Here is a 57,671-nt window from a genome sequence, read left to right as displayed (position 1 = left end):
TGCGTGCTGCTTTACAAGGACCCGCTCGGCGAGACGGCAAAGCGCCGGCTGTCGGTGATGCGCGAGACCGAGGACGGTTTCCTGATCGCCGAAGAGGATCTGAAGCTGCGCGGCGAAGGCGAATTGCTCGGCACCCGCCAGTCCGGCACGCCGGGCTTCCAGGTGGCGCGCATCGAGGTGCACGCCGACTTGCTCGAAGCAGCCCGCGACGATGCAAGGCTGATCCTGTCGCGCGACCCGGAACTACAGTCTGAGCGCGGCGAGGCGCTGCGCCTGCTGCTCTATTTGTTCGGCCGCGACGAGGCCGTACGGCTCTTGCGCGCCGGCTGAGCGCCCTCGGCGATCAGCCCGCCAAGCGGCGGGTTGGCGAGATCTCCGTCGATCGGCTGGCCGTTCATAGTCACCATTTTCGGCTTGACTTCGGGCGCCACCAGCCCGGCCGAGACGATCAGCCTGGCGCCGTCCTCGATCGTCATGTCGAGCAGCACGATGTCGGATTTCGGCACGTACATCAGGAAACCGGTGGTAGGGTTCGGCGTGCACGGCATGAACACGGCGATCATCGGGTCGCCTGCATGGTCGAGCTTCTGGTTGATCTCGGTTTCCTTCTCGCTGGCGACGAAGACCAGCGACCAGACGCCTTTTCGCGGATATTCGACCAGCCCGACCTGGCGGAACATATCGCCCTTGTTCGACAGCACCGTCTGGAAAATCTGCTTCAGCGAACCGTAGATGCCGCGCACCAGCGGCATACGGCCAAGCAGCCGTTCGCCGAAATTGACGATGGCGCGACCGACGATGTTGGCGGTCATGAAGCCGATCAGCGTGATCAGCACGAGCGCCACGATCAGGCCGAAGCCGGGCACCGGAAACGGCAAATAGGTGTCGGGGCTGTAGCGCGCCGGAATGTACGGCTTCACCCAGGAATCGACCCAGCCGACGAACGACCAGGCGATATAGGCGGTGATCGCCAGCGGCGCGCAGACGATAAAGCCTGTGAGGAAATAGTTCCTCAGCCGGGTCATGCCTGAAGTTCTGGGAGCATCGGACATGGTTCACCGGGGACGCGGGTTGCAGCGCCACACTAGTGAAGCGGACGGCGCTTTGGAACTGCGAAGTTTTTTAGACCCCCGATGAGCGCCGACTACTCCACCGTCACCGATTTCGCCAGGTTGCGCGGCTGGTCGACGTCCGTCCCCATGAACACGGCGGCGTAGTAGGCCAGCATCTGGATCGGCAGCGCATAGATGATCGGCGAGATGATTTCCGGCACGTCGGGCAGGATGATCGTCTCCATCGTCTTGACGCTGACCTGCGCCGCGCCCTTGGCGTCGGTGATCAGGATGATCTTGCCGCCGCGCGCCGCCACTTCCTGCATGTTCGACACGGTTTTTTCGAAGATGCGATCATGCGGCGCGATGACGATGACCGGCATGTTCTCGTCGATCAGCGCGATCGGCCCGTGCTTCAGTTCGCCCGCGGCATAACCCTCGGCATGGATGTAGGAGATTTCCTTGAGTTTCAGCGCGCCTTCCATGGCCAGCGGGAAATTGGTGTCGCGTCCGAGATAGAGCACGTCCTTGTAGCGCGAGATTTCGCGCGCGATGCGCTCGATCTGCTCTTCGAGCTTCAGTACCTGGTTGGCGTAGCGAGGCGCCTCCGAAAGAGCGCGCACCAGCGTCTTTTCCTCATCCTTCGAGATCGTGCCGCGCGCCACACCCGCACGCACCGCCAGCGAGGCCAGCACCGAAAGCTGGCAGGTGAAAGCCTTGGTCGAGGCGACGCCGATCTCCGGCCCGGCCAGCGTCGGCAGCACGACGTCGGATTCGCGCGCCATGGTCGATTCGCGCACATTGACGATGGCGCCGATCTTCATGCCCGCCTTGCGGCAATAGCGCAGCGAGGCCAGCGTGTCGGCGGTTTCGCCGGACTGCGAGATGAAGAAGGCGGCATCATCCGCCGATAACGGCATTTCGCGGTAGCGGAATTCCGAGGCGACATCGATGTCGACCGGCAGCCGCGCATAGCGCTCGAACCAGTATTTGCTGATCAGGCCGGCTAGATAGGCGGTGCCGCAGGCCGAGATCGCCAGCCGGCCGATCTTGGCGAAGTCGAACGGCAGTTCCAGCGGCTTCGACACGCCAGAGACGAAATCGACATAGTGCGCCAGCGTATGCGAGATCACTTCGGGCTGTTCATGGATTTCCTTTTCCATGAAATGGCGGCGGTTGCCCTTGTCGACCATGAAGCTGGTCGACAGTGATTGCTGGCGCTTGCGGGCAACCTCTTTGCCGTCGATGTCGAAGATGGTGACGCCATCGCGGCGCACCACCGCCCAGTCGCCGTCTTCGAGGTAGGTGATGGAATTGGTGAACGGCGCCAGCGCGATGGCGTCGGAGCCCAGAAACATCTCGCCATCGCCATGGCCGACGGCCAGCGGCGGGCCATTGCGGGCGCCGACGATGAGATCCTCGTCGCCGGTGAACATGATGGCCAGAGCAAAGGCGCCTTCCAGCCGCTTCAGCGCTTGGTGCGCCGCCTCGATCGGCTTCAGCCCTTTGGCCAGTTCGCGCGCCACCAGATGCGCTACGACCTCGGTATCGGTCTGCGACGAGAAGGAATAGCCGTCGCGGATCAGCTCATCGCGCAACTCGGCGAAATTCTCGATGATGCCGTTGTGAACGATGGCGACGCCGTTGGAAAAATGCGGATGGGCGTTGGTCTCGTTGGGCACGCCATGGGTCGCCCATCGCGTGTGGCCGATGCCGATGGTGCCGTCGAGCGGTTCTTCCTTCAGCCGGCGTTCGAGGTTGATGAGCTTGCCTTCGGCGCGGCGTCGGCCGAGCGCACCTTTCTCGACGGTGGCGACTCCGGCGGAGTCATAGCCACGATATTCAAGCCGCTTCAAAGCATCGACAATGAGCGGCGCGACTTGGCTCTGGCCGACAATTCCGACGATACCGCACATGCGCCTGCCCCCGATTCACCTGGAAATCTAGTCCCGATGGAAAACCAGCGCTATCTAGGGATTGCCGGCCCGCCGCGAAAGTCACTTTGCATTTCGTCTGGTGTAACGGAACGCTTCTCAACCCGATGCACCATGACACACCGCTCTTGCAATCCGGTTACCGCAATTCCTCGGTTGTTCAATTGCTTCGGCGGTTAATGGTCGGTGCCGGCCTTTTTCTTCGCCGCAGCGGCCGAGGCAAAGCGCTCGCGCAATTCCTTGCCCTTGCCGGGAATGGTCTTCTGGCGGGCGCGGCCGAAGGCCAGCGCATCGTCCGGCACGGTTTCGGTGATGACGCTGCCCGAGGCGATGTAGCCACCCTTGCCTATGGAAACCGGCGCCACCAGCGACGAGTTCGAGCCGACAAAGGCACCCTCGCCGATATCGGTGAAGAACTTTGAATAACCATCATAGTTGCAGGTGATGGTGCCGGCGCCGATATTGGCCCCCGCGCCCACACGGGCATCGCCGATATAGGTCAGATGATTGACCTTGGCGCCCTCCTCGATGACCGCCTGCTTGACCTCGCAGAAATTGCCGACCTTGGCCTTTTGCCTCAGATCGGCGCCAGGCCTGAGCCGCGCGAACGGACCGACGTCGCAATTGGAGGCGATGGTGGCGCCCTCTATGTGGCTGAAAGCGTGTATCTTGGCCCCGGTTGCAATTTTCACGCCCGGGCCGAACCAGACATTGGGCTCGACGATCGTGTCGGCGCCGATTTCGGTGTCGTGCGAGAAATACACCGTCTCCGGCGCGATCAGCGTTACGCCCGACAGCATGGCCTCGTAGCGCCGGCGCACCTGCCAGATGCCTTCCGCCTGCGCCAGCTCGGCCCGGTTGTTGATGCCGAGCGCGCTCTCGAAGCTCGTTTCGGTGGCGAGGACATCGAGCCCTTTCGCACTGGCGATCTCGACGATGTCGGTGAGATAGTACTCGCCCTTGGCGTTCTTGTTGCCAACCTGGTCGAGCAGGTCGAGCGCATGCTTGCCCGCCACCGCCATCATGCCGGCATTGCAGAAGCCGATCTTCTTTTCCTCGGCGGAGCAGTCCTTCTCCTCGCGGATGGCGGTGAGCTTGCCGCCCTTTTCGATCAGCCGGCCATAGCCGGTCGGGCTGGGCGGACGGAAACCGATCACTACGACGGCCGCGCCATCGGCAAGCTTTTGCCGCGCGGCCACTAGGGCTTCAGCATCGATCAGCGGCGTGTCGCCGAACATCACGAGAATATCGTCATAACCCTTTGATATCGCATCGCGCGCAGCCAGCACGGCATGCGCAGTGCCGAGCCGCTTCTCCTGCACGAAGGTCTCGGCCTTGGGCGCGAATTTCGCCGCCGCCTTGCGCATATCATCGGCGCCATGGCCGATCACCAGCGCCTGGCTGCGGGCGCCGGCGGCCTCGGCCGCTTTCACCACATGGGCGACCATCGGCAGTCCGGCGATCTGGTGCAGCACCTTCGGCATCGCGCTCTTCATGCGCGTGCCTTCACCGGCGGCGAGAATGACGGACAAGCAGGATCTCTGGCTCATGGAAGGACAACCGTATGAATGGGATCAGGAATCGCAGAGTGGTAGCATCTGGCGCCATGCTGCACCAATGCGGTTAAATTCCGGTGAGGTGATGAGGCAGTTCACTCTCGATCAGCGGATCTCTACCCCAGCCGGCCCAGCAGCGGAAAGGTCTCCAGCAGCCAGTAGGACACCGTCTGCACGCCGCCGGTGAGGAAGAACACCCCGGCGACGACCAGCAGCGCGCCGATCGCCTTTTCGACGCGGCCGAGATGGACGCGGAATTTGCCGAGGAAGCGCATGAAGGCGCCGGAGAACAGGGCAGCAATCAGGAACGGAATGCCGAGGCCAAGCGAATAGGCGGCAAGCAGAAGAGCGCCCTCGCCCACCGTCTCGCGGCCGCCGGCCAAGGTCAGGATCGGCCCCAGCACCGGGCCGATGCACGGCGTCCAGCCAAAGGCGAAGGCCAGCCCCATGACATAGGCGGCGACCATGCTGGCGGGCTTGCCCTGCGACTGGAAGCGCGCCTCGCGCGACAAAAGCGGGATGCGCAGGATGCCGAGGAAATTCAGCCCCATCAGGATGATCAGCACCCCGGCAGCCATCGCCAGCGGCTCCTGCCAGACGCGCAGCCAGTGGCCGATGGTCGAGGCGCCGGCGCCGAGCGCCACGAACACGGTGGAGAAACCGAGTACGAAGGCGAGCGAGGAATAGATGAGCGCGCCGCGGGCGCCGGCCTTGGCCGTGACGCCGGCATCGTCACCGCGAAAATCGTCGACCGACACGCCGGCCATGTAGCAGAGATAGGGAGGCACCAGCGGCAGCACGCAAGGCGACAGGAACGAGATCGCCCCCGCTCCGACCGCGCTGACATAGCCGACGTCCAATGGCATTCCAGAACTCCAGATTCCCTGGCGCCGATATAGCGGTGCAAACCCGTGTTCGCCAATCACCATCGTGTGGCATTTGGCTACAGATACGGTCCGGCGGACGAATTGTTGGCGGCCAATCCCAAGTTGACCAAGCCGGGGAAGAAATGTCCCTCGCCGAGCGTTCACACAGCGAAGCCGCGATTTCTGCGCGCTTCGTCGGATCACCAGGGAGATTTCCATGAAAACGATCACCGTCGGCCTGGCCGCCCTTCTGCTCAGCACCGCCGCATCCTTCGCCGCCGAAGCGTGGAAGGAAGCCGAAGTCGGTGGCACCAAGATCTACACCGATGCCAATGGCATGACGCTCTATACCTATGACAAGGACGAGAAGGGCAAGACCAACTGCTACGACAAATGCGCCACCAACTGGCCGCCGCTGAAGGCCGAGGACGGCGCTAAGGCGGACGACGAATGGACCATCGTCGACCGCACCGACGGCACCAAGATGTGGGCCTATGACGGCAAGCCGGTCTACACCTTCATCAAGGACAAGAAGGCCGGTGACATCACGGGCGACGGCGTCGGCGAAGTCTGGCACATCGTCAAGGCCGACTGATCGTCCGAACCTCTATCCCGCACCCCATCGGCGGGACTCGGCTGGCCGCCGGCTCCAAGCGACCCGGCGACCAGTTCGGCATTTACGCGCAGCACGAACTGGTCGCGGCGCCTTTCCCGGTGGCTCGAAACACGAACCGTCCCAGACAAAAATTTTGTGATCTTCTCCATACACTCTAAGAGTGTATTGCGGCACACGCCTCCGCATTTTGGCCGCTTGCCCTTGACCGATCGCAAAAGCGCGGCCATGTGAGCGACCAATTGAATGCGTCACGCAGCGGAATTCTTCTGCCGCCCCACAGCTGATATGAGACCTCATGGACGTCGTCGTCGTCGAATCGCCGGCCAAGGCAAAGACAATCAACAAGTATCTCGGCAAGAACTTCAAGGTTCTGGCCTCGTTCGGCCATGTCCGCGATCTGCCGGCCAAGGATGGTTCGGTGCGTCCCGACGAGGATTTCGCCATGTCCTGGGCGGTCGACACCGCGTCCGGAAAGCGTCTCACCGACATAGCCAACGCGGTCAAGGATGCCGATGGCCTGATCCTCGCCACCGATCCGGATCGCGAGGGCGAAGCCATTTCCTGGCACGTGCTGGAGGTGCTCAAGCAGAAGCGCGTGTTGAAGGACAAGCCGGTCAGCCGCGTCGTCTTCAATGCCATCACCAAGTCGTCGGTGCTGGAAGCGATGGCCAATCCGCGCCAGATCGATGCGCCATTGGTCGATGCCTATCTGGCTCGCCGCGCACTCGATTATCTCGTCGGCTTCACGCTGTCGCCGGTGCTGTGGCGCAAATTGCCGGGCGCCCGTTCCGCCGGCCGCGTCCAGTCGGTGGCGCTGCGCCTGGTCTGCGACCGCGAATCCGAAATCGAACGTTTCGTCCGCGAGGAATACTGGCAGATCGCTGCCCTCCTCGGCACGCCACGTAACGACAGCTTCGAGGCGCGGCTGACCGCGTTCGAGCGCAAGAAGCTGCAGAAGCTCGACATCGCCAGCAAGGCGCAGGCCGACGATATCAAGGGCATGCTCGAAGGCGCGACCTTCAAGGCTCTGTCGGTGGAAGCCAAGCCGACGCGGCGCAATCCTGGCCCGCCCTTCACCACTTCGACGCTGCAGCAGGCGGCATCGTCGGGCCTCGGCTTTTCGGCGACGCGCACCATGCAGGTGGCGCAGCGCCTCTATGAAGGCATGGAGATCGGCGGCGAGACCACCGGCCTGATCACCTATATGCGAACCGACGGCGTGCAGATGGCGCCGGAGGCGATCGACGCCGCCCGCGACACCATCGCCAAGGAATTCGGCCCAAGATACCTCCCGGAAAAGCCGCGCCAGTACACAGCCAAGGCCAAGAATGCCCAGGAAGCGCACGAGGCGGTCCGCCCGACCGATTTCATGCGCACGCCGGCTTCGGTCAGGCAGTATCTCGATTCCGACCAGCTGCGGCTTTACGAATTGATCTGGAAGCGCGCCATCGCCAGCCAGATGCAGTCGGCCGAGATCGAGCGTACCACGGTCGAAATCGAGGCGGTCAATGGCGCTCGCACCGCGGAGCTTCGCGCCGTCGGTTCCGTCGTTCGCTTCGACGGCTTCATCGCCGCCTACACCGACCAGAAGGACGACGACGCCGAAGACGAGGAAAACCGTCGTCTGCCCGAGATCCGTGCCGGCGAGCAGCTGGCCCGTCAGGCGATCAATGCCACCCAGCACACCACCGAGCCGCCGCCGCGCTACTCCGAGGCGTCGCTGATCAAGAAGCTGGAAGAGCTCGGCATCGGCCGTCCGTCGACCTACACCGCGATCCTGAAGACGTTGGAAGACCGTGACTACGTCACCATCGACAAGCGCCGGCTGGTGCCGCAGGCCAAGGGCCGGCTGCTGTCGGCTTTCCTCGAAAGCTTCTTCGAGCGCTATGTCGAATATGACTTCACGGCCTCACTCGAGGAAAAACTTGACGAGATTTCCGACGGCAAGCTCGCCTGGAAGGACGTGCTGCGCGACTTCTGGAAAGATTTTTCCGGCGCCGTCGCCGACATCAAGGAACTGCGCGTTACCGACGTGCTCGATGCGCTGAACGAGGAACTGGCGCCGCTGGTGTTCCCCGCGCGGGAGGATGGCTCGAATCCCCGCATTTGCCCAAAATGCGGCTCCGGCAATCTGTCGCTGAAACTCGGCAAGTTCGGCGCCTTCGTCGGCTGCTCCAATTATCCGGAATGTTCCTTTACCCGCCAGCTCGGCGATGCCGCCAACCCGAATGGCGAGAATGGCGGCGGCGAGGACGGCACCAAGGTGCTCGGCAACGATCCCTACACGGCAGAGGAAATCACGCTGCGCTCAGGCCGCTTCGGTCCTTATATCCAGCGCGGCGACGGCAAGGAAGCCAAGCGGTCCAGCCTGCCCAAGGGCTGGACGCCCGACTCGATCGACCATGAAAAGGCCTTGGCGCTGCTGTCGCTGCCGCGCGATATCGGCAAGCATCCTGAATCCGGCAAGATGATCTCCGCCGGGCTTGGCCGCTATGGTCCATTCGTTTTGCATGATGGCACCTATGCCAATGTCGACAGCATAGAGGATGTGTTCTCGATCGGCCTCAACCGCGCTGTCACCGTGATCGCCGAGAAGCAGCTGAAGGGCAAGGGCGGCCGCAATGGCGGCACTGCGGCGGCGCTGAAGGAACTCGGCGACCATCCCGATGGCGGCGGCAAGATCGTCGTGCGCGATGGCAAATACGGGCCCTATGTCAACTACGGCAAGGTCAACGCGACACTGCCCAAGGGCAAGGATCCGCAGTCGGTGACCGTCGAGGACGCGGTGGCGCTGATTGCCGAGAAGGAAGCCAAGGGCGGCGGCAAGAAGCCGTTCCGCAAGGCGGCAGCCGCCAGGGCCCCCACAGCCAAGAAAACCACTGCCAAAACAACCACTGGCAAGAAAACCACAGCCAAGAAGTCGGCGACCAAGAAGCCGGCGGCGAAGAAAAAGGGATAGCAGCGTGGCGCGCAGGATCACCGGTAGAAGCCACGGCGATCCGCGCACCGCCGACACGAGGGCCAAAGTCAAGGACGACTACAGGCCCTCGCGTGACGAAATCCTGCGCTACATCGCCGAGAACCCCGACCGCGCGGGAAAACGCGACATCGCAAAGGCGTTTGCCTTGCGCGGCGACGACCGCATCTGGCTGAAGGACATTCTGCGCGACCTGCAGGACGAAGGCATCCTGACCAAGGAGCGCAAGCGGCTGGCCCGTGTCGGCGCCCTGCCCCATGTCGCCGTGCTCGACATTTTCGGCCGCGACGGCGACGGTATTCTGCTGGCGCATCCGGCGGAGGCCGTCGGCACCGGCGAACCGCCGGTGATCTCGATCCGCGTCTCCCGCGGCGGCAATGGCCCGCAGCCTGGCATTGGCGACCGTGTGCTGGCCAAGACCTTCCCGACCGACGAGGCGACCGGGCCTGCCTATACGGGCCGCGTAATGAAGATTTTCGAGAAGCGGACAGATGCCGTGCTGGGCGTCTTCCGGATCCTGAGGGACGGCACCTTCCGCATCGAGCCGGTCGAACGTCGCCAGCCCGAACTGATCGTCGACAAGGAATTCCAGAACGGCGCCAGGAACGGCGACCTTGTCGAGGTCGAGCCCGCGCGGGCCTCCCGGTATGGTTTGCCGCGCGCAAAAGTGCTGGCGGTGCTGGGCTCGCTGACCAGCGAAAAGGCGGTCTCGATGATCGCCATCCACGCGCACGACATTCCGCATATCTTCCCGGCCGACGTCATCGCCGAATCCGAGGCGGTAAAACCGGCGACGCTTGCTCACCGCGAGGACTGGCGCGACCTGCCGCTGGTGACCATCGACCCGGCCGACGCCAAGGACCATGACGACGCCGTCTTCGCCACGCCCGACCTCGACGAGAAGAACCCCGGCGGCGTGATCGCCACGGTGGCGATCGCCGATGTTGCAGCCTATGTCCGCTATGGCACCGCACTCGATCGCGAGGCGCTGAAACGCGGCAATTCTGTCTATTTCCCCGACCGCGTCGTGCCGATGCTGCCAGAGCGCATCTCCAACGACCTGTGCTCGCTGCGCGAAGGCCAGGACCGTCCCGCGCTTGCCGTGCGCATGATTTTTGCCGCCGATGGCCGCAAGCTGCGTCACACCTTCCACCGCGTCATGATGAAATCGGCGGCAAAGCTCGCCTATCCGCAGGCCCAGGCCGCGATAGACGGCCTTCCTGACGACAAGACCGGCCCGATCCTCGATACGGTGCTGAAGCCGCTGTGGGACGCCTACGCCATCCTCAAGCGCGGCCGCGATGGCCGCCAGCCGCTCGAGCTTGATCTGCCGGAGCGCAAGATCCTGCTCAAGCCGGACGGCACCGTCGACCGCGTCATCGTCCCGGAGCGGCTCGACGCCCACAAGCTGATCGAAGAATTCATGATCCAGGCCAATGTCGCCGCCGCCGAAACGCTGGAAGCGAAGAAGCAGGCGCTGGTCTACCGCGTCCACGATGCGCCGTCGCTGGCCAAGCAGGAATCGCTGCGCGAGTTCCTGCAGACGCTCGGCCTGTCGCTGGCGCGTGGCGCGCAGATGCGGCCCGCCCAGTTCAACGGCATTCTCGAGCGCGTGCGTGGCGCCGACAATGAGGGGCTGGTCAACGAAGTGGTGCTGCGCTCGCAGAGTCAGGCCGAATATTCGCCCAAGAACATCGGCCATTTCGGCCTCAACCTGAAGCGCTACGCGCATTTCACCTCGCCGATCCGCCGCTATGCCGATCTGATCGTGCATCGCGGGCTGATTGCCGCACTTGGGCTCGGCCCTGGCGGGCTGACGCAGGACGAAGAGACGCGGCTGGAAGACGTCGCGGTGCTGATCTCCGGCACCGAGCGCCGCGCCATGGCGGCCGAGCGCGACACCGTCGACCGGCTGATCGCTGCCTACCTCGCCGAGCGCATCGACGACCGGTTCGACGCCCGCATTTCGGGCGTCACCAAATCGGGACTATTTGTCCAATTGCCGCAGTTTGGCGCAGATGGCTTCATCCCGGTGTCAAGTCTGGATGGCGATTACTATATATATGACGAAACCGCGCGATCGCTGTTCGGAGAACGCACCGGCAAGGGCTATCAGCTTGCCGACCGCGTCGAGGTTCGCCTGATCGAGGTGGCGCCTATGGCCGGCGCGATGCGTTTCGAGATGCTGACCGACCCGAAGCCCCTGCCCGGCTCCAAACGGTCGTTTCACAAGGCAAAAGGCCGCGCCCGCGCGTCGCAATCGCGCCCGGGGTCGCGCGGCAGGAGACGATAATGGCAAGCGAAATGGGAATCCAGAAGCAGGTTTTCGGCGGCGAACATCATTCGGGCCGAGTCGCCCGCCCGCTGTGGACGGCGATGAAGCGCGGCGCCCTTGGCCGCTGCCCGCATTGCGGCGAAGGCAGGTTGTTCGCCGGCTTCACCAAAAGTGTCGACAAATGCGCCGTGTGCGGTGAGGAGTTCCACCACCACCGCGCCGACGACCTGCCCGCTTATCTCGTCATCGTCATTGTCGGCCACATCGTTCTCGGCGCCTTCATGGGCGTTGAGGCGACCTCGACGCTCTCCATGTGGCAGCACATCGCCATTTGGGTGCCGTTGACCATCGTGCTGTCGGTCGCTCTGCTGCAACCGGTCAAGGGCGCCGTCATCGGACTGCAATGGGCGCTCTATATGCACGGCTTCGGCGGCGAAAAAGACGGCACCGAGCCGCATCCCGGAACCTAGTTTGCGTCAGGGCAATGTCGCCTGGCGCAACATGCCGACCGTGAAAGGCCACTTTCGTTTGCCAGAAGTTTCCGCTAGGTCCTGCGCATGGAAGGTATGACCAAGGCGGAAGTCAGCAGGATGGACCGTGGCGCAGCCGCCCACAGCGGCCTGCCCATACGCCCGCGCGATGCCGCCACCCTGATCCTGCTCGACCGCGAGGGCGACGAGATTCTGGTGCTGATGGGCCGGCGCCATGCAGGCCACGCCTTCATGCCCGGCAAGTTCGTCTTTCCCGGCGGCCGCACCGATTCGGCCGACAGCCGCATAGCCGTTGCCACCCCATTGCTCCCGGAGGAAGAAGCCAGGCTGACCGCCGGCGTCGGCCGCATCAGCCCGTCGCGGGCCCGTGCCATCGCGCTCTCGGCCATCCGCGAGACTTATGAGGAAGCCGGCCTGCTCATCGGCCGCAAAGGCTCGTTCGCAACCGACAAGCGCGACTGGCAGGGCTTTGTCGAGCACGGCGTCCAGCCTTCGCTGGCGCCGCTGCGCTTCATCGCCCGCGCCATCACCCCGCCCAATCGCGTGCGTCGTTTCGACACCCGCTTCTTCAGCGCCTGGCGCAGCGATGTCGCCGTGGAACTGCCGGGTGGCGGCCCGACCAATGAGCTGGAAGAACTGGTCTGGCTGCCGCTTGCCAAGGCCAGAGAGGCCGATATCCCCGACATCACCCGAACGATCTTGCAGGAGCTGGAGACGCGGCTTGCCGGCGATCCGCGCCTGCGACCCGGTGGGTCCGTGCCGTTCTACCGGCTTATCCGCAACCGCTTCGTTCGCGAAATTCTTTAGAGCAATTCCAGGAAAAGTGTGACGCGGTTTTCCGTCCGGAATTACGCAATATCAAACAGACAGAGTATTCAGGCATCACATGACGGTCGATACCCAGCAAGAGGGCGACGAGCGCGTACATTGGCTACCGATGATCGCCGCGATCTCGTCGATCAGCGTCGTCGGCATCGCCATAGGCCTCGGCATGCCGCTGCTCAGCGTTATTCTCGAGAGCCGCGGCCACTCGGCATCGATGATCGGCCTCAACACCGCGGTCGCCGGCCTTGCCTCGATCGCCGGCGCCCCGCTGGCCACGCCGCTGGCGATGCGCTTCGGCGTCGCCTGGACGATGATCGCCATGATCGCCGCCGGCGCGCTCGCCTTTGTCGGCTTCCACTTCGCGCCGGACTTCTGGATGTGGTTCCCACTACGCGTCGTGCTGCACATCGCGCTGACGGTGCTGTTCATCCTGTCGGAATTCTGGATCAGCACCTCGGCGCCGCCGCGCCGGCGCGGCCTGGTGCTCGGCATCTACGCCACAGTGCTGTCGCTCGGCTTCGCCGCCGGGCCATGGATCTTCGCCCATATCGGCAGCACCGGCTTCTTGCCGTTTGGCGTCATCATCGTCCTGGTCGCGCTGGCCGCAATCCCGGTGCTGGCCGCACGGAATGAAAGTCCCACAATCGTGGTTGACGGCGAAACCAGCAACTTCCTGCGCTACATCTGGCTGGTGCCGACAGCGACCGCCGCCGTGCTGGTGTTCGGCGCCGTCGAGACCGGCGGCTTTGCGCTGTTCCCCGTCTATGGCAACCGCATCGGCTATTCCGAGGCGGATGCAGCCCTCCTGCTCACCATGATCGGCCTCGGCAACGTGCTGTTGCAGATCCCTATCGGCATGATCAGCGACCGCGTCTCAGACCGCCGCTATCTGCTTTTGGCCTGTGCCACGGTCGGACTTGCCGGCACCATCTTCATGCCGTTCTTCGCCGGCAATTGGCACCTGATGGCGGCGCTTCTGTTTGTCTGGGGCGGCGTGGTGGCCGCCATGTACACGATCGGCCTTGCCCATCTGGGCTCGCAGCTCTCCGGCCATGAACTGGCCTCGGCCAATGCCGCCTTCGTGCTCTGCTACGGCGTCGGCATGGTGCTTGGCCCGCAGGCGATCGGCATCGGCATGGATGCCTTCGGGCCCTCCGGCTTCGGCTGGTCGCTCGGCCTGTTCTTTGCCGCCTATATCGCCTTGGTCAGCGCCAGGCTGGTCCGCAAGATCTGGTAGCCTGTCCGTCGCCAGCCTGCGCAATCCTGACGGGATGTCGCCGCTGCTGACAGAACCGTGTCAGGAGACCTCAGCTAAAAGGGTGTCCCAAAAAACCCGAGTTTGAGGATACGGTGATGATCGACAGCGGCTTTGAAACCACATCTCTGCGCATGACGCTTCTGCTGCTTGTCAGCTTCCAGGCCCCGGCAACCGATGTCGACCGCATCATGGACGCCGTGGTCGCGATCGCGCCGCTGGCAATGGGCAAATACGACCGCAACGCCTATCAAACGGCGCACGGCATCGAACGCTACCGACCGCTGGAAGGTGCAGCCGCCGGCGTCGAAACCGAACTGCGCCGCCGCCCCCGCACCGTCGAGGTCTCGTTCGAGTTGCCCGACGACCAGGTGCTCGCCGCCCGCGTCGTCGAGGCGATTTTCCAGGCGCATTCCTACCAGGAGCCGGTGATCCGCATCCAGCCGATCCTCGCCAGCCGCTCCAAGGGCCTGGACGACCGCGCCAATCCGAATCGCTGGTGGAACACCACCGGGGACTGGAAAAAAGCGCTTCCAGTTAAGGAAGAAGCCTAGAAATCCGGCCCCGCTGAGGGCGAGCAACAGCGACCTTACCTTCTCTCCTTGTGGGGTGAGAAGCGGCCTCGTAGCGGACGAAAAGCCAATTGCTTGGTTTTCGAGATTCGAACGCCCTGAGCCTCAGCCTCCATCGAGCCGGTGATAAAACCGGACAACTCATGTGCTACCTAATCCGGACAACTCATGTGCTTACGACACGGCGGCCGCGCCGGGCTTGACTTTCCGGGCACGTTCTTTATGTGTCGCGCCAAGTTTCCCGCGTCCGGGTGTTTTCCCCCGCTCCAGCGGCCAAAACCCCACGAACATAACGGACTGATACAATGGCCAAAGCCGCAAACATCAAGATCAAGCTTCTGTCGACCGCCGACACCGGTTTCTTCTACGTGACCAGCAAGAACAGCCGTACCAAGACCGACAAGCTGTCGTTCCGCAAATACGACCCGGTCGCCAAGAAGCATGTCGAGTTCAAGGAAACCAAGATCAAGTAATCTGGTTTTCATACGCTCTGTCAAAAGCGCCGCCCCTTCGGGCGGCGTTTTTGATTCAAGGCCCCGAAAAGCCAGAACCCTCCGCTGTTTGGCGCGAAGTGCTCATCTCATTTTTTGGCAAAAAAGGGGGCCGGTCGGCGTATGGCAGCGGTACGAGGAGGCCACTATGTGCCAGCGCCGGCCGGCCGACCCCACGGACCCAGGAGATGCGGCGGACCTGAGCATCATGGGGTATTCGGCGAAGCGATGCGGCTGTCTACCCTCGTGCCCGCATCGCCCTTGTTCTTGCACCGCACATTTGCGCAACAATGTTTGAAAATCAATAGTTTCTTAACCAAGCCTGCCGAATCGCTTGGATTAAGGTAAATTCCTAACCCTGTCCGATTGACTGCATAATCGGTGGCCTAGCCTACGCTGCCTTGGCGACGACCCGGTTGCGGCCGCCACTTTTGGCTTCGTAGAGCGCCACGTCGGCACGTTTCATCAACGCCGCGACCGTGTCCGCGCCCTTCAGAACCGATGACACGCCGACGCTGACCGTGACTTCGATCGCCTTGCCTTCAGGGCCGATGGCAAAGGGCAGCTGGGCGATTTCGGCGCGAATGCGCTCGGCAACCTTCTCCGCCACCGCGCCGTCCGTGTCCGGCATCACAACGACGAATTCCTCGCCGCCGAAGCGGCAGGCAAGGTCGATGCCCCTGACGTTCTTGCGCAGCCGCCTTGCGAACTCGCGCAACACATCGTCGCCGCCATCATGGCCATGCGAGTCATTGACGGTCTTGAAGCGGTCCAGATCGGTGATCATCACAGACAGAGGCCGCCGCCGCGCCACGGCGCGGTCGAACAGCGTCTGCAAATGGCTGTCGAGGTAGCGGCGGTTGTGCAGCCCGGTCAATGCGTCGGTCACCGCCATCTCTATGGTCTGGGTGACGCTGGCGCGCAGCTGGTCATTGTAGCGCTTGCGGCGCACCTGCGTGCGCAGCCGCGCCGTCAGCTCCTGCTGGTCGATCGGCCGCATCAGATAGTCGTTGATGCCGAGTTCGAGGCCTCTGATGATGCGGCCCTCCTCGCCTTCGTCGGCAATCAGGATGATCGGCAGGAAGCGGGTGCGGTCGAGCGAACGCAATTGCGAACACAACCGCAGCGGATCGAAATCGGTAAAACCGGTCGAGATCAGCACGCACTCATAGGGCGCCTCGGCGGCCTGGAAGAAGCCGGCATGCGGATCGGTGGCAATGTCGAGCTCGGCGCTGCCGCGCAGCATGTTCTGGATGCGCTCAACCGACGATTTGCGCTCGTCGATCAACAGCACCTTCGGCGTGGCGTCCTCCGACGCGAAGCTGCGGCTCAACAGCGCCTCGATGCCGATGTTGCGGGTGGTCGATGCGCGCAGCCGCAGCTCGTCGGTCAGCGACTTCAGCCTGACCAGGCTCTTCACCCGCGTCATCAGTTGCAGATCGTTGACCGGCTTGGTGAGAAAGTCGTCGGCGCCTGCCTCGAGGCCGCGCACCCGGTCGGCAACATGGCCCAGCGCGGTCACCATGACCACCGGTATATGCGCGGTCGCCGGATCGCTTTTCAGCCGCTTGCAGACCTCGAACCCGTCCATGCCGGGCATCATCACGTCGAGCAGCACGACATCGACCTTGCCGTTTTCGCAGGCCTCGATCGCGTCCGGCCCGTTGGAGGCCGTCAACACCTCGAAATATTCGGCCAGCAGCCGAACCTCGAGAAGTTTGACATTGGCAGGGATGTCGTCGACGACGAGGATCCGCGCGGTCATGTCACAAGGCTCCGGCTGAAGGCATCAGGCATCACCGAGATAGGATTTGATGGTCTCGATGAAACGCGGCACCGAGATCGGCTTGGAGATGTAGGCCTCGCAACCGCCCTGGCGAATGCGTTCCTCGTCGCCCTTCATGGCGAAGGCGGTGACGGCGATGACCGGAATGGAATGGAGGTCGTCGTCCTCCTTCAGCCATTTCGTCACTTCCAGCCCCGACACTTCGGGCAGCTGGATGTCCATCAGGATCAGGTCGGGCCTGTGCTGGCGCGCCAGATCGAGCGCCTCGAGCCCGTTGCGCGTGCGCACCGTTTCATAACCGCTGGCTTCGATGAGGTCGCGAAAGAGCTTCATATTGAGCTCGTTGTCCTCGACGATCATGACCTTCTTAGGCATCGATTTCCCGTCCCGGCCAGGCTTCTGCCCGAAGCCCTGCCGCTATGCGCCTTTGTCGAAGCACACCAAACCCTCGCTCACTCTTAAGGCAATATGATTGACGAAATGCAAACCCGAAGCGGCAAAAGCCATTCGGATTCCACCTCGAAAACCACATTGGATCGGGGCTGTGGCTTGCCGCAGGCGACGCTTGCGATTACTGCGGAAAAGAGACTCATTTCCGCAACGAGAAAGTAGTGATGGCAAACGCAGCGTCAATGCGCGAGGAAGCGGAAACCATTGCCGTGAAGGCACTGGGCTTCGTCGCCGCCGACCCCGAACTCCTGCCGCGCTTCCTGGCCATCACCGGCATCGAGGCGTCCGCCATCCGCCGCGCCGCGGCCGAACCGGGATTCCTTGCCGGCGTGCTGCAGTTCATCCTCGCCCACGAGCCGACCTTGCTGCGCTTTGCTGAGGAAACCGACACTCCGCCGGCCTCAGTCGGCAAGGCGTTGCGCGCGCTGCCTCTTGGCGGCGACGACCATGAGCATTCGATATGAGCGACGATCCCGAGACGGCACGCCAGATCGCCGAACTTGCAGCCGACGACCGGCCTCTGCTGATCCTCGATGTCGACGATGTTGTGCTCGAATTCATCCGGCCGTTTCCGCATTTCCTGAAATCGCGCGGCTTCGGCCTGACGCTGGCCTCCTTCCGCCTCACCGGCAACATTGCCGAAACGGCGAGCGGCCGGCTGATCGAACAGCCGGAGGTGACGGCACTTCTCGGAGATTTCTTCGATACGCAGGCCGACTGGCAGAGCGTTACCGACGGTGCCGAACAAGCGCTTGCCAGCCTCAGCGACCGCGTCGAGATCGTCCTTTTGACCGCCATGCCGCACCGGCATCGCGCCGCCCGCCGCGCCCATCTCGATGCGCTCGGTCTGCCCTATCCGCTATTGACCACCGAAATGGCCAAGGGACCAGCGGTGGCCAAATTGCGTGGTAGCAGAGGCCGGCCGGTAGCCTTTGTCGACGACCAGCCCGCCAACCTCATCTCGGCACGCAACTCGGTTGCCGACGCCCATCTCTTCCACCTGATGGCCGACAATTCGCTGCGCGCCTTCCTGCCGCCGGTGCCGGACGACATCATCTCCGTCGAGGACTGGCACGAGGCCGCGCCAAAGATTGCTAGCGCGCTGGGACTCTGAGTTAGCCGCCCCCGAGGTCAGTGCTCAAGGCTTCGTTGCTGTCCCAGGGATCGCATCCGGATCGGCGTTGTCTTCCCCGACCGGATCAGGCCCCTTCAGCATCGCGCCGTTGACCGTCACCGACCCATCATGCCTGGCGTTGATCACCCATTCGATACGGCCGTCCGGCAGCGTCTTGGCGAATCCCTTAATCGCAAGCGCCCCTGTGAAAGCCTGCGAGGCCTCCGGGTCAGATTTAGCCGCCGCCTGCAAGGTTTCAACGATCTTGTCGTAGCCGGTTACGTTGACGGTCACGCTCGCATCCGGCTTCTTGCCGGGGAACGTCATTTCGCCCTCCATGGCGACCTCGATGTCGCCGTTCTTCACCGTGCTGTGCCCGAGAACGAATTTTGGTATCTTGGCCAGGAAATTGGCGGAAATCTCGTCGCCGAAATCTGGCGGCAGCGGTGGATCCTTGCTGAAATCGAGGGTGTCGATGGTTTTCCTGGCCATACTGTCGAGATCGATGTTGGCGCCGCCGAAATTCAGGTCGAGATCCGTCGGCAGCAACGCAACGGTCCAACTGGGCAGCATCTGCTGCGGTATTGTCAGGCCGGAAACCTTGAATGCGTAGCTGATCTTGCCGTCCTTGCTGATGCCGTCCATGCCGACAACGGTGTTCAGCTGCGCCGCGCCGAAATTGCCGGCATATGTTTCAATGGCAAGGTTTTTGAATGCGTAGGTCCCATCGATCCGTTCCCATAGCGGCAGCGCACCGAGCAGAAGCGTTTTGAACTCTGCTTGATCGGCCTTCAGCCGGGCCTCGTCCTCATGGGCGACGGCGAACGCCAAAAGATCCAGAAGCGGCTTGGTCTGAATGGCCTTAGCGGTCACGTTCACAGCGAGCTCCGGTGCCCGGAGCGCTGCGATTGACCGGTCATCGATTTTGACCGTTTCGACGAAGTCCGCCATCGCCTGTGTGAAATTAAGATCGACGCCGCCGTTGGCCGACTTCCTGGCGTCAATTTTGGAAGAGCCCAGCCCCACGCTCAAATCGGTCAATTGACTGACTTGGCGCGACGTCATCGTCATGCCCGCAATCGAACTGGTGCCGCTGGTAAATGCCGCCAGTTCCGGGTCATAGACGCCCGTGAACTTGCCATCCTTGACAACGATTTGCCCGGTGTTCAGGCCATTTGGGCCATTTACCTCGATGGACCCAGTCGTAGAGAAATCCGAGGCGACATCCCAGCCTCCGTCGCTGCGCGGTTTGACCCGCAGCGTGACGGGCGGGAAATCGAACCGCTTCAGATCCTGCTTCGGCATCTTCGCCACAAGCGCCTTCACATCGAAGGTGATCTTGTAGGCACCCTCCTCGGCTGAGATCTTCAAAATGCCTTCATTGAGCGCCTGTTTGCCGACATAGCGAGAGAGCTCATCGGAAAGTTGCTTGGCACCTTGGGCATCGACAGCCTGGCCAAAGGCAGGAGCGCTGAGGGCGAGAAGGAAAGCAAGCGGCAAGACACGGTTCACAAAATTCTCCATTTGACCAAAAAGGAACGCTTCGTTCGTCTGCTATGACACCAACCTACAGCTTCCACAGGACATCAACAAACGCCGACGGGTAATTGACTACAACACCAGCCGCATCAGCGGCCGTCCGGCCTTGCGTTCGACAAGCCGCTCGAAGCCGGCCTTTTCAAACACACGCGACGAGCCGACGAACAGCCCGATCGAACGCGAATCGCGCGACACGTCGATCGGACACGCCTCGACCAGCCGCGCCTTGTTCTGGCGGGCAAAAGCGATGCCGCCCTCGACCAGGCGGTGGCTGACGCCCCGGCCGCGCGCGCTGGCGCGGATGAAGAAGCAGGAGATGGCCCAGACGCCGGGATCTACGGCGTCGGTTGGATCGACCGGCGCCGAGCCCCGGCCCCGATTGTTCCATTCGGGCACGTCGGCGCGTGGACCGATCTGCATCCAGCCGACCGCCTGGCCGTCCTCGAAGGCCAAAAGCCCCGGCGGCGGCCCGGCCTCGATACGCGCCTTGATATGATCCTTGTTGCGCTGCTTGTCGCTGGCCCGTCGGACCGCCGGCGCCATCCGGAAATGCGTGCACCAGCAGCCGTAACAGGCGCCCTGCTTGCCGAAAAGATCCTCGAAATCCGCCCATAGGTCAGGCGCCAGCGGCGCTATGGTGGTGCTCATGAGTTCTCTCCCGGCTAACCGCTTGTGGCGGCTTCCGTCCTGACGTACCATTGCATCTGTTCTCTTTATGTTCGCAGCGATGGCGGCCCCTGTCAACAATCCCGAGCACGGTTTTTGCCGCGACTGCCTGACCTTTCAGCGCAGCGATACCAGGCGCTGTGAGCGTTGCGGCAGCCCTCGACTCACCCGCCATCCCGAGCTCTACCAGCTGCATCTGGCGCATATCGATTGCGACGCCTTCTATGCGGCGATCGAAAAGCGCGACAATCCGGCGCTGAAGGACAAGCCGCTGATCATCGGCGGCGGCAAGCGCGGCGTCGTTTCCACCGCCTGCTACATCGCCCGCATCCAGGGGGTGCGCTCGGCAATGCCGATGTTCAAGGCGCTCGAAGCCTGTCCGGAAGCGGTCGTCATCCCGCCCAATATGGAGAAATACGTCCGCGTCGGCCGCGATGTCCGCGCCTTGATGCAGGCGCTCACGCCGCTGGTCGAACCGCTCTCCATCGATGAGGCGTTTCTCGACCTTGCCGGCACCGAGCGCCTGCACGGCATGCCGCCGGCGGTGGTGCTGGCGCGCTTTGCGCAGACCGTCGAAAAGGAAATCGGCATCACCGTTTCGGCCGGCCTTTCCTACTGCAAGTTCCTGGCCAAGGTTGCCTCCGATTTCCGCAAGCCGCGCGGCTTTTCGGTGATCGGCGAAGCCGAGGCGCTGGGTTTCCTGGCCGAACAGCCAGTGACGTTGATCTGGGGCGTCGGCAAGGCTTTTGCCGCAACGCTCGAACGCGACGGCATCCGCAGCATCGCCCAGTTGCAGCGCATGGAGCGCGCCGATCTTATGCGCCGCTATGGCGTGATGGGCACCCGGCTCTACCATCTCTCGCGCGGCCAGGACGACCGCCGTGTCGATCCCGACCAGGATGCGAAAAGTGTGTCGGCCGAAACCACTTTCGACACCGACATAGCTGAAATGGGCGAACTGGTTCCAGTGCTGAGGGGATTGTCGGAAAAGGTCTCGGCGCGGCTGAAGAAGTCAGGCATTGCCGGGCGCACCGTGGTGCTGAAGCTGAAGACGCAGGATTTCAAGCTGCGTACCCGCAACCGCCAGCTCGGCGACCCGACCCGGCTGGCCGACCGCATTTTCCAGACCGGGCTCGAGCTGTTGCGCAAGGAGGCGGACGGGACAAAGTACCGGCTGCTCGGCATCGGTGTCAGCGATCTCTCGGATGACGAGAAGGCCGATCCGCCCGATCTCGTCGACGTCGGCTCGCGCAAGCGCGCCATGGCCGAAAGCGCCATCGATACGCTGCGCGACAAGTTCGGCAAGAAGGCGGTGGAAACCGGCTACACCTTCGGTAAAGGCCGCAACGCCAACCCGCCGGAGCCGATCGAGGAGTGAGACGGCTTAGATACGCTTGAGATCGATGCGGCTCGTCACCACGTTCTTGCCGGTTTTCGGATCGACGTCGGTAACGGTCAACCGCATTCCGTAGCCGCTGGTTTTCTCCACCGTCAACCGCGCCTTGCGATCGCCATTGACCTCCGCCGCCCAGCGAATGCCGCGACTGATCGCGTTCCCGGAACGGCTGCCGGCGAGCTGTGCCGGCCCGGTGCGCGACCCGACATAGACGCCAGTATACTTCGCCCCGCGGGCCTTCAGATTGGCGCTGATGGCGCGCGTCACCACGACAAGACCACGGCAATTGCCGTCAAGCGACAATGAACTCGAGGTCGCGTCGGAATTGAAGGTGCAGGACACATTCACCGTCGGTGCGTCGGTGGTGACCTTGACTGTCCCCTTGCCGGAGAAATTCCCTTGCAAGGAGCTGAGAAAATTCGCCTCGTCGGCATCGGCCGTGGCGCTTGCAGTTAGCAGGCAGCCGGCTAGCAGAAACCGCGCGAATGATTTCATCGGAATCTCTCCCCCGTTGATGTTGAAGAAACGATGCGTCCAGCAATTGGCCAATACCGGGAACCAACGCCTGCCGTTGCGTCAGGTTCCACTTCCAGCATGGCTGCAACGGGTCTGGCCCAGTCGAATGCGTCGCCTAACGGTTGCGATGGAAGTCCCGGCTTGCGACATAGCGCCTATGGCACCTTCCCCATCGATCCCCAAAGCCGCGTTCTGGATGGCGCTGTCGATCGCCTCGTTTCTGGCGATGTCAGTCGCCGGCCGCGCAACCACCGCCGAGCTCAACGTCTTCCAGGTGCTGGAACTGCGCTCGGTGATCGGCTTCTTCATCCTGTTGCCGCTGGTGATGATGAGCGGCGGATTCGCTGCAATGCGCACGCAGCGCCCGTTGGCCCATATCGCTCGCAATGTCATCCACTATACGGGCCAGGCCGCATGGCTCTATGCGCTGACGCTGATCCCGCTTGCGGTGCTCATATCGATCGAATTCACCACGCCGATCTGGACCGCGATCCTGGCGGTGACCTTTCTTGGCGAAAGGCTCTCCCGCCCAAAAATTGCGGCGGTCGTGCTTGGCCTGATCGGCGTGGTGGTCATCGTTCGCCCCGGCGTCGGCTCCATGGATCCGGGTCACCTCGTCGTTCTCGGCGCGGCCGTGTGCTTTGGCGTATCGGTGGTGTTGGTCAAGTCGCTGACCCGCACGGACAGCGTCGTGCGCATCATCTTCTGGATGCTGATCATCCAGTCGGTGGTCGGCCTGATCCCGGCGCTTTACGAATGGCGCAACCCACCGCTCGAACTCTGGCCATGGATCCTGCTGATTGCCTTCACCGGCATGTCGTCGCATTTCTGCATGGCGCGCGCCCTCACCTATGCCGACGCTACGGTGATTTCACCGATGGATTTCCTGCGCGTGCCGCTGTCGGCGCTGATCGGCTGGCTGCTCTACAGCGAACAGATCGACATCTTTACAGCCGGCGGCGCCCTGCTGATCCTGATGGGCAACCTGCTCAACCTGCAGCGCAAGGCCCCAAAGCCGGCCGAGGTCGCGGCCTCGTAGCGGTCGGTCAATTCCCCTCATCTGGTATGTTGAGAAGATGCCCGCAGGCCTTGCAGTGCACGGCGTCCGGCTCGTGCCGTTGCAGTCCGCACTGCGGACAGGGAAAGAACACTTTGGCGGGTCGAAAAATCGCCGTCGCCAGTCTGACGAACAGCGAGATGCCGATGATCATGGTGGCGATCGCGGTCAGCTTGCCGGCGATCCCCGGCAGCACGATGTCGCCGAAACCGGTCGTCGTCACCGTGGCAACGGTGAAATACAGCGCATCAATGTAGTTTTCGAGGCCGGCGCCGGTGCGGAAGAAGAAGGTGTAGACGAAGCCGGTGATGACGAACAGGAACGTCAACAGGTTGATGACCGCGTGGCTCGCCTCGCGCCAGGGCCTTAAGCCACGCATTTCGAAATGCCGCCACAGCGACCCGCTGCGCGACAGCGACCATAGCCGCAGGATGCGCAGGAACGCCAGATTTGCCAACGCCGTCGGCATCAGCAGCGTCAAAAGGATGAAGACATCGACCCAGGATGTCGGCTGTTTCATCAGCCGCAGCATGTCGTTGGAGGCTAACAGCCGGGCAATCAGGTCGGCGGCGACCAGCGCCGCGACGGTATAGTCGAGCCACAGGAATGACGGCTTGTCCTGGAGCACCGGCGTGGCAACGAAGAAGGCGATGATGGCGAGGTCGATGATGACCGCCACCAGTTGAAACCGGAACGCCGCCGGCGTGCGTCCGTGATAGAGCTTGCGCAGCCTGTCACGCAGCCGCGCCATCGCTGAGCTTTGCTGCAATCCGTCCTTCTCGGCTGCTTTCATCACCAAGTGCGTAACGGTCCCAGCCGGGGTCGTCTAGAGCATGATACCAAAAAGTGGGTGCCGGTTTGCGGAAAAGATCATGCTCCAACAAAGGGTTAGATCATGATGAGATTTCAACCAAATCTCATCATCATCTAGTGGCCCCGGTAATCGTCAGCCCTCCACCACCTTGCCGTCCGGCCCGACGAGGCGCCAGGCCGAGGCGGTGTCGTAGACGAACCGCTCCTCCGCAATCCGGTCACCACGCCAGCGCTGCAGGGCCACCTCTTCCAGCCGGCGCACGGTGCCGGCCTTGTCGACACGGTCGAAGGTCCAGCGGATGGCGACATTGTCGCCATCGACCAGGAATGTCTGGACAGGATGGGTGTGCATCTTCTCGATCCGGTCGAGTGCTGCCTGTTCATGCGCCATCAGTGTTTCCTTGCCCCGCCGCGGGACGCCAAGATTTTCCTGCATGGTGGCATCGTCATGGTAGAAGTCGGCGATCGCCTTGACATGGCTGCCTTCGACCACCGCCTTGAGGAAGGCTTCGACGCGTTCGCGGCTGGGCATGATTGTGCGTTCCTGTGACGTTTCTGCTCTACGCATGTGGTTCAAAGGAAGGTCAGTTCAACCACGCCCCGCACGCTGGCCCTATCGGCTGCAATGTCAGGCCCAGAGCATCTTTAGGCCGTCATGCACTGGCCGACGTCGATGCGACTGCCGTGTATATCAGCGCAGCCTAGACGAGCTCGACTTCCACCACACCCGGCACCGCGCGCATCGCAGACGCGATCTGCGGCGAGATGCGGTAGCGATTGGGCAATTCGATCTCGATCTCACCTTGCCCGGCTTCCTTGATCAGCACGAAGCTGACCTGGCCCTCGCCCTTTACCGCCAGTTGGCCGGCCAGCATGCCGATCGGAGCCGCATCGCGCACGAAGATGCGCAGCGCCTTCTGGATACGGCTGGCCTCATCCTCCAGCGACTGCACCGTCTGGATGCGCAGATTGACCCCTTCGGGCCTATCCTCGGCCGAAACGGTGATCACCACCGAACGTCCGGGCTCGAGCAGATCGCGATACTGCGCCAACCCTTCCGAAAACAGCACGGCTTCATATTGGCCAGATGTGTCGGAAAAGGCGATGACGCCCATCTTATTGCCGGTTCGGGTCTTGCGCTCCTGCTTGGTGGTGACGGTGCCGGCGAGCCGGCCCGCGGCGGCACCGCGTTTGACCGCAGCCGAGAACTCGCCCCAGTTTTGCACGCGCATCTTCTGCAGGGCCGCCTTGTACTCGTCGAGCGGATGCGCCGAGAGATAGAAGCCGACGACCTGGAATTCACGGTGCAGCCGGTCGGCGGCAAGCCAAGGATCGGTCTGCGGCAAATTGAGCGCCTGCTGCTGCGCGCCGAGCGACGCGCCGAAAATGTCGTGCTGGCCCGAAATGGCATTCTGCTGCGCCAGCGAAGCCAGCCCCATCATCCGTTCGACGCCGGCCATCATCTGGGCGCGGTCGTGGCCGAAGCAGTCGAGCGCGCCGGCCATGATCAGGCTTTCGAAGACGCGCTTGCCGACGATCTTGGGATCGACCCTTTCACAGAAATCGGCGAGATTCTTGAACGGCTTTTCGCCGCGCATGGCGACGATGTGCTCGACCGCAGCGTCGCCGACGCCCTTGAGGGCCGCCAGCGAATAGTAAATGCGGTTCTCGCCGACCTCGAAATTGCGGAAGCTGGTCATCACCGACGGCGCCACCACCTCGATGCCGAGACGCAGCGCATCCTGGCGGAAATCGGCGAGTTTGTCGGTATTGCCCATGTCGAGCGTCATCGACGCCGCCAGGAACTCGACGGGGTAATGCGCCTTGAGATAGGCGGTCTGGTAGGACACGACGGCGTAGGCGGCCGCGTGCGATTTGTTGAAGCCGTAGTCGGCGAACTTGGCCAGAAGGTCGAAGATGAAGTCGGCCTGCGGCTTGCCGACGCCGCGTTCGACCGCACCGGTGACGAAGCGCTCGCGCTGCTTGTCCATTTCGGCGCGGATCTTCTTGCCCATCGCGCGACGCAGCAGATCGGCTTCGCCGAGCGAATAGCCCGACAGTTCCTGCGCGATCTGCATCACCTGTTCCTGGTAGACGATGACGCCTTGCGTCTCCTTCACCAGATGGTCGATCTTGGGATGGATCGATGCCATCTCCTCTTCGCCATGCTTTCTGGCGTTGTAGGTCGGGATGTTCTCCATCGGGCCGGGACGGTAGAGCGCCACCAGCGCGATGATGTCCTCGATGCAGTCGGGCCGCATGCCGATCAGCGCCTTGCGCATGCCGGCACTTTCCACCTGGAACACACCGACCACTTCGCCGCGCGACAGCATGGCGTAGGTTTCAGGATCGTCGAGCGGGATCGTCGCCAGGTCGATCTCGATGCCGCGCCGGCGGATCAGCTTCACCGCCGTCTCCAGCACGGTCAGCGTCTTCAGGCCGAGGAAGTCGAACTTCACCAGCCCGGCCTGTTCGACATATTTCATGTTGAACTGGGTGACCGGCATGTCGGAGCGCGGATCGCGGTACATCGGCACCAGTTCCGACAAGGGCCGGTCGCCGATGACGATGCCGGCGGCGTGCGTCGAAGCGTGGCGGTAGAGCCCTTCCAGCTTTTGCGCCATATCGAGCAGCGTCTGCACGATTGGCTCCTTCTCGGCCTCCTCGGCAAAGCGCGGCTCGTTGGCGATGGCATCCGCCAGCTTGACCGGATTGGCCGGGTTCTGCGGCACCATTTTGGAGAGCTTGTCGACTTGGCCGTAAGGCATTTGCAGCACGCGGCCGACGTCGCGCAGCACCGCGCGCGCCTGCAGCGTACCGAAGGTGATGATTTGTCCCACCTGGTCGCGGCCATATTTCTGCTGGACGTAGCGGATGACCTCTTCGCGCCGGTCCTGGCAGAAGTCGATGTCGAAGTCGGGCATCGACACGCGGTCGGGGTTGAGGAAGCGCTCGAACAGCAGCGAGAAGCGCAGCGGATCGATATCGGTGATGGTGGTGGAATAAGCGACCAGCGATCCCGCGCCAGAACCGCGGCCCGGCCCGACCGGAATGCCTTGCGCCTTCGCCCATTTGATGAAGTCGGCCACGATCAGGAAGTAACCGGGAAATTTCATCTTCTCGATGATGGAGAGCTCGAAATCGAGCCGCTCGCGGTATTGTTCGACCGTGTAGCCGGCGGTGGGTCCATGCGCCGCCAGCCGGGCGTCGAGACCTTCATGGGCCTGCCGGCGCAGTTCATCGGCCTCGGCCTTCAGCGCCACCTCATTGTCGGCCACATCGCCGCCGGTAAAGCGCGGCAGGATCGGGTTGCGGGTCTTGGGATAGTAGGAACAGCGCAGCGCGATCTCGACGGTGTTGTCGATCGCCTCAGGCAGGTCGGCAAACAGCCTTGCCATATCGGCCTGGCTGCGCAGGAAATTGTCCGATGTCAGGCGGCGGCGGTTGTCGGCGGCAACGACCGACCCTTCGGCAATGGCGATCAGCGCATCATGCGCGTCATAGTCGTCGCGGGCGGCGAAGAACGCCTCATTGGTGGCGACCAGCGGCAGATCATGGGTATAGGCAAGATCGACCGATGATTTCTCGATGGCGCGGTCATAGCCGGAAACGCGGTCCAGTTCGACATAGAGCCGGTCGCCGAACAGCGCCTTGAGTGCCAGAAGCCGCGTCTCGGCAAGATCTCGGCGATCCTCCTTCAGCGCCCGGCCGATCGGGCCGCGCGGCCCGCCGCTGAGACAGATCAGGCCATCGCTATGGCCTTCCAGCATTGCTGACGTCAGATGTACGGGCTCGCCCGGCGGCGTCTCCAGATAGACCTGGCTGACCAGCCTGACGAGGTTGCTATAGCCAACCTCGGTGGCGGCGAGCAGCACCACGGCGTTCATCTCCGGCCCGTGGCGGCGGCGGTCGCGCTGTGCGTCACTGGTCTCGCCGGAAAAGGCGAGATCGATCTGGCAGCCGATAATCGGCTGGATGCCTTCCTTCACCGCCTTCTGGGCGAACTCAAGCGCGCCGAACAGATTGTTTGTGTCGGTGACGGCGATTGCCGGGCACTCGTCCTTGACGGCATGACCGACAACGGCGGCGACCTGCAAGGCTCCCTCGAGCAGCGAATACGCCGAATGCACGCGCAGATGGATGAACCGCCGCGCCGGTGCCTCAGGGCGCGCAGCAGCGAGCGCTGCTTCGCGCTTCAGGGGATCGCGTGGAAGTTTGTCATCCGCCATGATGTATCAAATTGCTCGAAGGGCTTTGAGTCGATGGAGATGTATTGTCCCGGACCGGGCGATGCCAGTCCAGCACAAATGACCACCGACCACAGGCTTCCGTACCCAGCCGCACGGCTCAGAGATTGTTCGAAATTCGCTCTGGCGAGTCATATGATGGTGGTTTCGAGAACCGGAGCGCAGCGGCCATTGGTCCGTGAGCACGGGAAGCGCAGAAACCGCCTTCAGATGGCCGCCGGAGTAGAATTTCCAAACAATCTCTAGGCGAACTCCATGATCACCGCATCCACAGCCAGGCTGTCACCCGGCTTGGCGTTGAGCTTCGACACGACAAGATCGCGGTCGGCGCGCAACACGTTTTCCATCTTCATCGCCTCGACCACGGCCAGCGTCTCGCCGGCCTTGACCTCCTGCCCCTCGGCAACCGCGATCGACACCACCAGGCCCGGCATCGGGCAAAGCAGCATCTTGGACGTGTCCGGCGCCACCTTTTCCGGCATCAGCCTTTCCAGTTCAGCCGTTCGCGGCAGCATGGCGCGCGCCGTCACCGACATGCCCTTCCAGGCGATGCGCAGGCCGTTCGGCAGCGGCCTGATCTGCGCCGTGACCTTGCGGGCACCGACAGTGCCGCGCCAGATGAGGTCGCCCGGCCGCCAGTCGGACGCCACGGTCAGCGCTTTGCCGCCATCGACCGACAGATCGATTTCCATCGGAATGGAGATCATGCCCTCGATGATCGAAGCCTGGAGATAGTCGTCGCCGAGCTTCACCACCCAATCGCGCTTGAGTGCGCCCGAATGCGGCGCCAGCCGCCCGCCCAGCCGGTCAAGCCGATCGCGGCGCAGAAGCTCGACCGCGGTGGCGATCGCCGCCAGCACTGCCTTTTCATCGCCATTGGGCACGATCGGCGCGAAGCCGTCAGGATATTCCTCGGCGATGAAGCCCGTCGATATCCGCCCCTCGCGCCAGCGCGGATGCTGCATCAGCGCCGCCAGGAACGGGATGTTGTGCTCGATGCCGTCGACGACGAAACTGTCCAGCGCTTCCGACATGGCATCGATGGCCTCGATACGCGTGGGCGCCCAGGTGCAGAGTTTTGCCACCATCGGATCATAGAACATCGGAATCTCGGAGCCTTCGGTGACGCCGGTGTCGTTGCGGATGACGACATCGCCGAACGTGCCCTCCTCCGGCGGCCGGTAGCGCGTCAACCGGCCGATCGAGGGCAGGAAATTGCGATAGGGATCCTCGGCATAGAGCCGGCTTTCCACCGCCCAGCCGTTCAGCGTGACGTCGCTCTGCTTGATGCCGAGCTTTTCGCCGGCGGCGACGCGGATCATCTGCTCGACCAGGTCGATGCCGGTAACAAGCTCCGTCACCGGATGCTCGACCTGCAATCGTGTATTCATTTCAAGGAAATAGAAGTTCTTTTCAGCATCTACGATGAACTCGACGGTGCCGGCGCTCTGGTAGTCGACCGCCTTGGCTAGCGCCACGGCCTGCTCGCCCATCGCCTTGCGCGTCCTGGCATCGAGGAATGGCGACGGCGCCTCTTCCGCCACCTTCTGGTTCCGACGCTGGATCGAGCATTCGCGCTCGCCGAGATAGAGGGCGGTGCCATGCGCGTCGGCCAGCACCTGGATTTCGATATGACGCGGATCGACGACGAACTTTTCGATGAAGACGCGGTCGTCGCCGAACGAGCTTTTCGCCTCCGAGCGCGCCCGGTCGAAGCCGTCGCGCACTTCCGACTGGCTCCAGGCAATGCGCATGCCTTTACCGCCGCCGCCGGCCGAGGCCTTGATCATCACGGGATAACCGATCTCGCCGGCGATCTTTTCGGCATGGTCGGCATTTTCGATGACACCAAGCCAGCCGGGAACCGTCGACACCTCAGCGGCCTTGGCGAACTTCTTCGATTCGATCTTGTCGCCCATCGCCTTGATAGCCTTGGGTTTCGGACCGATGAAGACAATGCCCTCAGCCTCAAGCGCTTCGCAGAAGGCGGCCCGCTCCGACAGAAAACCGTAGCCGGGATGCACGGCCTGCGCGCCCGTCTCCTTGCAGGCAGCGATGATCTTTTCAGGCAGGAGATAGCTTTGCGCGGCAGGCGATGGCCCGATATGCACGGCTTCGTCGGCCATTTCGACGTGCACGGCGTCGCGATCGGCGTCGGAATAGACCGCTACGGTGGCAATCCCCATCCTGCGCGCCGTCTTGATGACGCGGCAAGCAATCTCGCCGCGATTGGCGATCAGGATTTTCGTGAACATCGAAGGCGTTTCCTCGGTCTTTCGTCCTTCTTATGGGCTTCGGCAGCCGGGCTCAAGCACCGCCGGCAGCGCACCCATCAAGACACTCCCGGCCCGCCAGGCCCGTGCCGAGAGGCGAAGATCGGGCTCGCCGACGACTGGGCCAAGATTTGCGCCATATTTGGTCGCCAAATCGGGTTGAAACAGTATAAAAACCCTGAAAGCCTGAAGACCAATCGCCTTGGGAGGAATTGCCTGATGAAAACCCGCGCCGCTGTCGCTGTCGCCGCCGGAAAGCCGTTGGTAATCATGGAGGTCGACCTCGACGGACCGCGCGAAGGCGAGGTGCTGGTCGAGATCAAGGCGACCGGCATCTGCCACACCGACGAGTTCACCCTGTCGGGCGCCGATCCCGAAGGCCTGTTTCCGGCAATCCTCGGCCATGAAGGCGCTGGCGTTGTCGTCGATGTCGGCAAGGGCGTCACCTCGGTCAAGAAGGGCGACCACGTCATCCCGCTCTACACGCCGGAATGCCGGCAGTGCCCATCCTGCCTGTCGCGCAAGACCAATTTGTGCACCGCCATCCGCGCCACGCAGGGCCAAGGCTTGATGCCCGATGGCTCCTCGCGCTTCTCGATCGGCAAGGACAAGATCTTCCACTATATGGGCTGCTCGACCTTCTCCAATTTCACCGTTTTGCCCGAGATCGCCGTCGCCAAGGTCAACCCGGACGCGCCCTTCGACAAAATCTGCTACATTGGTTGCGGCGTCACCACCGGCATCGGCGCGGTCATCAACACCGCGAAGGTCGAGCAAGGCGCGACTGCTGTCGTCTTTGGTCTCGGTGGCATCGGCCTCAACGTCATCCAGGGCCTGAAGCTCGCCGGCGCTGACATGATCATCGGTGTCGACCTCAACAACGACAAGAAGGCATGGGGCGAGCGCTTCGGCATGACGCATTTCGTCAATCCGAAGGAGATCGACGGCGACATCGTTCCTCACCTCGTCAACTTGACCAAGCGCGGCGCCGACCAGATCGGCGGCGCCGACTACACATTCGACTGCACCGGCAACACCAAGGTGATGCGCCAGGCGCTGGAAGCCTCGCATCGCGGCTGGGGCAAGTCGGTCGTCATCGGCGTGGCCGGCGCCGGCCAGGAGATTTCGACCCGGCCGTTCCAGCTGGTCACCGGCCGCACCTGGATGGGCACCGCCTTCGGCGGCGCACGCGGCCGCACCGACGTGCCAAAAATCGTCGACTGGTACATGGACGGCAAGATACAGATCGACCCGATGATCACCCATTTGCTGAAGCTTGAGGACATCAACAAGGGCTTCGACCTCATGCATGAGGGCAAGTCGATCAGGAGCGTCGTCGTTTATTGAGGAGAAGAAGCCGCCGACCGAAGGGCCAGCGACTGAAGTTGCACGGGTTCAACAAGGGAGGAATAAAATGCCTGAAAAACTGCATCCCAAAATCGACAATGGCTTGCCAAAGGAGAGCGCAAGCTTTGCCGGCGGCACGCTTGTCTGCGCCTGCACCAGCAAGCCGGTGAAGGTGAAGGTCAAGGGCCAGATCGCGCACAACCATGCCTGCGGCTGCACCAAATGCTGGAAGCCTGACGGCGCGGTGTTCTCGGTCGTGGCGGTCGCCGGCACGGGCGACGTCACTGTCACCGAGAATGGCGACAAGCTGAAAGTGGTCGATCCCTCGGCACTCATCCAGCGTCACGCCTGCACCGGCTGCGGCGTCCACATGCACGGGCCGGTCGAGCGCGACCATCCGTTCAAGGGCCTGTCCTTCATCCATCCCGAACGCTTCGAGGAAGACGGCTGGTCGCCGCCAGGCTTCACCGCCTTCGTGTCGTCGATCATCGAATCCGGTGTTGCCCCCAAGCGCATGGACGGCATTCGCGGCCAGTTGAAGTCGATCGGGCTTGAACCCTATGACTGCCTCAACCCCGGCTTGATGGACTATATCGCCACCTGGACGGCGAAGAAGTCGGGCGCACTACCGGCCTGACAGTACGAGATTTCTGCCATGGGGCCGGGTAACATGCCGGCCCCATGTTCGTTTGGAGAGACAATGCCCGCACCCGCTATCTACGTAGACGCCGACGCCTGCCCGGTGAAAGCCGAGGTCGAGAAGGTCGCCGAGCGCCATGGCGTGGTCGTCACCTACGTCTCCAATGGCGGGCTGCGTCCGTCGCGCGATCCTATGATCCGCAACGTCGTCGTCTCTAAAAGCGCCGATGCCGCTGACGATTGGATCGTCGAGAACGCAAAACCCAACGACATCGTGATCACCGCCGACATCCCGCTTGCCGCTCGCACCGTGGCGCTCGGCGCGCATGTGCTTGGGCCAACCGGCCGGCCGTTCACGCCGGAGACCATCGGCATGGCGGTTGCAATGCGCGATTTGAAGCAGCATCTGCGCGAAACCGGCGAGAGCAAGGGCTACAATGCCAGCTTTGCGCCACAGCATCGCTCGCGTTTCCTGGGTGAGCTCGACCGTATCTTGCGGCGGGCTCTGAAATCCGTCACACCCGACCAGACGTGAAGCATCATCCGAGGTCGGGCTATGGCCGACACATCGCCGAATAACCCCTTGCAGCGGCACAAGCAGTTCTTTGTGTCGCTAGCCGTCGGTCTGGTCGTATTTGCCGCGGTATTGCCTTTGATTGGATCGCTCCCCGTCTCCACGCGGCTTGCTTATTCGATTTCGATTGCCGCCGATGCGTTCTTCGTCGTCTTCATCGCGCTCGTCATCGCCAAGATGCCGCTGCTGTCCGGCCGCTATCTCAGCAAGAACGCGCGCGAACTGGACCTCCCAGTGCTGGGCATCTTTGCCATCACGCTCGGCATCGTCGCCATGGCCATCGTCCTGCTGTTCCTTTTGATCAATCACAAGGATCGCGACCCCATCGAACTCGGCTTCGCCATGCTGTCGATCCCGCTTGGCTGGTTCACCATCCATGCCATGGCCGCCCTCCACTATGCGCATGTCTACTGGATGGACGGCGACGCGATCGATGCCGAAACCAAGAAGAAGATACCGGTCGGCGGCCTCGATTTTCCCGGCAGCAAACGGCCGGATGGTTGGGACTTTCTCTATTTCGCGACGGTGATCGGCATGACCGCGCAGACCGCCGACACGGCGATCACGACCTCGCATATGCGCCGCGTGGTGCTTGTCCATTCGATCCTGTCGTTCTTCTTCAACACCGTCATCGTCGCCGCCGTCGTCAATCTCGCGGTCAGCCTCGGCAATTGAGTATCCGTGCCCGCGATAAACCCGTGCCCGTAATAAAAACGTGATCGCATGAAACATCGCTTTCGATAGCGACGTATTGGGAGGACAAGGACGAGCGCGGCCGTCCCAGGATCGCGCAGCCGGAAGGCGAGGAAAAGATGGAAGCCATTGCCATGAGTCAGCCCGGCGCAGGCGCCAATGCCGCCGGACCGAAGGATACGACGCTGATCTACCGGCAATCGCGCTGGACCCGCCTGACGCACTGGCTGTGGGCGATCTCGCTGTTCTTCATGCTTTTGTCCGGCCTGCAGATCTTCAATGCCCGGCCGCAGCTCTACATCGGCAAGCAATCCGGCTTCGAGTACAACAACACCGTCTTTGCCATCGGCGCCGAAAACACCGCCACCGGCCCGCGCGGCTATACCGAAATCTTCGGCCATCGCTTCGACACCACAGGCGTGCTCGGCTGGTCTGGCCCGGCCGGGCAGCAAACGTCGCGTGCCTTCCCGTCCTGGGCGACAATCCCGTCCTATTACGATCTCGGCACCGCCCGCGTCGTGCATTTCTTCTTCGCCTGGATACTGACAACCACCTTGGTCGTCTGGCTGGTCGCCAGCCTGGTCAACGGCCATCTGCGCCGCGATCTGGCGCCGCGCCTTGACGATCTCAAGCGGCTGCCGCAGGACATCATCGAGCACGCCAAGCTCAGGTTCCACCACACACGCGAATACAACACGCTGCAGAAAATGGCCTATGGCGGCGTACTGTTCGTGCTGTTGCCACTCATTATCATCACCGGCCTTGCCATGTCGCCGAGCATGAACTCGGTGCTGCCCTGGCTCAACGAACTGCTCGGCGGAAGGCAGACGGCGCGCACCATCCATTTCACGGTGATGGTGCTGCTGGTCGGCTTTTTCATCGTCCATATGCTGATGATCCTCGCCGCCGGCCCGATCAACGAACTGCGCTCGATCATCACCGGCTGGTACCGCACCGATCCGCCAAGGCATGGCGACACCGAGAGGAGTGCGTGAGATGGCCAAATTCCAGATCAGCCGCCGAAAGTTCCTGACGGGTGCCGGCCTCGGCGTTTCCGGCATCATGTTGTCGGGCTGCGATGCCTTCGACAGCCAGCTCGGCATGGGCGATCGCCTGCGCAGTTTCCTCGAAAACGCCAATGGCCTGACCTACCGCGCGCAACGCTGGCTTGCCGGCCGCGATGCTCTGGCGCCGGAATTCACCGAGGCCGACATCCGCCAGCCGCAGCGGCCGAACGGCGTCACCGCGCCCGAGGATGACACCTACAAGGGCCTGCTCGCCAACAATTTCGCCGACTGGCGGCTGGAGGTAACGGGCCTGGTCGAAAAGCCGCTGTCGCTCAGCCGCGAGCAGTTGGAGAACATGCCGAGCCGCACGCAGATCACGCGCCACGACTGTGTCGAAGGCTGGAGCTGCATCGCCAAATGGACCGGCACCCCGCTGTCGCTGGTGCTCGACCAGGCTGTGGTCAAGCCGCAGGCCCGCTATGTCATGTTCCACTGCCTCGACACGATCGATCGTAGCCTCTCCGGGGAAATTAAATATTATGGCACCATCGACCTGATCGATGCCCGCCACCCGCAGACGATCCTCGCCTACGGCCTCAACGGCAAGCCGCTGCCGGTCGAAAACGGCGCGCCGCTGCGCGTGCGCGTCGAACGACAGCTCGGCTACAAGATGCCAAAGTATCTCTACAAGATCGAGCTCGTCGACAGTTTTGCCAATATCGGCGGCGGCCGCGGCGGCTATTGGGAAGACAATGGCTATGACTGGTATGGCGGGATTTGATAGGCCTCGCATTCTGACCGAGCACGATCTGACTCCGACCGAACCGAGCTTGCCTGAAGGAAGCCGGTTTCGAGCGCGTGGCCGAACTTGGCGATTGGCCTGAAGACACTCCAATATCGTCCTCTGCAAAACGGTCGCAGAAAACGGCGCGGCTTAAGCAACCTTGTCGAGCATCGGCTTGAGCGCCGGATGTATCTCCGGCGACGCGTGTATGATCAGCGCCAGCAGGGCGCGTTCGTTCTCATGCAGCGGGCGGTCGGTGCCGATGCGATCGGCCAGCCATTTCGCCTCGCTGGCGTCGATCGACTCGGCGCGGCGCGCGAGTGCCTCGGCGGCACGGTTATTCGATTCCCATTCGGCCTCGATGTCGCCGGGCGAACGATAGGCTTCCATGATGCCGGCCAGTCCGCCCGAGACCATGCGGCTGAAGAAGCCGCCGATCTCGGGCTCCGCCTGGTCCAAGAAACTGTCACGGCGCAGCGCCACATCGCGCGTCGGCGCTTCGTAGCCGGCCGAACACATGACGAAATTGGCGAGCGCCTTGACGAACAGGTCGTTCCAGGACGGGTCGTTGTGGGCCGCTGCGGTCTGCTCGTTGATCTGGAACAGCACCTCGGCCTCAACCCGTGTGATGGCGATGTTACCGTCGCCGCCATAGGCATGGAGAATGCGGCGCAACAGATCGACCTCGGCCTTGGCGACCAGCCCGGGAACCAGCGCGCCGCCGAGCATCAGTGGTCCCTTGCCGTCGACCACCGCGTTGGCGACCTGCTCGAGCGCATAGGCGGAGAGCCGGCCGGGCGATGATTTCGCCCTTTCCAGCACATGCACCAGCAGCTCCAGTTCGGTCACACTGTCGACCATTCCGTCGCGCGAGATGGTCTGTATCAGCCAACCGGCATTGTCTTCAGAGATATAGCCTGCCGGCTTTTCCTGGTGGACGATGTAGTCGGTAACGGCCTCGACGAAGAACTCAGGCCATTGCGGGCATTTGTCCGTCGCTGTCGCATCGAGCGCGAACAGTGCTTCAGCCTCGCCGCGCGTCACCACGCCGTCGGCGAACACTTCGCGACGCAGCATGACGACATCTTCCGCCGTGATGCGGTCCTTCGAGGCCAGCCCCGCCACCGGCGCGCTGCCGATCCGTTCGCCCATTCTGTCAATCCCCATCCGCCGTGCCCAACGCAATTGCCGGCCAAATTATCAGCCCTGAATATCGGCATTGTCTTGAAAAACCGGCAAACGGCGTGGTTAGCGAAGACTTGTCAGGAAGATGTCGCTGGCAGGTGACAAGGTGTCGCCGACAAGCTATGGATGGCGCGTCGAGGGCTCAGGGTCTGAGTCCTACCTGTTTGCGGGAGAGAGCAGCGCGAGCTGCCGCCGAAGGGGAAATCGCCCGAAATCTCTCAGGCAAAAGAACCGTAGACGGGAAAGACACTCTGGAAAGTCGGGGCTTGCCCCCGCGCCGAAGGTGTAAGCGTCGCCGACAGAGTTCCGGTTGCGCGAGTCTCTCAGGCTTCAGACAGAGGGGCACGGACTGGTCGCCAGCAGCGGCCGATTGCGTGCGACTCTGGAGATGACATGACGGGCGACGACACCAAACACCTTCCTCTCGAAGATCTGCACACCGCCGCCGGCGCACGCTTTGGCGCCTTTGCGGGCTGGTCTATGCCGCTGATCTATCCGGCCGGCGTGATGAAAGAGCACCTTCACACCCGCGAACATGCCGGCCTGTTCGACATTTCGCATATGAAGCTGTTCGCTGTCAGCGGACCGGGCGCTGCGGCACTGCTCAACCGCGCCAGTCCGCTCGATGCCGGCGCGCTTGAGATTTCACAGTCCAAATATACTTTCTTCCTCAACGAGGCCGCCGGGATCATCGACGATCTGATCGTCACCCGGCTCGACGCCGAGCGCTTCATGGTGGTCGCCAACGCCGGGAATGCGGTCGAGGACGAGAAGCATCTGCGTGCGCTGGCCGCGGACTTCGACGTCAAAGTCGATGCGCTCGACCGCGTCTTCCTGGCGATCCAGGGGCTGGAAGCCTGGGCTGCCTTGTCCCGCGCCGGCATCGAGACCGGCTCACTCTTGTTCATGCATGGCATCGAGCCTAAGCAAAACTGGTTCATGAGCCGCTCCGGCTACACCGGCGAGGACGGCTTCGAGATCGGCCTGCCGGAGGCGGATGCGCGCGCTCTGGTCACGAAACTGCTCGAGGACGAGCGTGTGTTGTGGATCGGCCTTGCTGCCCGCGACTCGCTGCGGTTGGAGGCCGGCCTGTGCCTGCACGGCCAGGACATCACGCCGGAGATCGATCCGGCCAGTGCCGGCCTGATGTGGGCGATCCCCAAAGATCTCCGCGCCGGCGGTTCCTTCATCGGCGCCGATGCGCTGCGGTCCATCCTGGAGCGCGGGCCGTCGCAAAAGCGCGTCGGCCTGAAGCCGGACGGCCGCCAGCCGGTGCGCGCCGGCGCTGCTTTGTTCGATGCCGACGGCAATCCGGCCGGCCACGTGACATCAGGCGGCTTCGGCCCCTCGGCCGGCCATCCTGTCGCCATGGGCTATGTGTCAACGGCCTTGGCCAAGCCGGGCACGAAACTCTTCGCCGATGTTCGCGGGACGAAAATCTCGGTCGATATCAGTTCCTTGCCCTTCACTCCTCATCGCTACCGCAAAGGATAATTCCGATGGCAAAAACCTATTTCACACAAGATCACGAATGGCTGAGCGTCGAGGGAGGCATCGCCACCGTCGGGATCACCGACTATGCGCAGGAACAGCTTGGCGATCTCGTCTTCGTCGAGCTGCCTCAAATCGGCACGAAGCTCAGCAAGGGCGATACCGCCGTGGTCGTCGAATCCGTCAAGGCGGCCTCCGATGTTTATGCGCCGGTTGACGGCGAGATCACCGACGCCAACGGCGCGCTGTCCTCGGACCCGTCGCTGGTCAACTCCGCTGCGACCGGCGACGGCTGGCTGTGGAAGATGAAGCTCGCCGACGAAGGCCAACTCGCAGGCCTCATGGATGAGGCCGCCTACAAAGCCCATATCGGTTGATATCAGGACCTATTGCCATGAGCGCAGCACTTACCCCCTTCTCGGCCCGCCACATCGGTCCTGATGTAAACGATGTCAGAGCCATGCTTGCCGTGATCGGCGTTCCCTCTGTCGAGACGCTGATCAGCCAGGCTGTGCCGCAGTCGATCCGCCTCGATCTGCCGCTGACCCTTCCCGCGCCGGCGAGCGAAGCCGAAGCGCTGGCCGAATTGTCGGCGATCATGGCAAAAAACACGGTGCTGAAGAGCTTCATCGGCGCCGGCTATCACGGCGTCCACGTGCCGCCGGTCATCCAGCGCAACCTGTTCGAGAACCCGGCCTGGTACACCGCCTATACGCCCTACCAGGCCGAGATCAGCCAGGGCCGCCTGGAAATGCTGTTCAACTTCCAGACCCTGGTCACCGAATTGACCGGCCTGCCGGTGGCTTCGGCTTCCCTGCTCGACGAAGCGACGGCGGTGGCCGAAGCGGTCGGCATCGCGCTGCGCCATCATCGCGACAAGCGCACCAAGGTAGCGCTGGCCGGCACGCCGCATCCGCAGACGCTGGACGTCGTGCGCACCCGCGCCGAGCCGCTCGGCATCGAGATCGATGGCGAGACCATCGACGACAACACCGCCGCCCTGCTGGTCTCCTGGCCGGACACGTTTGGCGTCTATGGCGACCACAAGGCGGCGATCGAGAAGGCTCGCGCCACCGGCGCCGTGGTCGTCTTCATCGCCGATCCGCTTGCGCTCACCCTGACCGAAGCGCCGGCCAGGCTTGGCGCCGACATCGCCGTCGGCCCGATGCAGCGCTTTGGCGTGCCGATGGGCTTTGGCGGCCCGCACGCCGCCTATTGCGCCGTCTCCGACAAGCTGACCCGGCTGATGCCCGGCCGCCTCGTCGGGCAGTCGATCGACAGCAAGGGCCGTCCCGGCTATCGCCTCGCCCTGCAGACGCGCGAACAGCATATCCGCCGCGACAAGGCGACCTCCAACATCTGCACCGCGCAGGCGCTGCTTGCCAACATGGCGACCGCCTACGCGATCTGGCACGGCCCCACTGGTTTGCAGGCGATCGCAGCCCGCATCCATGAGCTCGCCAACGGCCTCGCAGCAGGCCTGAAAACCGCTGGTGTTTCCGTGCTCGGCTCAAGCCGTTTCGACACGGTGACAGCCGAAGTGAAGGGCAAGGCAGCTTCGATCGCCGCTGCCGCTGAAAAAGGTGGCCGGCTGCTGCGCGTCATCGATGCCGACCGCATCAGCATCGCCTTCGACGAAACCTCGACCGAGGCGGATCTCGAGGCTATCGCCGCCCTGTTCGGCGCCAAGTCCGGCGCTACTGAGGCGGGCGCGATGCCCGGCAAGCCGCGCGGCAAGGAGTTTCTGACCCAGCCGGTTTTCCGCGAAAACCACTCCGAGACCGACATGATGCGCCTGCTGCGCAGGCTAGCCGACAAGGATTTGGCGCTCGACCGCACCATGATCCCGCTGGGCTCCTGCACCATGAAGCTCAACGCGGCGGCCGAAATGATGCCGGTCAGCTGGCCTGTTGTCGCCAACCTCCATCCCTTCGCGCCGGCCAGCCATTCGGCCGGCTATCGCGCCATGGTCGGCGAGCTGGAAGGCTGGCTGGCGGAGATCACCGGCTTCGACGCCGTCAGCCTGCAGCCCAATGCCGGCAGCCAAGGCGAATATGCCGGCCTGCTCGCCATCCGCGCCTATCACCGTTCGCGTGGCGAAGGCCATCGCACCATCTGCCTGATCCCCCAGTCCGCGCATGGCACCAATCCCGCGAGTGCGGCGATGGCCGGCATGAGCGTCGTCGTCGTGCGTTGCCTGGAGGACGGCAATATCGACATGGACGATATGCGGGCCAAGGCCAACGAGCATTCCAAGAATCTCGCAGCTCTGATGTTCACCTATCCCTCGACGCACGGCGTCTACGAGGAAGGCGCGCGCCACCTGTGCGCTCTCATCCACGAACATGGCGGCCAGGTCTATTTGGACGGCGCCAACCTTAACGCGCTGGTCGCCCTGGCGCGGCCCGCCGATATCGGCGCCGATGTCTGCCACATGAACCTGCACAAGACCTTCTGCATCCCGCATGGCGGCGGCGGTCCGGGCGTCGGTCCGATCGGCGTCAGGGCGCATCTGAAACCCTATCTGCCGGGTCATGTCACCGAAGGTTCGGCGCATGCCGTGTCCGCTGCCCCGTTCGGCAGCGCTTCCATCCTGCCGATCACCTGGATGTACATCCGCATGATGGGCGCCGCCGGCCTGAAGCAGGCGACGGAGACGGCGATCATCTCGGCCAATTATGTGGCGACGCGGCTCGCGCCGCACTTCCCGCTTCTCTACAAGGGCAGGCACGATCGCATCGCGCATGAATGCATTGTCGACACGCGCGTGCTCAAGGAGAGCGCTGGCATCAGCGTCGACGATATCGCCAAGCGGCTGATCGATTACGGTTTTCACGCGCCGACCATGTCGTTCCCTGTCGCCGGCACGCTGATGGTCGAGCCGACCGAATCCGAGCCCAAGCGCGAACTCGACCGGTTCTGCGAGGCGATGATCGCCATTGCCGGCGAGGCAGCGAAAGTGGCGAAGGGTGAATGGCCGCTCGAGGACAACCCGCTGGTCAATGCCCCGCACACGGCGGCCGAAACCCTTGCCGGCCAGTGGACCCACCCCTATTCGCGGCTGGAAGCGGCCTACCCCGCCGGCGATGTCGATACAGCGGCCAAATACTGGCCGCCGGTCTCGCGCATCGACAATGTCGCCGGCGACCGCAACCTCGTCTGCTCCTGCCCGCCGCTGTCGGAATATCTCGGCGCCGCCGAATAACACTCTGGCCTGTCAGGCTGAGCGCAGGGCCGGTCCGTCGGCTTTGCTTACCCGGTTCAGCACAAGCACGCGGTTCCGCCCCGCGTGCTTGGCCGCGTAAAGCGCTTTGTCTGCCTCGGCCAGGACGTCCTCGAGGCTGCTGCCGTCTTCCTTGCCAAAGCCAATGCCACCGCTGACGCTACTGCGCAACGGCCCGCGCGGCGTCGGCACCACTTCCGTGCCGAAGGCGACGCCGATCCTGCTGGCGAGATCGTAGGCCTTGTCCTCAGTCATCCGCGACATGACCAACGCGAACTCCTCGCCGCCCAGCCGGAAGGCGTCGACGCCAACCCTGTCATACTTCTTGATGACAGCGGCGAAACGGCAGAGCACCCGATCGCCGACGGGATGGCCATAGACATCGTTGGTCCGCTTGAAGTCGTCGAGGTCGAACATGGCGACCGACATGAACGGGCCGAAGACGTGCTCGCCATAAAGCGAGTTCAAAGCCCGCCGGTTCATCAGCCCGGTCAACGGGTCGGTCAAGGTCTCGGCCTTCAGTTCGATCTGTGCCTGCAGATGATGCAGCGACAGCGTCAGCGCGCCGAGAGCCGTCATGCAGGCGACCGCCACGACCGAATTCAACCGCTCGGCCCAATTGTCGGGTGCGACGCCGAGCACCCACTGGCCCTTGACCAGAAGCACGGCGCCGCAGAGCCCGAAGGATACGCCACAGACGCCGCTTAGCGCCGAAACGACCAGCAGAATGCCGCGATCATGACCGCCCTTGATCCAGAACATCATCCCGATCGAGGCGAGCAGCACTGTTACCGTCGCATAGGTGAGGATGAAGGCGACACCATCGAAACCGAGATAGGTGACGCCGGCGCACACGGCCATCGCGAGCAGGGCCGGCAGGACAGCGCGGCTGTAATTGCGCACACCAAGATATTGCATGGCCGAAAGTGAAAGCGCCAGGAAACCGAGGCTGAGCAGCGCCAGCGCCGCTTGGCAAAGCAACGGACTGGGCTCCCTCGTGTAGCGCCAGAAGACGATGACGTGGGCGACAAGGACGAGAATGCCGCACGCAACCGTCAGCACGAAGCGTGCACGCGGCGCCGTGAACCAGATCACAAACATGGTGACGCTCAGGCATGTGCCCGACAGCGCAGCCGCCAGCAATAGCGAACTGAAATCCAGCATGGATGAGCGGCAACCTTTGGGATCTTCGATTTGTGGCGCATCATAGGCATGCAACCGGCCGGAGATACCGTTTTCGGCCGGTTTTCAAAGCAACCTGCCGACAGGGTTTACAAAGCGTCGACTGCCGTCCCGCGAAGCTCGGCACGCGAGTGTCCCTAGTCTCAGCCCTTGTTGAGCAGCGCCAGATTGGCGTTGATCACGCTCGGGTCGGCCATGCCGGCCCTTGCTTCCATGAGCAGCGCTCTCGCCTTCTTCTTGTTGCCGCGCAGCAGCTGCGAATAGCCCATATTGTTGACAATCTGCGGCTTGCGCCCGGCAACCTTCAAAAGCTGGTCGTAGGCGCGGTCGGCGAAGTCGAACCGGCCGAGTTCGTCATAGGAGGCGGCAAGCCCCATCCATCCCTCGGCACTGTCGGCCTTCAGTTCCACGGCCTTGCGAAAATGCTGTTCGGCAAGGCCGTAATTGGCCTCGCGGAACTGCGCCTTGCCTTGCGCAAGGTCGGAGGTGCTGACGTCTTTTGCCACCGGTTGGATCGATGTGGTCTTGGTTTTGTCGACGTTGTCGGTCGTGCAGCCGCCGACCATCAAGACGGCCGCTAGCGCGGCCATTGCCGTGAAACTTCTGTGACGCATGCCCCTGGCCCCAATCGCCCGATTTACCGGGTCGTTCTTCAGGAGGCAGACTACAACAGGGCAATTAAACTTCAGTGCTGAAACGCCCCTAAAATTTGGTTTCGGGCACACCAGCCATTAACCAGCCGAGGGTCCGGCTCCATCGACTTGAGCCCCGCCGGAAACTGATAGCGGCTGCCGTCATAGCGCAGCCGGTAGGTTCGTTTCATGGACCTTCCGGGATGGGACTGGCACTCGCCATTCTTGTCGACAGACGGATTGTCGGTGTCCAACCGCTCGAACACTGTGATGTCGTGATAGCCGTGATGTCTCGCCGGGCTCATCGCCAGGCTGACCCGGCTGGATTGAAAGGATCCTGAGCAATTGGTGTCGCCTTCGCCGCCAAAGCCGGCCACGATGATGCCGTCGAGCACCAGGCGCAGATCACCGCCGTCAAGGGCATAGAGTCGCAGGTCGGTTTCGCTGAAGGGATTGGGCCGCGAATGGCTCGCCATTTGGATGCGCAGGCCAAAGCCGGTGACACCGGGCGCCAGGCCATAGCGGCCGGTATCGAATTCGACCTTGTTGATGGCGATGGCATCATCGGTCATCAGCCCGGGCTGGAGCAGGCGCTGGCGCACCTGCCGGGTCTTCCTGTCGACGACCAGAAGGTCGACATCGCCGACATGCCCGTCGTCGCTGGATTGGCTGCTGTCGATGAGCGGCACCGCGACCAGCAACAGATCGTCATGGGCAGGCCATATCTTGCAGACGAGGCCAAACGGCGTATCCGGGAGCGTCACGGCGATGCTGGTATGGGGTTCGAGCGTGAACGAGGCGCCGTCTGCGCTCTTTTGGGCCCTGGGATAGGCCTGTTGCACCAGGGCGGCAGCATCGCCGCAATCGTCGGCCGCGGCCGAGGCCGGCGACAGACTGGTGGCGGCCAGGCCGAGGAAAGCGGTGCACAAGACTATTCGCATGGACGGCTCACTCATTTTGCTTTGCGGATTTTGCCGAAGGAGAGCGACCGAACCGGCCGGGTTTCGACATCCAGATGAAGCGTAGTTGGAGTGAGTAACCGCAAGAAGCCGCCGGGCAATCCCCTAGGTATCTACTGAACCGCCGTCATTTTGACGATGATCGGGATGACGGCGATCATCAGCACCACCGGCAGGATGCACACCACCACCGGCACCGACATCTTGGCCGGCAAGGCATGTGCCTTCTCCTCGGCCAGCGACATGCGCTTGTGGCGCATTTCGTCGGAGAACACGCGCAGCGCCCCGGCAAGGCTGGTGCCGAGTTCCTTCGACTGCTGCAAAAGCGTGGCGAAGGAGCGCACCTCGTCCAAGCTGAGGCGGTCGGCGAGCGCCTTCAAGGCATCGTCGAGGCTGCGGCCGGCCCTGAGTTCCAGCGACACCAGCTGCAGGTTTTGGCTCAGCGACGGATAGGTCTTGGCCAGTTCCTTCGAGACCCGCTCGATGCCTGCCTCCATGCTCATGCCGGCATCGGAGCAGACGATCATCAAATCCATGAAGTCGGGAAAGCCGTTGCGGTATTCGCGCATCTTTTCCCGCACCTTCTGGCTGAGCACCAGGCCGGGCACGAAATAGCCGGCGGCTCCCGACAGGATGATGAAGGTCCAGCGGCTGGTCGCGGTGGAATCGGCGCTGCCCATCCAATGGTTGACCAGGAACGCGCCGATCGTTGCGCCCACCAGGCAGGCGAAGCGGATCAGGAAGAATGTGCCGATCGCGCGCGGCTCCATATAGCCCGCCTGGATCAGCTTCATACGCAACCGGGCGACATTTTCCGGATCGCTCTTGGCGTAGAATTCCTGCGCCCGCTTCACCGCCTTCTCGCGCACGACGCTCTGGTTCTTCTTCGGCGCCGCCTCGGCCTGTTGGGGAGTCTTGCTGTCGTCGATCTTGAGCCGGCGCTTGAGATCGTTGCGGTCGCCTTTGGCTACCACGAGCGGCCATGCCACCGCGCTGCCACCCAACACCAGCAGCAGCGCGGCTACCGGCATCAGCGACGTCGGCGCCAGCGATGCAAGAAACTGGATCATCTGCTCCATCTCAGAACCGGAAGTTCGACATCTTGAACATGATGATGTTGCCCAGCATCAGCCATGTCACGGAACCGCCCAGCAGATACCACGTCTTCGGTACATCCCAGACGCTCTGATAGAATTGCGGCATCATCACCATGATGGTGGCGAACAGCAGTGCCGGCACCGCCGTCAGGATATAGGCCGACATACGACCCTCGGTCGAAATGGCGCGCACCTTGCGGCGCAGCTTGCCGCGTTCGCGGATCGTCGTCGACAGCCCGTCGAGGATCTCGCGCAGATTGCCGCCCGAACTCGTCTGGATGGAAACCGCGGTGACGAACAGCGGCAGATCCTCCTGGCCGACGCGATCAAACAGTGAATTCAACGCCGAAACCAGGTCGGAACCATAAGTCACCTCGTCGGAGATAACGCCGAATTCGGTGCCGATCGGATCGGGCATCTCGCGCGACACCATGGAGATCGCCACCGGAACCGGATGCCCGGCCTTCAAGCCGCGCGTGATCAATTCCAGCGCCTCCGGCAACTGCACGCCGAAACGCTTCACCCGCCGGGCACGCTTGGAACGCAGCACAATTACCGGCAGCAGCGCTGTCAGCACCACAAACAGCAAAATGGCGAGCAACAGCGGCAGGCCGTACCAGAGCGCGACGAGCATCATCGCCAGCGCCACGCCCGTCGTCATCGTCAGGAATTTCGGCAAGGGCATCACCATGCCAGACTGCGTGCGCAGCGCGCGAAAACGGTCGGGCGAGAAGAATGACGTGCCGGAATCGAGGCCGCGTTCCTTGCGCAGCTGGATCAGCACCTGTTCCTGGCTGATCTTGTTTTCCTGCAGCTTCATGCGCCGGTTGATAGCCAGGCGCTTGTCGCTGCGGCCGGCATAGAGCAGATAGCAGCCTTCGGCGATCATGATGCCGGTCAGCGCTGCCGCGGCATAGACGACATAGATCGGGCTGAAATTCTCGAACACCCGGCTACTCCTGCGGCCGGCCGGGTTCGAAATATTTGCCGGGGAATTCAATGCCCATATTGCGCAGGTCCTCGAGGAAACGCGGGCGAATGCCGGTCGCCTCGTAGTGACCGAGGATCTTGCCGTCGGCTTCCATGCCGGTGCGCACGAAGCGGAATATCTCCTGCATCTGGATGACGTCGCCTTCCATGCCGGTCACCTCGGCGACGCTGGTCACCTTGCGCTTGCCGTCCGACAGTCGCGTCAGCTGGACGATAAGGTCGAGCGCGCTGGCGATCTGGCTGCGGATCGACTGCACCGTCATCGGCATGCCGGTCATGCCCAGCATCTGCTCGAGGCGCGAAATGGCGTCGCGCGGCGTGTTGGCGTGGATGGTCGCCATCGAGCCTTCATGGCCGGTGTTCATCGCCTGCAGCATGTCGAAGGCCTCCTCGCCGCGGCACTCGCCGAGGATGACGCGGTCAGGGCGCATGCGCAGCGCGTTCTTGACCAGGTCGCGCTGCTTCAGCTCGCCATGACCTTCGATGTTGGCGGGGCGCGTTTCCATGCGCGCGACATGCGGCTGCTGCAGCTGCAGTTCGGCCGCGTCCTCGATGGTGATCAACCGTTCGTCTTCCGGAATAAAGGCTGACAATGCGTTGAGCATTGTCGTCTTGCCGGTGCCGGTACCGCCCGAGATGATGGTCGTTTTGCGGGCGTGGACTGCAGCCGCCAGCACCTCGGCCATGTTCTGGGTGATGGCGCCGAACTCGACCAGCTTGTGCAGGCCGAGCTTGTTCTTTGAAAACTTGCGGATCGACACCAGCGGCCCGTCGACGGCGACCGGGCGAATGGCGGCGTTGAAGCGCGAGCCGTCGAGCATGCGGGCATCGACCATCGGCTGCGATTCGTCGACCCGGCGGCCGACGGCGGCGACGATCTTGTTGACGATGCGCAACAGGTGCGCCTCGTCCTTGAACGGGATATGGACCTGCTGCAGCTTGCCCCGTTTTTCGACGAAGCAGTTCTGGTGGCCGTTGATCAGGATGTCGTTGATGTCGGGGTCCTTGAGCAGCGGTTCCAGCGGGCCGAGGCCGACCATCTCATCGACGATGTCATCGACCAGCGCTTCAAGTTCGACGGTGTTGATCGCCATACGCTCCTGGCGGGTCTTTTCCGACACGAACTCCTGCACCTGCCGGCGCATCTCATCCTTGGGCAGGCGCTCCAGCGCGACCAGGTTGATTTCCTCGAGCAGCAGCCGGTGGATGCGCACGCGGGCATCGAGCACCTTGTTGGCGCTTTTTCCCGGTGTTGTCTCCGGCTTCGGCGGCAAGGCCTTGCGGTTCGTCGGGATGACCACGGCGTGATGCGCGACCGGCGCCGCCTCGGCCGGCTTCAGAGCGCGGACGTCACGGTTCTGCAGGGTCGAGAAGCGGCTGGTCATCCGGCTTTCCTCTTCAGGAGGCCCCTGCCGATGCCGAACAGCGAGCGCGATTTCTCCGGCGTCACCACGGCTTCTTCCGGCAGGATGATCCTCTTCAGATCGTTGACGACATTGGCGTTCGGGTCGATCTCATGCAGCGGCACGCCGCGGTCGACCGCTTCACGCACAAGCCGGTAATTGTTGGAGATGCCGCCGACGAAATGCTCGCCCAGGATTTCCTGGACATCCGCCTGCTTGATGCCGTTGTCGAACATCTTCTGCTCGAAACGATTGACGATGACGTTCGGCTTCACTTCCTTGCCGGCCGTCTCGTAGACCGCCTGGATCAGCCGCTGCGTGTGGCGCAGGCATGGCACCGTCATTTCGGCGACGATGTAGAGCTTGTTGGAGCCGAGCAGCACCGTCTCCGTCCACGGAAACCAGGTGCGCGGCATGTCGATGACGACGTTATCGAAATAGGCCGAGACGAGATCGAGCATGCGCACCACGACATCGGTCTTGAACGAGCGCATTTCCGACGGATGCGTTGGCGCCGCCAGCACGCAGAGCCCGCTCGCATGCTTGGACAGCATCACATCCAGCAGCTGACGGTCGAGGCGCTCGGGCTGGTTCTCGATTTCGGTGATGTCGAAGCGCGGCTCGAGGTCGAGATATTCGGCGCAGGCGCCTTGCTGGAAATTGAGGTCGACCACGCAGGTCGACGCGCCGCGCGTCACCGAATGATGCAGCTGGAAGGCGGTCTGCAGCGCCAGCGTCGTGGTGCCGACGCCGCCGGCGGCCGGCATGAAGGTATAGATCTGCGACTCGGTGTTTTCCTCGCGCCCCGGCCCTTGCAGCGCGCGCACGACCGACCGCACCAGATCGGCGGTGGTGATCGGCTTGACCAGGAAATCGGCGACCTGGAGCTGCACCAGGATACGCACTGCGGCTGCGTTGAATTCCTGGGTGACGACGACCACCGGAACGCGGCCTTCAAGCCGGCGCATGATGCGCTGCAGCGACTCGATCTCTTCCAGCTTTGCCGCATCCATGTCGACGATGAGCGCGCCGAAATCGGCTTCCTGGACCTCGCCGCGCAGTTCGGTAATGTTCTTCTCGACGGTCGAAAGCTGGATCACCTCCGAGGCCGCGAACGCGGTGCGCGTATCCTGCGCAAAGGTCCGGTCGCTGGACACCAGCAGGATCTTCTTGGTCTTGATGCCGCTTGCCATTTTGTCAGCCTGTCAGGTCATTCCCGGTCAAATCACCGGGGCAAATCAATCGGTTGTCGCTGTCGGTTGCACGGCCTTGGCAGCAGCAGCCTGGTCGGCGGCGTTGACTGCCGCCTCACTGCGCTGCGCCGGCACCAGCAGCCTGGTGTTCTGGACGCCGTATTTCCAGGGATCGACCATCTGCATGGCCGTATTGGCGGCCTGTGCGTTGCCGGCGGCAATCGTCGGTCCCTCGGAGCGGACATAGTCGTCGCTGGTGCAGCCGCCGGCGAGGCCGGCGATCAGCAGGGCGATGCATGATTCCACGCGCATGGCTTCAATCCTTCGGCAGGTCGAGGAAATGCCCGACGGTGGTGACCGCGGCCGGCTGTGGCGTACTGCCGCTGGCCATTGCCACTGCACGATTGGCTTCGGACGATTTCACTTCCTCGGTGTTGTTGAGGAAATAGTCGACATTGCTGGCCGGCTGCGTGCCGTCGGTCGGCTCGAGCAGCTTCTTCGACGGATCGACCGGCTTGACCAGATAGGGGGTGACGATGATCACCAGATCGGTCTCGCGCCGCTGATAGGATTTGGAGGAGAACAGCGAGCCGAGCACCGGCAGCTTGCCGAGGCCGGGTAGACGCGATGTGGTAATGTCGTTCTGTGACTGCAGCAGGCCGGCGATCATGAAGCTCTGGCCATTCTTCAGGTCGACGGATGTTTTGGCGCGGCGCACGATAAAGCCCGGGACCGAGATATTGCCGATATTGTAGGAGGCCGAAGCGTCGATCGAGGACACTTCCGGCGCGATGTCGAGGCTCACCAGCCCGTCCTTGAGAACCGTCGGCGTGAAGTCGAGGCTGACGCCGTATTTCTTGTAGCTGACGGAAATCTTGCCATTGTCCTCGGAGACCGGGATCGGGAACTCGCCGCCGGCGAGGAAGCTTGCCGTCTGGCCCGAGCGGGCGATCAGGTTCGGCTCGGCCAGCCGCCTGGCGAGACCACGTTCCTCCAGCGCCTTGATGGCGACGTCGATCGACAGGCCGTTGGACAGCAGCCGGCCGATGATCTCGCCATTGCCGGCTCCCGGCACCGTGCCAGGATCGAGGGTGACGTCGCGCCCGCCAATGCCGTAAGCGAAATTGGCGCTGTATTTGGCGCCGAGATCCTGTCCGGCCTGGCGATTGATCTCGACGAAGCGGACGTTGAGCTGAACCTGCTGCGAGGACGAGATGTTGACCGAATTGATCACTTCTTCATTGCCGGAGAAGCGGCTGGCGATCTTGCTTGCCTTCTCGGCGGCGACCGCGTCATCGGCCTCGCCCGACAGCACGACGCGGCCATTGGCCGAGCCGACCTTGATCTTGGCGTCCGGCACGCTGGCGCGAATGGTGCTGGCCAGCTGGTCGGTGTCCAGCGTCACCTCGATGTCGACGGTGCCGACCAACTGCTTGTTCTCGTCGAACAGCGCGATGCCGGTGGTGCCGAGATTGTTGCCCAGCACATAGAAGGATTTGTCGGTCAGCGGATTGACGTTGGCGATCTCCGGATCGCCGATGACGATCTGATAGAAGGCGGCATTGGTCATGACCGTCTTCGGCTTGCCCTTGGCCACCTTGATCGACGCATTCGTTGTCGACGAGACATGGACGATATCGTTGTCGGCCTTGGCTGGCGCGCTGAGGCCGAGCATTGCGGCCGCGGCGAGGCAAGCCGCTATCGCGAGCGCCCGCATTGGGCGCAGTCCTTTCGTCGTCTGAAATGCATGAAGTCCCGACATCTGTCCCGTCCCTCGCCCGGTCCCCACCGGCAGTTATTGCTGGTCCCGCGCAGGAACCTGGTATTCTTCGACCTGCGTGCCGCGCGTCACGATGATCGTCTTGAATTTCGGCTTCTCAGGCTCCTTGGTCGCGGCAGTGAACAGCGCGCCGGCAGCGGCCTGGACGCCGGAGGCGACCGATCCGCCGAAGGACGAGATGGTGGTGACGCCGTCCTTGGCGGCCCCTCCGTCTGCGGCCGAGCGGAGCGACAGCGACAAGGTGCCGACGGTGCGGGCAAGCGCCACTTTCTGCGCGCCTTCGGTCGTCACCTCGATGGTGACGGAATTGGCGATCTGCGGTGCGGTCTGGCGCTCGTCGGCGCCCTGCCCCACGGTCAGCACCTTGGCGTCGGAGACGACGATCTCGGAGGTAACGGTCGATCCGGCAGCGCCCTGCGCGTTCTTGGCCACTTCCTGGATTTCGCCCGCATCGCGTGTCAGCACCACGTCGACCCGGTCGCCCGGCATGACGAAGCCGCCGACACCGGCGATCTCGTCGGTGCGGATTGTCACCGCCCGCATGCCGGGCGTCATCATGTTGGATAGCGTCGCGCGGCCGTTCGGCCCCGACAATTTGCTGATCAGCACCGGCTCGTTGATCTCGATCGGCGACAATACCACGCGGCTGCCTTCGGCGAGCAATGCATTGACTGTGGTGAATGCGCCCTGCGGCACCGAATCCTCGGACCATGGGATTTCGCTGAGCTGCGCCCGGTCAAGCTCCATGCCGTAACGCAGCGGCGCGTTGGCCACCACGATGGTCTTGAAGACGACCTTGGGGACGGCGGGCGCCGGGATCGACGCCGTTTTCTCTTCGGCATCGGCCTTGGCCTGGCTTTTCACCCAGAAATCCGCGGCAAAGATTGAAATCGCGCCGAAGACGGCAGCGATGCCAATCATCGTTATGGCCTTGCCCCTCACAACCAACCCCTGACATTCGTGGTCTTTTGTTTTGTTGAGGCGACGCTAGGCCGCTTTGTTAAAGATTCAGGAATCGCGCCCGCTCCGCACGGACCTATTTCCGCCGGCTTGGTTATCGAAAGGTTTTAGGATAAGAAGGGTTTAATCCCCGAACGTAACAGGAACTTCCGTCGCTTGGCGCCGAAAAGCGTGGCAGTATCGACGGGTGATTCGCGGCACCGGATTCTATGGCAGGCATGGACGACAACAACGATCTTTTCGGCAATCTGGAAAAGCAGCCCCAACCGGCTCGGACACCTTCGCGCCCGGCCGACCCGCTGGTGCAGGCCACGAAGCGTCCTGCCGCGACCAAGGACGGCAGCGAGGGCTATAGCGCCGCCGACATCGAGGTGCTGGAGGGGCTGGAGCCGGTGCGGCGCCGTCCCGGCATGTATATTGGCGGCACCGACGACAAGGCGATGCACCATCTGTTTGCCGAGGTCATCGATAATTCGATGGACGAGGCGGTCGCCGGCCATGCCACCTTCATCGATGTCGAGCTGTCGGCCGACGGATTTCTGACCGTCACCGACAATGGCCGCGGCATTCCGGTCGATCCGCATCCGAAATTCAAGAAACCGGCGCTCGAAGTCATCATGACGACGCTGCATTCGGGCGGCAAGTTCGATAGCAAGGTCTATGAGACCTCCGGCGGTCTGCACGGTGTCGGCGTCTCGGTCGTCAATGCGCTGTCGGACCATCTCGAAGTCGAGGTCGCGCGCGGTCGCCAGCTTTACCGCCAAAGGTTCTCGCGCGGCGTTCCGGTGAGCGGGCTGGAGCAGCTCGGCGAAGTGCACAACCGGCGCGGCACCAAAATCCGCTTCCATCCCGACGAGCAGATTTTCGGCAAGGGCGCCGCCTTCGAGCCGGCGCGGCTCTATCGCATGACCCGCTCGAAAGCCTATCTGTTCGGCGGCGTCGAGATCCGCTGGAGCTGCGACCCATCGCTGATCAAGGAAAAGGACCAGACGCCGGCCAAGGCGGAGTTCCATTTCCCCGGCGGCTTGAAGGACTATCTCAAGGCATCGCTCGGCGATGATTTCCAGGTGACCCGCGAAATCTTCGCCGGCAAGAGCGAGAAGCAGGGCGGCCACGGTTCGCTGGAATGGGCGGTGACCTGGTTCGGCGGTGACGGCTTCGTCAACTCCTACTGCAACACCATCCCGACCGGCGAAGGCGGCACGCATGAGGCCGGCTTTCGCAATGTGCTGACGCGCGGGCTTCGGGCCTATGCCGACCTGGTCGGCAACAAGCGCGCCTCGATCGTCACCTCCGAAGACGTGATGATCTCGGCGGCAGGCATGCTGTCGGTGTTTATTCGCGAGCCGGAATTCGTCGGCCAGACCAAGGACAGGCTGGCAACGATCGAAGCCATTCGCATTGTCGAGACCGCCATCCGCGATCCCTTCGACCACTGGCTGGCCGACAATCCGCAGGAAGCCTCCAAGCTGCTGGAATGGGTGATTGCGCGCGCCGACGAGCGGGTGCGCCGGCGCCAGGAAAAGGAAGTGTCGCGCAAGAGCGCGGTGCGCAAGCTGCGCCTTCCCGGCAAGCTCGCCGACTGCACGCAGAATGCCGCCGCGGGCGCCGAACTGTTCATCGTCGAAGGCGACTCGGCCGGCGGCTCGGCCAAGCAGGCGCGCGACCGCGCCAGCCAGGCGGTGCTGCCGCTGCGCGGAAAAATCCTCAACGTCGCCAGCGCCGGCAACGACAAGCTAGCCGCCAACCAGCAGATTTCGGACCTGATTCAGGCGCTCGGCTGCGGCACGCGCTCGAAATACCGCGACGAGGATTTGCGCTACGACCGCGTGATCATCATGACCGACGCCGACGTCGACGGCGCTCACATAGCCTCGCTGCTGATCACCTTCTTCTACCAGGAAATGCCGAATCTGGTGAATGGCGGCCATCTCTATCTGGCGGTGCCGCCGCTCTATTCGATCCGGCAAGGCGGCAAGGTTGCCTATGCCAGGGACGATGCGCACAAGGACGAGCTGTTGCGCACCGAATTCACCGGCCGCGCCAAGGTCGAGATCGGCCGCTTCAAGGGCCTGGGCGAGATGATGGCCGCGCAGCTCAAGGAAACCACCATGGACCCGAGGAAGCGCACGCTGCTCAGGGTCGATGTCATCGACGCCGTGGCCGCGACCAAGGATGCTGTCGACGCGCTGATGGGCACCAAGCCGGAAGCCCGCTTCCGCTTCATCCAGGAACGCGCCGAATTCGCCGCGACGGAAGTGCTGGATATCTGAGCGCTGGCCAACTCTTCGTTTTGACGCAGTTCCGGGCGGAAAACCGTTTCACACTTTTCCTGGAACTGCTCTAGCCTGCGCTTCCGATACGGAGACCAGCTTATGATCTGGGCGCGGCTGAAGAGCTACTTCGAAACCAGTTTGGCGGGCCTGACGCAGCCGACGCGCTCGGATTGGATTTTCGCCCTGCGCACGGTTTCGGCCGGTCTGATCGCGCTTCTCGCTGCTTACGCGCTAAAACTCGACCACCCGCAATGGGCGATGATGACGGTCTTCATCGTCGCCCAGCCGGTCGCCGGCATGGTGCTGGCGAAAGGTTTTTACCGGCTGCTCGGCACGCTGGCCGGTGGACTTGCGGCGATCGGCATCACCTCGGTTTTCGGCACCAATCCCTGGCTGCTGGTCACGGCGCTGTCCGTCTGGATTGGGCTGTGCACGCTGGTTTCGTCGCTGCTGCGCAATCCGGAAGCCTATGGCGCCGCACTTGCCGGCTATACCGCGATGATCATTGGGCTGCCGGCTTTCGGCCAGCCGCATGTGATCGTCGATCTCGCTGTCGCGCGCTGCGCCGAGATCGTGCTCGGCATCGTCTGCGCCGGCCTGACCAGCCGGCTGATCCTGCCCAAGCTGGCCGCTGACGCCATCATCTCCAGGCTGAAGCGCAGCATCCTCGACCTTGCAACCTATGCGGGCGGCGCTTTTTCCGGCGGCGACCCGGCGAGACTGGCCGGCCTGCACGGCAAGCTGATCACGGACGCCCAGATGCTGGCCGAGATGCGCACCTATGCCCGGCTCGAAGCCCCGAGCTTCGCCACCCGCGCCCATCCGGTCCGCCTCACCATCGGTCAGCTTCTGTCGGCGCTGTCGGCGGCACGCGCGCTGCATTCTCACGCCGCGCCGAAAAACGCAGCGCTCATTCCGGTGCGCTCGGAACTGCAGTCGCTGGTCAGCGAACTGGCAGCCACGCCCGAGGCGCTGGAGGACACGTCGCCCTGGGTGACGCGGCTCGACGCGATTGCCGGCAAGGCCCGGCAAATGCCCGATGCCTCGACCGATCAGGACGACAGGGTCGGCACCATCACGCGCCTCACCATCGCCGCCGATTTCGCCGAAGCCTTCAAGCAGGTGCTGCGCGGCCTCGACGCCCTGCGCGCACCGGTGACGCGCCCGAGCCGGAGCAACAGGCAGCTGCCTGCGCTGGTGGTGCATCGCGATTATCCCGGGGCTTCGCGCAATGCCATACGCGCCGCCCTTGCCACGCTGGCGGTCGCCGCCTTCTGGCTGACGACGAAATGGTCCGACGCGGCCGGCACCGTTATCCTCGTTGCGGTCGTCTCCAGTCTTTTCGCCGCGCGGCCTGACCCGGTGCGGGTGTCCTGGGGCTTCTTCAAGGGTACGCTGCTGGCTTTGCCCTTTGCCTTCCTTGTTGGCCAGGTCGCGCTGCCTGCTTTGCCCGGCTTCGGCTGGTTCACGCTGTTTGTCGTGCCGATCCTGGTACCGACGGCGCTGGGCATGGCCAATCCGCGCACCGTCGGCGTGGCGACGGCCTTTGCAATCAATTTCCTCGCCTTCCTCAGCCCGCATCAGGCGATGGCCTATGCACCAGGCCCGTTCTTCGCCGGCTCGGCGTCGGTGCTGGTCGGCATCCTGCTGGCTATCTGCGTCTTCATCGTGGTGCTGCCGGTGGATCCATGGCGCGCGGCCAACCGCATCGTGCGCGCCATGCGCGAGGATCTGGCGCGGCTGTGCCTGCATGAGCGGGTGCCGCGGCGTTCGGCCTTCGAGAGTCTGGCCTATGACCGCATCAACCAGCTGATGCCGCTCTTGCAAAATGCCGGCAGGAAAGGCGATGCGATCCTGGGCGGCGGGGTCGCCGCCGTTACCGTCGGCCTCGAAATCCTGCGCCTGCGCGCCGCGCAGCAGAGGCCGTCCACTCCTACCGACACCGCGCTCTCGATCGCCAATTTCCTGCGCGGCCTCGCGCGTGAACTGCTCTTTCGCGCAACCGGCGATCCACAGACAGCAACTGTCACTGTGGCCCGGCAATATGCAGCCAGCCTTTCAGAGCGCAGCGGCGGTGCGGATATGCTGCAGATCGCAGCCTCGCTGCGCATCATCGCCGCCGCGATCGAGGATTTCCCGGATTTCTTCGCCAAGGACCGAGTTTAGGGCGTCAGGCCGCGGCTATCGCCAGCGCATGCCCGCGCGCGTTTTCCCGCAGCGCGTCGAGGTGGATCGACTTGACCAGGCCGGCGAGATCGCCCTCGGTGGCCGGACCGCCGAGCTCCTTCAGCATCAGCCAGCTGACCTCCTGCACGCCAGCGAGGCGCTTGCCGTTGGCGACTTCGCGCCAGATTTTGAGCGCGCGCAGGATGATGCCATGGGTGGAAGCGGCAAGGCCGGCGCCGCGGAACAGCGCCTGCAACGCAACGTCCTGGCCGCCTGCGAGCAAGGCCCGCACCCGCTGCTCCGACTGCTGGCTGAGCGCAACCAGGGCCGAGCCGAAAAAGTCGACCTTGCCGTGGGCAATGGCACGGATGATGAAACTTGCGGTCAGGTCGCCGCGCAGGCGCAGATGTTCGATAAGTGCCGCATGTTCCTCCGCGCGCGTGCCTTCGACCAGCCGCACCGAAGCCTTGACGCAAGCATCGCGCGTGACGCGCTCGGCTCTGGCCGCCCCCATCAGCGCCATCACCAGCGGCGAAGCCTTCAGCGTTTCGCCGAGCTTGACCAGTAGCATGTGCCGGCAGTCGGCCGGCAGCCGCACATCCGTGACCATTGCCTCGCGCAAATGAGCGATATGGCCATGCCGCTCGGCGATGCGGCGGAAGGAGAGCGAGGCTATGTCGGCGCCGTCATTGGCGAGCAGCGCCGCACACGCTTCCGGTTCGCCGATCTCGGCGATCGCCGCGGCAACCGCCATCGAAACGACCGGCCGGTCGGCGATCAGTTTTTGCGTCGCCTTGTGCCCGGCCGCGACGCGGTCGATCAGGTCGGCGTCCGTCAGCAGCGGGGAGCGCGCCAGCACCAGGGCTGCCACTTCCGGCTGATCGGAGGCAAGCGCGCTGATGATCTGCAGCGGCGCGTGATGGCTCATCGACAGCGCTTCGGCCATAGCCAGCCGCACCTTCGACGAGGCGTCGTCGAGCAGCAGCGTCAGCGCCGCTTCGGCCGCGCAACGGTCTTCGAAAGGCAGGTCGGAATTGACGTAGGCGCGGGCCAGCGCGCTCGCCGCCGCGGCGCGCTCCGAAACTCTCGCGGTGTAGATCCATTTGAGAAAATGCGAGACAACCATACTGCCTGCTACGCCCCTTGCCGGAAAGCTTCCGGCCCCAGGAATGACCCTAGGCAGAAATGGTTTACGAACGGTTCACCATGTTTATTAACTGGCTTGCGGGTGGCATGGGCAGCGCCTATCAACCGTCAGGCAGCGGAGGAGAAAAACGATGCCCGGGCTTTATCTCGAAGAGTTCGTCGTCGGACATGTCTTTC

The 57,671-nt window shown here is 63.2% G+C and carries 50 protein-coding genes and 1 riboswitch (2 of these 51 cut by a window edge); of the genes, 25 read left to right on the top strand and 25 right to left on the bottom strand.

Annotated features, from left to right (window positions below):
- Positions 1–330, top strand: the 3' end of a protein-coding gene (gene recG / locus NKK50_RS04355) for an ATP-dependent DNA helicase RecG (protein ID WP_352543128.1). The gene continues 1,779 nt to the left of window position 1, outside the view; only the last 330 of its 2,109 coding nucleotides appear in the window; its start codon lies beyond the left edge, outside the window; its stop codon occupies positions 328–330.
- On the opposite strand, the gene NKK50_RS04350 is transcribed toward recG, so the two are convergent.
- The 4 genes from NKK50_RS04350 to NKK50_RS04335 form a co-directional block, all read right to left on the bottom strand.
- A complete protein-coding gene (locus NKK50_RS04350; protein ID WP_031193123.1) occupies positions 282–1,052 on the bottom strand; it encodes a DUF502 domain-containing protein in 771 nt (256 codons plus the stop codon). The two genes, recG and NKK50_RS04350, sit on opposite strands and share 49 nt — an antisense overlap.
- A gap of 92 nt (positions 1,053–1,144) precedes the next feature.
- Positions 1,145–2,968 (bottom strand): glutamine--fructose-6-phosphate transaminase (isomerizing), encoded by a 1,824-nt coding sequence (gene glmS / locus NKK50_RS04345; RefSeq protein WP_023701181.1) that lies wholly within the window; start codon positions 2,966–2,968, stop codon positions 1,145–1,147.
- Between the two features lie 194 nt (positions 2,969–3,162).
- Positions 3,163–4,536 carry a bifunctional UDP-N-acetylglucosamine diphosphorylase/glucosamine-1-phosphate N-acetyltransferase GlmU gene (glmU, locus tag NKK50_RS04340; protein WP_352543127.1) on the bottom strand — a complete coding sequence of 458 codons (1,374 nt, stop codon included), beginning with the start codon at positions 4,534–4,536 and terminating at the stop codon, positions 3,163–3,165.
- Positions 4,537–4,658: 122 nt separating this feature from the next.
- A complete protein-coding gene (locus NKK50_RS04335; RefSeq protein ID WP_023725730.1) occupies positions 4,659–5,408 on the bottom strand; it encodes a cytochrome c biogenesis CcdA family protein in 750 nt (249 codons plus the stop codon).
- Positions 5,409–5,625: 217 nt separating this feature from the next.
- Between NKK50_RS04335 and NKK50_RS04330 the strand changes: the two genes are divergently transcribed.
- The 8 genes from NKK50_RS04330 to rpmG all read left to right on the top strand — a co-directional run bounded on the left by NKK50_RS04330 (position 5,626) and on the right by rpmG (position 14,892).
- A complete protein-coding gene (locus tag NKK50_RS04330) occupies positions 5,626–6,003 on the top strand; it encodes a COG4315 family predicted lipoprotein (RefSeq protein ID WP_023725729.1) in 378 nt (125 codons plus the stop codon).
- A 316-nt stretch (positions 6,004–6,319) separates the two neighbouring features.
- A complete protein-coding gene (gene topA, locus NKK50_RS04325; RefSeq protein ID WP_023725728.1) occupies positions 6,320–8,983 on the top strand; it encodes a type I DNA topoisomerase in 2,664 nt (887 codons plus the stop codon).
- Between the two features lie 4 nt (positions 8,984–8,987).
- On the top strand, positions 8,988–11,294 hold the full coding sequence (rnr, locus tag NKK50_RS04320) for a ribonuclease R (RefSeq protein ID WP_023815374.1): 2,307 nt from the start codon (positions 8,988–8,990) through the stop codon (positions 11,292–11,294).
- Positions 11,294–11,746, top strand: coding sequence for a DUF983 domain-containing protein (locus NKK50_RS04315; RefSeq protein WP_031194788.1), 453 nt, complete (start codon positions 11,294–11,296; stop codon positions 11,744–11,746). Before rnr ends, NKK50_RS04315 begins: the two co-directional genes overlap by 1 nt.
- An 87-nt stretch (positions 11,747–11,833) precedes the next feature.
- Positions 11,834–12,574 (top strand): NUDIX hydrolase, encoded by a 741-nt coding sequence (locus NKK50_RS04310; protein ID WP_023710624.1) that lies wholly within the window; start codon positions 11,834–11,836, stop codon positions 12,572–12,574.
- 79 nt (positions 12,575–12,653) lie between these two features.
- On the top strand, positions 12,654–13,829 hold the full coding sequence (locus tag NKK50_RS04305; protein WP_023681570.1) for an MFS transporter: 1,176 nt from the start codon (positions 12,654–12,656) through the stop codon (positions 13,827–13,829).
- Between the two features lie 116 nt (positions 13,830–13,945).
- Positions 13,946–14,401: a YqfO family protein gene (locus NKK50_RS04300; RefSeq protein ID WP_352543126.1), complete on the top strand. Its 456-nt coding sequence runs from the start codon at positions 13,946–13,948 to the stop codon at positions 14,399–14,401.
- A gap of 323 nt (positions 14,402–14,724) precedes the next feature.
- The gene (gene rpmG / locus NKK50_RS04295; protein WP_006201775.1) at positions 14,725–14,892 is read left to right on the top strand and encodes a 50S ribosomal protein L33; all 168 of its coding nucleotides are present in this window, start codon (positions 14,725–14,727) and stop codon (positions 14,890–14,892) included.
- Positions 14,893–15,301: 409 nt separating this feature from the next.
- On the opposite strand, the gene NKK50_RS04290 is transcribed toward rpmG, so the two are convergent.
- Both NKK50_RS04290 and NKK50_RS04285 read right to left on the bottom strand, forming a co-directional pair.
- A complete protein-coding gene (locus NKK50_RS04290) occupies positions 15,302–16,675 on the bottom strand; it encodes a PleD family two-component system response regulator (protein ID WP_023688311.1) in 1,374 nt (457 codons plus the stop codon).
- Positions 16,676–16,699: 24 nt separating this feature from the next.
- Complete coding sequence (locus NKK50_RS04285) at positions 16,700–17,071, bottom strand: response regulator (RefSeq protein WP_023667574.1); 372 nt, start codon at positions 17,069–17,071, stop codon at positions 16,700–16,702.
- A 239-nt stretch (positions 17,072–17,310) separates the two neighbouring features.
- On the opposite strand from NKK50_RS04285, the gene NKK50_RS04280 reads away from it, so the two are divergent.
- Positions 17,311–17,610, top strand: coding sequence for a DUF3572 domain-containing protein (locus NKK50_RS04280; protein WP_023688310.1), 300 nt, complete (start codon positions 17,311–17,313; stop codon positions 17,608–17,610).
- A complete protein-coding gene (locus NKK50_RS04275; RefSeq protein WP_023681574.1) occupies positions 17,607–18,260 on the top strand; it encodes a hypothetical protein in 654 nt (217 codons plus the stop codon). Before NKK50_RS04280 ends, NKK50_RS04275 begins: the two co-directional genes overlap by 4 nt.
- A gap of 24 nt (positions 18,261–18,284) precedes the next feature.
- On the opposite strand, the gene NKK50_RS04270 is transcribed toward NKK50_RS04275, so the two are convergent.
- Entirely contained in the window at positions 18,285–19,772 is a 1,488-nt protein-coding gene (locus tag NKK50_RS04270; protein WP_023681575.1) for a hypothetical protein, read from the bottom strand.
- A 99-nt stretch (positions 19,773–19,871) separates the two neighbouring features.
- The gene (locus tag NKK50_RS04265; RefSeq protein WP_023681576.1) at positions 19,872–20,447 is read right to left on the bottom strand and encodes a GNAT family N-acetyltransferase; all 576 of its coding nucleotides are present in this window, start codon (positions 20,445–20,447) and stop codon (positions 19,872–19,874) included.
- A gap of 67 nt (positions 20,448–20,514) precedes the next feature.
- Here NKK50_RS04265 and NKK50_RS04260 point away from each other — a divergent pair, with 67 nt between their 5' ends.
- Positions 20,515–21,843, top strand: a complete 1,329-nt coding sequence (locus NKK50_RS04260; RefSeq protein ID WP_023681577.1) for a DNA polymerase IV — start codon at positions 20,515–20,517, stop codon at positions 21,841–21,843.
- Between the two features lie 6 nt (positions 21,844–21,849).
- Here NKK50_RS04260 and NKK50_RS04255 read toward each other — a convergent pair whose 3' ends face one another.
- Positions 21,850–22,356 (bottom strand): hypothetical protein, encoded by a 507-nt coding sequence (locus NKK50_RS04255; RefSeq protein ID WP_352543125.1) that lies wholly within the window; start codon positions 22,354–22,356, stop codon positions 21,850–21,852.
- 178 nt (positions 22,357–22,534) lie between these two features.
- Between NKK50_RS04255 and NKK50_RS04250 the strand changes: the two genes are divergently transcribed.
- The gene (locus NKK50_RS04250; protein ID WP_023688307.1) at positions 22,535–23,416 is read left to right on the top strand and encodes a DMT family transporter; all 882 of its coding nucleotides are present in this window, start codon (positions 22,535–22,537) and stop codon (positions 23,414–23,416) included.
- Between the two features lie 7 nt (positions 23,417–23,423).
- Here the strand turns inward: NKK50_RS04250 and NKK50_RS04245 are convergent, their stop codons facing one another.
- The 4 genes from NKK50_RS04245 to NKK50_RS04230 all read right to left on the bottom strand — a co-directional run bounded on the left by NKK50_RS04245 (position 23,424) and on the right by NKK50_RS04230 (position 30,749).
- Complete coding sequence (locus tag NKK50_RS04245; RefSeq protein WP_023725720.1) at positions 23,424–24,227, bottom strand: potassium channel family protein; 804 nt, start codon at positions 24,225–24,227, stop codon at positions 23,424–23,426.
- Positions 24,228–24,380: 153 nt separating this feature from the next.
- On the bottom strand, positions 24,381–24,779 hold the full coding sequence (locus NKK50_RS04240; RefSeq protein ID WP_023735317.1) for a nuclear transport factor 2 family protein: 399 nt from the start codon (positions 24,777–24,779) through the stop codon (positions 24,381–24,383).
- Between the two features lie 169 nt (positions 24,780–24,948).
- Complete coding sequence (dnaE, locus tag NKK50_RS04235) at positions 24,949–28,476, bottom strand: DNA polymerase III subunit alpha (protein ID WP_023695435.1); 3,528 nt, start codon at positions 28,474–28,476, stop codon at positions 24,949–24,951.
- A gap of 260 nt (positions 28,477–28,736) precedes the next feature.
- On the bottom strand, positions 28,737–30,749 hold the full coding sequence (locus tag NKK50_RS04230) for an acetyl-CoA carboxylase biotin carboxylase subunit (protein ID WP_352499640.1): 2,013 nt from the start codon (positions 30,747–30,749) through the stop codon (positions 28,737–28,739).
- A 237-nt stretch (positions 30,750–30,986) separates the two neighbouring features.
- Here NKK50_RS04230 and NKK50_RS04225 point away from each other — a divergent pair, with 237 nt between their 5' ends.
- The 6 genes from NKK50_RS04225 to NKK50_RS04200 all read left to right on the top strand — a co-directional run bounded on the left by NKK50_RS04225 (position 30,987) and on the right by NKK50_RS04200 (position 35,808).
- Entirely contained in the window at positions 30,987–32,114 is a 1,128-nt protein-coding gene (locus NKK50_RS04225; RefSeq protein ID WP_023704539.1) for an S-(hydroxymethyl)glutathione dehydrogenase/class III alcohol dehydrogenase, read from the top strand.
- Positions 32,115–32,181: 67 nt separating this feature from the next.
- Positions 32,182–32,751, top strand: coding sequence for an S-(hydroxymethyl)glutathione synthase (gene gfa, locus NKK50_RS04220; protein ID WP_023735314.1), 570 nt, complete (start codon positions 32,182–32,184; stop codon positions 32,749–32,751).
- A 63-nt stretch (positions 32,752–32,814) separates the two neighbouring features.
- Positions 32,815–33,288 carry a YaiI/YqxD family protein gene (locus NKK50_RS04215; RefSeq protein ID WP_023735313.1) on the top strand — a complete coding sequence of 158 codons (474 nt, stop codon included), beginning with the start codon at positions 32,815–32,817 and terminating at the stop codon, positions 33,286–33,288.
- A 21-nt stretch (positions 33,289–33,309) separates the two neighbouring features.
- Positions 33,310–34,002 carry a DUF1345 domain-containing protein gene (locus NKK50_RS04210; RefSeq protein ID WP_023704537.1) on the top strand — a complete coding sequence of 231 codons (693 nt, stop codon included), beginning with the start codon at positions 33,310–33,312 and terminating at the stop codon, positions 34,000–34,002.
- Between the two features lie 152 nt (positions 34,003–34,154).
- Positions 34,155–35,015, top strand: a complete 861-nt coding sequence (locus NKK50_RS04205) for a cytochrome b/b6 domain-containing protein (RefSeq protein WP_198020824.1) — start codon at positions 34,155–34,157, stop codon at positions 35,013–35,015.
- Between the two features lies 1 nt (position 35,016).
- Positions 35,017–35,808: a molybdopterin-binding protein gene (locus NKK50_RS04200; protein WP_352499639.1), complete on the top strand. Its 792-nt coding sequence runs from the start codon at positions 35,017–35,019 to the stop codon at positions 35,806–35,808.
- Between the two features lie 153 nt (positions 35,809–35,961).
- Here NKK50_RS04200 and NKK50_RS04195 read toward each other — a convergent pair whose 3' ends face one another.
- Positions 35,962–36,963, bottom strand: a complete 1,002-nt coding sequence (locus NKK50_RS04195) for a hypothetical protein (protein ID WP_352543124.1) — start codon at positions 36,961–36,963, stop codon at positions 35,962–35,964.
- A 190-nt stretch (positions 36,964–37,153) separates the two neighbouring features.
- Positions 37,154–37,240: riboswitch (glycine riboswitch) on the top strand.
- 149 nt (positions 37,241–37,389) lie between these two features.
- Between NKK50_RS04195 and gcvT the strand changes: the two genes are divergently transcribed.
- The 3 genes from gcvT to gcvP are packed head-to-tail and all read left to right on the top strand — an operon-like array spanning position 37,390 to position 41,692.
- The gene (gene gcvT, locus NKK50_RS04190) at positions 37,390–38,490 is read left to right on the top strand and encodes a glycine cleavage system aminomethyltransferase GcvT (RefSeq protein ID WP_352543123.1); all 1,101 of its coding nucleotides are present in this window, start codon (positions 37,390–37,392) and stop codon (positions 38,488–38,490) included.
- A gap of 5 nt (positions 38,491–38,495) precedes the next feature.
- Positions 38,496–38,864 carry a glycine cleavage system protein GcvH gene (gene gcvH, locus NKK50_RS04185; RefSeq protein ID WP_023688297.1) on the top strand — a complete coding sequence of 123 codons (369 nt, stop codon included), beginning with the start codon at positions 38,496–38,498 and terminating at the stop codon, positions 38,862–38,864.
- Between the two features lie 17 nt (positions 38,865–38,881).
- Positions 38,882–41,692 carry an aminomethyl-transferring glycine dehydrogenase gene (gene gcvP, locus NKK50_RS04180; RefSeq protein ID WP_352543122.1) on the top strand — a complete coding sequence of 937 codons (2,811 nt, stop codon included), beginning with the start codon at positions 38,882–38,884 and terminating at the stop codon, positions 41,690–41,692.
- Positions 41,693–41,704: 12 nt separating this feature from the next.
- On the opposite strand, the gene NKK50_RS04175 is transcribed toward gcvP, so the two are convergent.
- The 10 genes from NKK50_RS04175 to cpaB form a co-directional block, all read right to left on the bottom strand.
- Positions 41,705–42,874, bottom strand: a complete 1,170-nt coding sequence (locus NKK50_RS04175) for a GGDEF domain-containing protein (protein WP_023744807.1) — start codon at positions 42,872–42,874, stop codon at positions 41,705–41,707.
- A 161-nt stretch (positions 42,875–43,035) separates the two neighbouring features.
- Complete coding sequence (locus tag NKK50_RS04170; RefSeq protein ID WP_023667596.1) at positions 43,036–43,506, bottom strand: hypothetical protein; 471 nt, start codon at positions 43,504–43,506, stop codon at positions 43,036–43,038.
- Between the two features lie 71 nt (positions 43,507–43,577).
- Positions 43,578–44,465, bottom strand: coding sequence for a PA3715 family protein (locus NKK50_RS04165; RefSeq protein ID WP_023744806.1), 888 nt, complete (start codon positions 44,463–44,465; stop codon positions 43,578–43,580).
- Positions 44,466–44,596: 131 nt separating this feature from the next.
- The gene (locus NKK50_RS04160; RefSeq protein WP_023681595.1) at positions 44,597–45,562 is read right to left on the bottom strand and encodes a type II secretion system F family protein; all 966 of its coding nucleotides are present in this window, start codon (positions 45,560–45,562) and stop codon (positions 44,597–44,599) included.
- A 1-nt stretch (position 45,563) separates the two neighbouring features.
- Entirely contained in the window at positions 45,564–46,529 is a 966-nt protein-coding gene (locus tag NKK50_RS04155) for a type II secretion system F family protein (RefSeq protein ID WP_352543121.1), read from the bottom strand.
- A 4-nt stretch (positions 46,530–46,533) separates the two neighbouring features.
- Positions 46,534–47,955 (bottom strand): TadA family conjugal transfer-associated ATPase, encoded by a 1,422-nt coding sequence (locus tag NKK50_RS04150; RefSeq protein WP_023667600.1) that lies wholly within the window; start codon positions 47,953–47,955, stop codon positions 46,534–46,536.
- A complete protein-coding gene (locus tag NKK50_RS04145; RefSeq protein WP_023667601.1) occupies positions 47,952–49,166 on the bottom strand; it encodes a CpaE/TadZ family protein in 1,215 nt (404 codons plus the stop codon). The genes NKK50_RS04150 and NKK50_RS04145 overlap by 4 nt, the downstream gene beginning before the upstream one ends.
- 45 nt (positions 49,167–49,211) lie before the next feature.
- Positions 49,212–49,478, bottom strand: coding sequence for a hypothetical protein (locus tag NKK50_RS04140; RefSeq protein ID WP_023667602.1), 267 nt, complete (start codon positions 49,476–49,478; stop codon positions 49,212–49,214).
- Between the two features lie 4 nt (positions 49,479–49,482).
- Positions 49,483–50,883: a type II and III secretion system protein family protein gene (locus NKK50_RS04135; RefSeq protein ID WP_352543120.1), complete on the bottom strand. Its 1,401-nt coding sequence runs from the start codon at positions 50,881–50,883 to the stop codon at positions 49,483–49,485.
- A gap of 78 nt (positions 50,884–50,961) precedes the next feature.
- Positions 50,962–51,867 (bottom strand): Flp pilus assembly protein CpaB, encoded by a 906-nt coding sequence (cpaB, locus tag NKK50_RS04130; protein ID WP_352543119.1) that lies wholly within the window; start codon positions 51,865–51,867, stop codon positions 50,962–50,964.
- A 257-nt stretch (positions 51,868–52,124) separates the two neighbouring features.
- Here cpaB and parE point away from each other — a divergent pair, with 257 nt between their 5' ends.
- Positions 52,125–54,179, top strand: a complete 2,055-nt coding sequence (gene parE, locus NKK50_RS04125; protein WP_023691142.1) for a DNA topoisomerase IV subunit B — start codon at positions 52,125–52,127, stop codon at positions 54,177–54,179.
- Between the two features lie 102 nt (positions 54,180–54,281).
- On the top strand, positions 54,282–56,348 hold the full coding sequence (locus tag NKK50_RS04120) for an FUSC family protein (RefSeq protein ID WP_023701209.1): 2,067 nt from the start codon (positions 54,282–54,284) through the stop codon (positions 56,346–56,348).
- 4 nt (positions 56,349–56,352) lie between these two features.
- Here NKK50_RS04120 and NKK50_RS04115 read toward each other — a convergent pair whose 3' ends face one another.
- Entirely contained in the window at positions 56,353–57,474 is a 1,122-nt protein-coding gene (locus NKK50_RS04115) for a DUF2336 domain-containing protein (protein WP_023701210.1), read from the bottom strand.
- A 91-nt stretch (positions 57,475–57,565) separates the two neighbouring features.
- Between NKK50_RS04115 and NKK50_RS04110 the strand changes: the two genes are divergently transcribed.
- A protein-coding gene (locus NKK50_RS04110; protein WP_444848965.1) for a MaoC family dehydratase crosses the window boundary here: on the top strand, positions 57,566–57,671 show its start. 407 nt of this gene lie beyond the right edge of the window; the window shows 106 of its 513 coding nt (coding positions 1–106); its start codon is at positions 57,566–57,568; its stop codon lies beyond the right edge, outside the window.

The sequence above is a fragment of the Mesorhizobium sp. M0001 genome (genome assembly GCF_040324255.1).
In the GTDB taxonomy this organism is placed as follows: Bacteria; Pseudomonadota; Alphaproteobacteria; order Rhizobiales; family Rhizobiaceae; genus Mesorhizobium.
The sequence above is the reverse complement of the archived record's forward strand: the minus strand, read 5'-3'. Positions and strand labels throughout refer to the sequence as shown.

Coding starts and splice junctions, on each gene's coding strand:
- NKK50_RS04285 (WP_023667574.1), bottom strand. CDS start 17,071: ATGCCTAAGAAGGTCATGATCGTCGAGGACAACGAGCTCAATATGAAG.
- NKK50_RS04230 (WP_352499640.1), bottom strand. CDS start 30,749: ATGTTCACGAAAATCCTGATCGCCAATCGCGGCGAGATTGCTTGCCGC.
- NKK50_RS04120 (WP_023701209.1), top strand. CDS start 54,282: ATGATCTGGGCGCGGCTGAAGAGCTACTTCGAAACCAGTTTGGCGGGC.
- parE (WP_023691142.1), top strand. CDS start 52,125: ATGGACGACAACAACGATCTTTTCGGCAATCTGGAAAAGCAGCCCCAA.
- NKK50_RS04260 (WP_023681577.1), top strand. CDS start 20,515: ATGTTCGCAGCGATGGCGGCCCCTGTCAACAATCCCGAGCACGGTTTT.
- glmS (WP_023701181.1), bottom strand. CDS start 2,968: ATGTGCGGTATCGTCGGAATTGTCGGCCAGAGCCAAGTCGCGCCGCTC.
- NKK50_RS04160 (WP_023681595.1), bottom strand. CDS start 45,562: ATGGAGCAGATGATCCAGTTTCTTGCATCGCTGGCGCCGACGTCGCTG.
- NKK50_RS04195 (WP_352543124.1), bottom strand. CDS start 36,963: ATGGGCGAACGGATCGGCAGCGCGCCGGTGGCGGGGCTGGCCTCGAAG.
- NKK50_RS04165 (WP_023744806.1), bottom strand. CDS start 44,465: ATGCGAATAGTCTTGTGCACCGCTTTCCTCGGCCTGGCCGCCACCAGT.
- glmU (WP_352543127.1), bottom strand. CDS start 4,536: ATGAGCCAGAGATCCTGCTTGTCCGTCATTCTCGCCGCCGGTGAAGGC.
- NKK50_RS04225 (WP_023704539.1), top strand. CDS start 30,987: ATGAAAACCCGCGCCGCTGTCGCTGTCGCCGCCGGAAAGCCGTTGGTA.
- NKK50_RS04210 (WP_023704537.1), top strand. CDS start 33,310: ATGGCCGACACATCGCCGAATAACCCCTTGCAGCGGCACAAGCAGTTC.
- NKK50_RS04215 (WP_023735313.1), top strand. CDS start 32,815: ATGCCCGCACCCGCTATCTACGTAGACGCCGACGCCTGCCCGGTGAAA.
- dnaE (WP_023695435.1), bottom strand. CDS start 28,476: ATGGCGGATGACAAACTTCCACGCGATCCCCTGAAGCGCGAAGCAGCG.
- NKK50_RS04170 (WP_023667596.1), bottom strand. CDS start 43,506: ATGCGTCACAGAAGTTTCACGGCAATGGCCGCGCTAGCGGCCGTCTTG.
- NKK50_RS04315 (WP_031194788.1), top strand. CDS start 11,294: ATGGCAAGCGAAATGGGAATCCAGAAGCAGGTTTTCGGCGGCGAACAT.
- NKK50_RS04305 (WP_023681570.1), top strand. CDS start 12,654: ATGACGGTCGATACCCAGCAAGAGGGCGACGAGCGCGTACATTGGCTA.
- NKK50_RS04140 (WP_023667602.1), bottom strand. CDS start 49,478: ATGCGCGTGGAATCATGCATCGCCCTGCTGATCGCCGGCCTCGCCGGC.
- NKK50_RS04150 (WP_023667600.1), bottom strand. CDS start 47,955: ATGACCAGCCGCTTCTCGACCCTGCAGAACCGTGACGTCCGCGCTCTG.
- NKK50_RS04135 (WP_352543120.1), bottom strand. CDS start 50,883: ATGCGGGCGCTCGCGATAGCGGCTTGCCTCGCCGCGGCCGCAATGCTC.
- NKK50_RS04310 (WP_023710624.1), top strand. CDS start 11,834: ATGGAAGGTATGACCAAGGCGGAAGTCAGCAGGATGGACCGTGGCGCA.
- NKK50_RS04275 (WP_023681574.1), top strand. CDS start 17,607: ATGAGCGACGATCCCGAGACGGCACGCCAGATCGCCGAACTTGCAGCC.
- NKK50_RS04240 (WP_023735317.1), bottom strand. CDS start 24,779: ATGCCCAGCCGCGAACGCGTCGAAGCCTTCCTCAAGGCGGTGGTCGAA.
- NKK50_RS04175 (WP_023744807.1), bottom strand. CDS start 42,874: ATGCTGGATTTCAGTTCGCTATTGCTGGCGGCTGCGCTGTCGGGCACA.
- gcvP (WP_352543122.1), top strand. CDS start 38,882: ATGAGCGCAGCACTTACCCCCTTCTCGGCCCGCCACATCGGTCCTGAT.
- NKK50_RS04115 (WP_023701210.1), bottom strand. CDS start 57,474: ATGGTTGTCTCGCATTTTCTCAAATGGATCTACACCGCGAGAGTTTCG.
- rpmG (WP_006201775.1), top strand. CDS start 14,725: ATGGCCAAAGCCGCAAACATCAAGATCAAGCTTCTGTCGACCGCCGAC.
- NKK50_RS04205 (WP_198020824.1), top strand. CDS start 34,155: ATGAGTCAGCCCGGCGCAGGCGCCAATGCCGCCGGACCGAAGGATACG.
- NKK50_RS04265 (WP_023681576.1), bottom strand. CDS start 20,447: ATGAGCACCACCATAGCGCCGCTGGCGCCTGACCTATGGGCGGATTTC.
- NKK50_RS04290 (WP_023688311.1), bottom strand. CDS start 16,675: ATGACCGCGCGGATCCTCGTCGTCGACGACATCCCTGCCAATGTCAAA.
- gcvH (WP_023688297.1), top strand. CDS start 38,496: ATGGCAAAAACCTATTTCACACAAGATCACGAATGGCTGAGCGTCGAG.
- cpaB (WP_352543119.1), bottom strand. CDS start 51,867: ATGATTGGCATCGCTGCCGTCTTCGGCGCGATTTCAATCTTTGCCGCG.
- NKK50_RS04200 (WP_352499639.1), top strand. CDS start 35,017: ATGGCCAAATTCCAGATCAGCCGCCGAAAGTTCCTGACGGGTGCCGGC.
- NKK50_RS04245 (WP_023725720.1), bottom strand. CDS start 24,227: ATGAAAGCAGCCGAGAAGGACGGATTGCAGCAAAGCTCAGCGATGGCG.
- NKK50_RS04145 (WP_023667601.1), bottom strand. CDS start 49,166: ATGGCAAGCGGCATCAAGACCAAGAAGATCCTGCTGGTGTCCAGCGAC.
- NKK50_RS04330 (WP_023725729.1), top strand. CDS start 5,626: ATGAAAACGATCACCGTCGGCCTGGCCGCCCTTCTGCTCAGCACCGCC.
- NKK50_RS04350 (WP_031193123.1), bottom strand. CDS start 1,052: ATGTCCGATGCTCCCAGAACTTCAGGCATGACCCGGCTGAGGAACTAT.
- topA (WP_023725728.1), top strand. CDS start 6,320: ATGGACGTCGTCGTCGTCGAATCGCCGGCCAAGGCAAAGACAATCAAC.
- NKK50_RS04280 (WP_023688310.1), top strand. CDS start 17,311: ATGGCAAACGCAGCGTCAATGCGCGAGGAAGCGGAAACCATTGCCGTG.
- NKK50_RS04255 (WP_352543125.1), bottom strand. CDS start 22,356: ATGAAATCATTCGCGCGGTTTCTGCTAGCCGGCTGCCTGCTAACTGCA.
- gfa (WP_023735314.1), top strand. CDS start 32,182: ATGCCTGAAAAACTGCATCCCAAAATCGACAATGGCTTGCCAAAGGAG.
- NKK50_RS04250 (WP_023688307.1), top strand. CDS start 22,535: ATGGCACCTTCCCCATCGATCCCCAAAGCCGCGTTCTGGATGGCGCTG.
- NKK50_RS04335 (WP_023725730.1), bottom strand. CDS start 5,408: ATGCCATTGGACGTCGGCTATGTCAGCGCGGTCGGAGCGGGGGCGATC.
- gcvT (WP_352543123.1), top strand. CDS start 37,390: ATGACGGGCGACGACACCAAACACCTTCCTCTCGAAGATCTGCACACC.
- NKK50_RS04300 (WP_352543126.1), top strand. CDS start 13,946: ATGATCGACAGCGGCTTTGAAACCACATCTCTGCGCATGACGCTTCTG.